We start from the raw sequence: 57,462 nt of genomic DNA, 5'->3' as shown, positions 1-57,462 counted from the left end.
GCGGTTCACTCTTGTTTTTGTGGCAACACGAAACCCGCGCAGCGGCCGGAGGGCCGCCACGGGGCGCAAGGGTGGAGCGGGAAGGAAAACGTCAGAAGCGCAGGAAACCTTCGTCCGCCAGCTTCTTCGGCGTACCGGCGACGTACTCCAGGGCACAGCCCACGGTGTCGATGCCGACGCTCAGCAGGGTTTCCCAGCGCTCGGTGTCCGGCTCGGACATATCCGGGTGGAAGCACACGATGGCCTGGTCGCCCTCGGCGCCGCAGAAGGCGGCGGCGCGTTCGCGCAGGCCTACGCCTGTCATCCCGGCGGTGCCGGCCTTGAGGTGGTCCAGGCGCGCGTAAGTGGTGGACACGTCGGCGGTGCGCTCGCCCCAGCTCAGTTCGCCGTCGAGGAAGTGGTTGGTGTGCAGCAGCCAGCCATCCTCGCGAGGCACCACCACGGAGGTGTGCGCCGGGCTCATCTCGATGCTGGCGGCACGGGCGCGCACGTCTTCACGGGTGAACACGCTGAGCACGGTGGACGCGCTGACCCGCGCCGAACGCGCCATCTCGACGGCCTCGGTGACGCTGGTGGCTTCCTCCAGCACGCGGCGGGCGATGGCGTGGACCGGTACGCCGGCGCTGCCGTTGTCGCTGGCGTGGTGCAGGATGTTGAAGTGCACGCCCAGGCCCGCGCTGTTCACGCCGATCTTGCCGAGCATACCGAACTCAGTGAACAGCTTGGCGGTCAGGCCGGTGGCGCCGGGGAACTGCAGCAGCAGGCCCTGGGGCACCAGGCTGTCGTGCCAGTCCCAGGTCTGCAGGCTGCGCGGCGCGGCGGCGCCGGCGGGTGCATGGATGGAGGTGGAGCACTCGCCTTCCACCGGCTGCTGCGGCATCACCGCCAGTACTTCGGTGCGTGCGTTCAGCGCGGCCAACTGCCACAGCGGCAGGCCGACGCCCAGGGCGAGGCCTTCGACTTCCTGCGCCAGCGCCGGGCACCAGTCGGCCAGCGCAGCCAGGCTGCCTTCACCGATGGTACGGGCCTTGTCGATCTCCACACCTGCGCGCGGAAAGAAGTCCAGGTACAGCGCCACGGTCTGGCGGATCTGCTCGGCGAAGGTTTCGCCGATCTGCCGGCCACGCTGCAGCGGGTCGCGGATGTCGGTGGTGAAGGTATGAAGAATCACGGCAAGGCTCCTGCAATTGCTATTTCAACGACGGGTATTTCAATGACTGCTGTTTCAACGACTGCTGTTTCAATGAACAGGAGCGCCGGAGCGCTCCGGGTGGATCAGGGTTTGTCGTCCGTCCTTGTAACTATGGGCGACTATAGACTTCGCGGCCGGCGAACCAGGTCTTGAGCACCTGGGTATCCCGCAGGGCCTCGGGTTTGACCTTGAACACGTCGCGGTCGAGCAGGATCAGGTCGGCCTGCTTGCCCGGCTTGAGCGAACCGATGCTGTCTTCAAGACGCAGGGTGCGCGCGGCATTGAGGGTGTAGGCCTGGAACATGGTCATGCGGTCGACCTCTTCGCCGGCGTTGAGTACGCCTTTGGGGCCTACGCGTTCCAGCGCCTGGTAGATGGCCTTCCACGGGTCGGGCGTGGTGATCGGCCAGTCGCTGGCGCCGGCGATGGTCGCGCCGTTCTTCAGCAGCGAATGAGCCGGGTACAGGGTCTTGAAGGTCGCGGCGCTGACGTAGGGCTTGAGCAGGTCGACGCTCATTTCGTCGGCGGCGGCCCAGAACAGTTGCATCGAAGCGATCACGTCGAGTTGCTTGAAGCGCGGGTAGTCTTTCGGGTTGACCACTTCCAGGTGGGTGATGGAGTGCGGGATGCCGCTGTGGCGATCCTTGCGCGCCTGCTCGATGCCATTGAGAGATTCGCGCACCGCGCGGTCGCCGATGGCATGGATGTGCACCAGCCAGCCGCGGGCGTCGGCGGCGCTGACCAGTTCGCCGAAGTGTTTCGGGTCGATCAGCAGCTCGCCGGATTTCTTCGAGTTGCTGTAGGGCTCAAGCATCGCCGCGCTCTGCGCCGGCATCTCGGCCACGCCGTCAGCGAAGATCTTGATGCCCGGCAGGGTCAGGTTGTTCACGCCCTGGAACTGCTGGCGAACCTTGTCCAGCTCGTCGAGGTCGGCCGGTGTGGCCTTGGAGTCAGCCATCAGCAGTGCAGCCACGTGGGCGGTCAGCTCGCCGCTCTGCGACAGCGCCTTGTAGGCCGGCAGCACGCCGACGGAGTCATTGTGAATGTCGCCGCCGGGGTTCTCGTTCGCCAGCGGCTCCATCCAGGCAGTGATGCCCAGTTCGTGGTAGTAGCGCTGGGCACCTTTCAGGGCGTCGACCAGTTCGTCATTGGTCGGCAGCGGCAGCAATGCCTGTACCGGGTAGAGGCCGGCATCCACCAGGAAACCGTTAGGGGTGCCGTCGGCAGCGTGACCGATGGTGGCCTGCTCCTCGCCCTGCAGCGACTTGACCTTGGCGACATCGACCCCGGCCAGGTCCAGCAGCGCCTGGTTGGCCCAACCGGTGTGGTAGTCGCCGCCAGCCAGCAGGATCGGCTGTTTGGCCCATTCGCCCTGGTTGAAGCGCTGCTGCAGTTCGTCGATCCGGTCCCAGTACTGGGTCGGAATGCCACCGATATAGAGGAATTTGCCGCGACGCGCGCGGCCGTCGTCACGCCATTGGCGCAGTTTGCTTTCCAGCTCGGTGATCGGCATGTCCTCGTTGTTCAGGTTGGCCTGGAGCATCTGCAGGCCGCCTTTGACGAGGTGGGTGTGGGAATCGATGAAACCCGGCATCAGCACCTTGCCGTGCAGGTCGATGACCTGGGTGCCGGCCTGCTTGAGCTTGAGGATCTGCGCATCGGAACCGACCGCGAGGATGCGGCCGTTCTCCACCGCCACCGCCTGCTGCAGCGATTGCCCCGGCTCGGCGGTATAGACCTTGCCGCCATGGAGGATAAGGTCGGCGGCCGCCATACTTTCCATCGAGGAAAAAGCGCAGGCCGCGGACAGCAGCGTCGGAATCAGTAGTTTCATCGCAGATCCTTAGTTATTGTTGATCTGTAACGAAGGTTAAGCAAAAGCCCTTGCGGCTTTAACACTGACTTCCCGCACAACTTCTATTCCCATCAGGAAGTAATCCTTGGACAAGATGACTGCGCTCACCATGTTCGTCGCCACCGCCGACCACGGCGGCTTCAGCCGCGCCGCGGAGCAGCTGGGCAAGACGCCCTCGGCGATCACCAAGGGCGTGGCGCAACTGGAGGCCGAACTGGGCCAGCGCCTGTTCGAACGCACCACGCGACGCATGGCGCTGACCGAAGCCGGGCATATCTATCTGGAGGGTGCGCGCCAGGCGTTGATGCAGTTGCAGCGCGCCAGCGAGGAAGTCGAGCAATTGCAGACCGAGCTGCGCGGCAGCCTGCGCATCGCCGCTCCGCCCTCCTTCGCCCCGGCGTTCTTCAATGCCGTGTGCTGCCGCTTCCTGCGCGAACATCCGCAGGTGCGCCTGGAAGTGGACCTGGCTGACGAATTCGCTGACCTGGTGGAAGGCGGCTACGACCTCGCCCTGCGCGACGGGCCCATCGACCTGCCCGACGTCATCGCCCAGCCGCTGATCGAGAACCGCCTGATGCTCTGTGCAAGCCCGGCCTACCTGGCCAGCAAGGGCATGGACGTGACCCTGGACAACTACGAGCAGCACGACTGGCTGATCTTCCGCCACCCGCTGCTGAACCGGAATTTCTGGTGGGTGCAGCGCGACGGCGAGCGCATACGCATCCGCCAGCCGGTGCCACGGCTGTCTAGCGACAACTACGACTTCCTGCTGTCCTGCCTGCTGGACGGCCAGGGGCTGCAGTTCCTCCCGCAATGGAGCGCGCTGCCCTATATCGAGCGCGGCGAGCTGGTGGAGCTGCTACCGGATTGCTGGCGCGACCAGAGCGCCTTCGGGCCCTGGGTGCATGTGCTGTACCTGCCGCACCGCAGGAGCACGCGCAAGGTGCGGGTGTTCATCGAGTACCTGCGGGAGCATTTGCAGGGGAAAGGGTTGATCTGAGCGACCCCGTAGGGCGTACAACCGTTCGCGGTTGTACGCCGTTGCATCATGCGCCGCCTCCCGCTTCGACGTTGAACCTGGAGCCCCCTGATACCGAGGTCAAACGGCGTATAACGTCGAACGTTATGCGCCCTACGTCGGCATGAGACTCCATCGTCCACCTGTGAGAATGGAGTCATCCGCGCTGGATTTCGCCGGCAAGGCCTGCGCCAGATCGGTTCGCGAGCAAGCTCGCTCCTACAAAGAGCCCTCGACTTGTCATGCTGTAGGAGCGAGCTTGCTCGCGAACAAGAAACCCCTGCCGGCGAGCCTCAGCTTACTTGATGTACCAACCCCACGGCTGGTCGCTGAGGTACTCGGTGACCTGCTTGGTCTCCAGGTAATTATCCAGCCCCCACACGCCCAGCTCGCGGCCGATGCCGCTCTGCTTGTAGCCGCCCCAGGGCGCCTGGGTGAAGGTCGGCTGCGAGCAGTTGACCCAGACGATACCGGCGCGCAGGCCGCGGCTGACGCGCTGGCAGCGCGCCGGGTCGGTGGACATCACCGCCGCCGCCAGGCCGAACTGGCTGTCATTGGCCAGGCGCAGCGCCTCGGCCTCGTCCTTGAAGCGACGCACCGCGAGCACCGGACCGAAGATCTCCTCGCGCCACAGGGCACTCTCCAGCGGCGAGTCGACGAACACGGTCGGCTCGACGAACCAGCCCTTATCGCGATGCGCCGGACGCTTGCCGCCGGTGGCCAGCTTCGCCCCGTCGCGCACGCCGGCTTCGATCGCTTGCAGCACCTTGGCATGCTGCCCGGCGCTGACCAGCGGGCCGAGCAGCACGCCCGGCTCCAGGCCGTTGCCGATGGTGATGCGGCGGGTTTCCTCCACCAGGCGCTCGATCAGCCGATCATGCAGGCCGTCCTGTACCAGTAGGCGCGAGGTGGCGCTGCACACCTGGCCCTGGTTCCAGAAGATGCCGAACAGAATCCACTCCACGGCGGCCTCGACATCGGCGTCGTCGAACACGATGAAGGCCGACTTGCCGCCCAGCTCCAGGCTGACGTTCTTGATGTCCTGGGCGGCCGCCTGCATGATCGCGCGCCCGGTCGGCACGCTGCCGGTGAAGGCCAGCTTGTCCACCCCCGGATGCGCCGAGAGCGACGAGCCGGCGTCACGGCCCAGGCCGGTGACCACGTTCAGCACACCTTTCGGCAAGCCGACTGCATCGGCGGCAGCGGCCAGCTCCAGCGAAGTCAGCGGGGTCAGTTCGGAAGGCTTGAGTACGGCGGTGCAGCCGGCAGCCAGCGCCGGTGCAACCTTCCACGAAGCCATCAGCAGCGGGTAGTTCCAGGGAATGATCTGCCCGGCGACGCCCACCGGTTCGCGCAGCACACGGCAGGCGAAACGCTCGTCGGGCAGCGCGACCACTTCACCCTCGCCGTTCAGCCCCTCGGCCAGCTCGGCGTAATAGTCGAAGCAGCCGATGGCGTCGTCGATGTCCCACTGCGCCTCGGGCAGCGGCTTGCCGTTGTCCTGCACTTCCAGACGGGCCAGGTCCTCGCGGCGACCACGCAGGTTGTCGGCGATGGCGCGCAGGTAAACCGCGCGCTCCTTGCCCGTGCTGCGCCCCCACTCGCCCTCATCGAAGGCCCGGCGCGCGGCCTGCACGGCACGGTCCACGTCCTCGCCGGTGGCGGCGGCGACTTCCGTCAGCACCGCTTCGCTGGACGGTTCGTACACCTCGAAGCGGCCGCCTTTCGCGGGTGCCTGCCATTGGCCGTCGATATAGAGCTGGTCGCGCATGCGAAGGTCTCCTGAGCGTATTGGAATACTTGTCGGCCGAGCATAGGGAAATGGGCGCGGGATTGATAACGCGGGCGCCATGCATGCGGGCACGCGCGGAGCGGCCATTCGGGCACATGGCACCCCGTAGGATGGGTGGAGCTTGCGATACCCATCGCCGGGGTCGCCAGCGATTGATGGGTATCGCTTCGCTCCACGCCATCCTACGAGAACGATCCGATCACGAAGCCGCCTTCTGCTCCAGATACGCCTTTGGCGACAGTCCCGTCTCCTCGCGGAAGCAGCGGTAGAAGGTCGACAGCGAACGGAACCCCGCTGCCCGCGCCAGTTCGTCGATACGGGTGACGCTGGTGGCGCCGCCCAACTGGCTCAGCAGATGGCGCAGGCGCAACTGGTTCAGGTACTGGTAGAAGCTCAGGCCCAGCACCTGGTTGAGGAAGTAGGAAATCTGGTTGCGCGTGTAACCGGTGGCCGCCGCCACCTGGGGCATGTCCAGGTCGGGATTGAGGAAAGGCTGGCTCTGCTGGAAGTACTGCTGGATGTCGCCACCCAGTTGGCTCAGTTGCCGCGCGGAAAGTCCCAGGCGGCTACCGGCCATGCGCTCCGGCGCCTCGCTGGCGGTTTTCTGCGGCTGGCCGACCAGGGCCGTGTGCTCGTTGACCCGGATGATCCGCCCGTCACGCACGGTGTACGCCTCCGTGGCGCGGTAGGACACCAGCCCCTGGGTGCCGCGCAAGGTCACCTGGTACTGCAGGAACGCCGTGTCGCCATCCACCCGCAGGCGGTCGGTGTAGACCTGCGACTCGTCCCCCGCCGCCGGCATGCTCGACTGCAGATAGCCGCGCAGTTCCTCCGGCGCGATGCGCCGGCCCTGGAAGAAGTCGTTGTATTCCACCTGCGGGTCGAACAGCGCCATCAGCGCGTCGATGTCATGCCGGCGCCACGCCTGGTGGTAGCGCATCACCACCGCATGGGTGGCGGCGCTGGCCGGGTCAGGCTGGTAGGTCGCGCCTTCGAGGGTGGCGCTCCAGACCTGTTCGTCACTCATTGTTTTCCCCTGCCGGTCTCGGCCGGCTTTTCCTGCTCCGGGCGTGCCCGCAAAGAGCGGCGGACCGTATGCCTGGCCCCCGTGAGCGTTACAAGATTTCGGACGCGGCCCGCTGGCCGCTTTTTCTTCCGACATTCTGCCGGAGTTTTCCGATGACATCCGCCTCACTTGCACGCACCACTCCCAGACCCTTCTGGCTCGACACCCTGGATCCCGCTCCTGCTGCCCCTGCACTGGAGGCCGATCGCAGCTTCGATCTGGTGGTGGTCGGCGGCGGCTTCACCGGCCTGTGGACCGCCCTGCACGCCCGTCAGCGCCGGCCCGGCGCGAGCATCGCGGTGGTCGAGGCGCGTCGTTGCGGTGGCGAGGCCAGCGGGCGCAACGGCGGTTTCTGCGCTCCAAGCATTTCCCACGGCGTAGGCAACGCCCTGCGCCGCTGGCCGGAAGAAGCCGAAACCCTGGTACGCCTGGGCCGACAGAACCTCGATGAGTTCGAGGCGGACCTCAAGCGCTTCGGCATGAACGTCGAGTTCGAACGCCGCGGCAAACTCAACGTCGCCGCCCAGCCCTGGCAGATCGACGGCCTGCGCGGCATGCAGCGCAATTACGAACGTTTCGGCATCGAGTGCGAATTTCTAGGCAAAGCGGAACTGGCCGGCAGGCTGGATTCCCCCGCCTACCAGGCCGGCGTCTTCGAGCCCAACTACGCGCTGCTCAACCCGGCGAAGATGGCCGCCGAGCTGCGCCGGGTGTGCCTGGAACAGGGCGTCGAGCTGTTCGAGAACACGCCGGTCCACGAACTGCACCAACGCGGCGACCGACTGATGCTGCGCTGCGACCGTGGAGAGCTGGAAGCCGGGCAGATCGCCCTGGCCACCAACATCGCCCCGCCGCTGCTCGGCCATCTGAATTCCAGCGTGATCCCGGTGTACGACTACTCGCTGGTCACCCAGCCGCTGACTGACGATCAGCTGCGCGCCATCGGCTGGGTCGACCGCTACGGCATCGCCGATGCCGGCAACCAGTTCCACTACCTGCGCAAGACCGCCGACAACCGCATTCTCTGGGCCGGCTTCGACGCCATCTACCACTTCGGCAGCCGCCGTGACGAAGCCCTGACCCAGCGTCCGGCAAGCTTCGAGCGCCTGGCCGGCCAGTTCCGCGAGGCGTTCCCGCAGCTCGGCCCGGTGCAGTTCAGCCACGCCTGGGGCGGCATCATCGACACCTCGGCGCGCACCACGCTGTTCACCGGCTGCGTGCTCGGCGGGCGCGTGGCCTACGCGCTGGGCTTCACCGGCCAGGGCGTGTCGGCCAGTCGCTTCGCGGCCCTGAACATGCTCGACCAGTTGGGCGGCGAACGCACCGAACGCACCCAGCTGCGCATGACCTCGCAGAAGCCCTTCCCCTTCCCGCCCGAACCGCTGCGCTACCTCGGCGTGCGCCTGGCCCAGCGCTCACTAGCCAAGGAAGACCGCACCGGCCGCCGCGACCTGCTGCTCAAGACCTTCGATGCCTTCGGCGTCGGTTTCGATTCCTGATGGAGAACTTCATGTCCACCTTGCCCCGCCACGTCATCGACTTCGCCAACCCCGACCTCGCGCCCCAAGAGCGCGAAATCAACGACCCGGCCATCGTCGATGCGCCCTACCAGAGCCGCAGCTGGCGGCACTTCAGCGCCCCTGAAAAGAACGCCATCGCCGGCATCTGGGAAGCCGGTGTGCACCTGGAGCGCTGCGAGTGCGATTACGATGAGCTGTGCCACATCCTCGAAGGCACCGTGCGCCTGACCGACGCCGACGGCGTGGCGAAGACCTTCGGGCCCGGAGATTCCTTCGTGGTGGCGGCGGGCTTCAAGGGCACCTGGGAAAATCTCACGCCGGTGCGCAAGGTGTATTTCATCCTCGGGTGAGTTCAGCGCTCAGGCTGCCCTCACCCTAACCCCCTCCCCAGGGGAGAGGGGACCGTACGAAGCAGGATGACACTGTCGCGTCAGCCGGTAAGGACTGCTCCCTCTCCCTCAGGGAGACGACTGCAGGGATGCAGGAGGTAGGGCGACGCAGGATGCCAAAGCCGAGGGCTGGGGTGAGGGAAACCACAGGCATAGGCATCAAGCGCCTGCAGGCCGTACGTCTGCGCAAATTCCACGGCGAGTTGAAAGGGCTATAACTACCCGAACAAAGCGGCTGGTCGGCCAGGACACCCCTGCATCGACCGCCCCTGTTGGCGTTCCCCTTGTCCAGATCAGGCCTCCTCAGCCTGATTGGCGCCCGCGCGCGGAGCGGTGTGATGACTTCCAGAGCATGGCGATGGGCTCGCAGGAGCCTTCCTGGCTGCATCGTGCTGGCGCTGCTGGTCGCTCCGATTCACGCCAACGCCCTGTTCAAGTGCCAGGCCCGGGACGGAACCATCAGCCACACCAGCCATGCCATTCCCGGCGCCCGCTGTACTCTCCAGAAAGGCGAGGTTAGCCAGAACGGAAAGGCTGGAACCGGTATCGGCGCCCGGTCACAGGGCGCGCCAAGGTTCGAGCGGAGCAACGCTCCAAGGGCAGTGCCGATTCGGATCTACACCTTCGTTCACAAGGGTATTCGTCAATATGTGAGCCGACGCCCTGTCGGTATCTCCGAGCGGGTCGATGTCATCGAGGTGTATTACGTCAAGGGCTGCTACCTGTGCATGGCGCCAAAGGACTTCAACGTCGCCTCACTGCGCCTGGACACCCGTTCCTATCGCCGGGAGATCGAGGCCGCTTCGACGCTTTACGGTGTCGACCAGGCGCTGGTCCGCGCGGTAATCCATGCCGAGTCGGCGTTTCAGCCCAACGCCGTTTCCGTGGCCGGCGCACAGGGCCTGATGCAGTTGATGCCCGACACTGCGGAGCGCTTCAACGTGGCTGATCCGTTCGACGCACGGCAGAACATCCGTGGCGGCGTGCGCTACCTGGCCTGGCTGCTCAAGCGTTTCAACGGCAACCAGACGCTGGCGTTGGCCGGTTACAACGCCGGGGAAGCGTCCGTGGACGAGTACAACGGCGTGCCGCCCTTCGCTGAAACGCGCTACTACGTGTCCCGCGTGCAGTCCCTGACCGAGCGTTATCGCAACCATCGCTGAAGGGTCTGATTCGGCGTTGGTTCGCGAGCAAGCTCGCTCCTACAAAAGAGCACGCCGGAGTTTCCCCTGGCTGTAGGAGCGAGCTTGCTCGCGAACCGCATTTGAAGGGACGTAGGGCGCAAAACCTGGAACAGGTTATCCGCCGGGCCATCCACGGCGTATAACGCTGGCGCGTTATACGCCCTACACAGGCGGTTAGCCCTGCGCGAACACGTCGCGCCGCAGGCTCAGCCGAACGTCCACCCCGCCGTCGCCAGCCGCGTATCCAGCGCGGCGAGATCGGCTTCGACCCGCGCCACCGGTTCCGGCATGTAGGCCAGCGGATCGGGCAACGTGGACGGCTGACCCAGTAAGCCTTCCGTCGCCGCGTGCAGGCAGTACGCGCTGTAGGCCGGGTTATAGCCGCCCTCCTGCACCACCAGCAGACGCCCCTGACAGAGCTCGTCGGCCAGCGCGCGGGCGCGGCGGGCCAGGCGGTTGAAGCCCTGCATGGTCACCAGTTGGCGGCCGTTGGGGTCGAACTGCGAGGCATCCAGGCCGTTGGCGATGATCAGCAGATCCGGCTTGAACGCGCGCAGCGCCGGCTCGACGAAGCGAGCGAAAACCATCTCGTAGAGCTGGTCGCCCGACCCCATGGGCAGCGGCAGGTTTAGGTTGCTGCCCAACCCCGCGCCGTAGCCGCGCTCGTCCACCGCGCCGGTCTGCGGATGGCTCGGGCCCCAGGCGCCGTGGTCCATGTGCAGCGATACGGTGAACACCGACGGATCGTCGTAGAAACCTTCCTGGGTGCCATTGCCGTGGTGCACGTCCCAGTCGACGATGGCGACGCGCTCCAGACCGGCCGCCTGGGCTGCACGCGCGGCAATCCCGGCATGGTTGAAGAAGCAGTAGCCGTCCGCCATGGCGGGCGCAGCATGGTGACCCGGCGGGCGCACCAGCGCCATGGCCGGATGGCCGCTGGCCAATACGCTCTCCAGCGCCGCCAGGCTGGTACCGGCAGCGGCCAGCAGCCCGGCGAGACTGCCGGCGGACATCAGCGTGGTGCTGCTGAAGCGCTTGCCCGCAGCGTCCGCTTGGAAGATGCCGCGCAGGTAGTCGGCGTCATGGAAGCGCAGCAGTTCTTCTTCGCTGGCGTGGCGGCCTTCGTGCCAGCGCAGGGAGCCCGCCACCGGCCCGCGCTGGAGGATGGCGCGCATGTTGAGCAGCCGGGGATTGCTCTCCGGGTGTTGCAGCTGTTCGGCCAGCAGGTCGCTGGGTGGCGCCTCGAACACGCCGGCGGCGGTGTCGTGGCGCAGCACGTCGTCGTGCCAGAAAACATCCATCGTGTGACTCATCAGAAGCCCTCGGTTTCCATCACTGCGCCCGCAGGCGCAGACACGCAACACGGCTTCGCCCCCGGCAGTACGCGGACCGGGGGCGAACCTCCATCAGTCGATGATCGTCAGTTCCGGCGCAAGCTCCGACAGGCTCGCCGAACCCTTCTCGCCGCACAGCACGGTGTCGCCGAGCTTGATGCCGAAGCCTTCGTTGTACAAGGACAGGTTGGGCTCGATGGAGAACGACATGTTCGGCTGGAACACGTGGTCGTCGGCCTCGTCCACCATCATCGCTTCCAGCCAGGTCGGCGGGTAGGCAAGACCGAGGCTGTAGCCGATGCGGTGCACGCGGGTGCGCGAGAGGTCGATGCGGTCGAGGATCTGGTTGCACACGCGGTTGGCCTCGCCCACCGGGGTGCCCGGCTTGGCGATGTCGATGGCGGCGTTGAAGGCCTCGGTGAGCAGGGTCGCGACTTCCTTCACGCGCGGACTGGGTTTGCCGATCACCGCGGTGCGCATGAGGATGGCGTGGTAGCGGTTGCACACGCCGGCGTGTTCGAGGATCACCACGTCGCCGTGGCTGATGGTCTGGCGGTGCGGCATGGCGTGGGTCATGGTGCTGCGGCGGCCGGTGGCGCACATCGGGCTGATCGCCGAGTACTCGCTGCCGGCACGGCCCAGGGCGTTGGCGACGATGCCGGCCACTTCCACCTCGGAGATGCCCGGACGCAGCGCCTCGAAGGCGGCCAGCATGCCCTGGTCGGCCATGCGCGCGGCGCTGCGCTGGTATTCGATTTCCTCGGCGGTCTTGATCAGGCGGTTCTCGGCGACCAGGGGGCCGGCGTCTTCGAAGCGCGCCTCGGGCATGTAGCCCAGCAGCGCGTTATATTGCGCCGGGGAGAAGGTCGAGGCGGTCATTTCCAGGCCGATGCGCGCCTGGCTCAAACCCGCCTGGGCCAGCACGTCGGCAACGATCTTCAGCGGGTCCTGCTTGGCGATGTCATAGAAGATCGCCTCGTTGATGCACGACAGCTCCCAGGTGCAGGGCTCTTCGCTGGTGCGGGTGAGGAACACCGGCTCGGCCAGCTTGGGCGAGATGATCAGCGCCTGGTACCAGAGGAAGCCCAGGCTGTCGAAGCCGCTCAGGTAGTTGATGTTGTCCGGGTAATTGACCACCAGGGCATCCAGGCCTCGGTCGGCCATGCGGCGTTTGACGGCTTCGACGCGTTGACGGTAGGTGCGAGCGGGGAAAGCAGTAAGCATGGGGATTCCCTCCTCAGGGACAAGGTGCAAGCGACACAGGTGTTCTTGTTTGGGGCCGCCATCGGGCGGCCGTATGCGGGGTTGAAACAGTCAGCTGGGTGGTTGCTGGCGCGCCAGGTACAGGCGCACCAGCATCACCACCAGGGTGAGGACGATCATCAGGGTGGACACGGCGGCAATCGCCGGGTCGAGGTTGTAGCGCAGGCCGTCCCAGATACGCTTGGGCAACGTCACCACGTTCAGGCCGCTGGTGAACAGCGTCACCACCACCTCTTCCCAGCTCATCACAAAGCCCATGAAGAAACCGCCGGCGACGCCACCGCGCACATTGGGCAGCAGCACGTTCCACAGCGTCGGCCAGAGCCCGGCGCCGAGGGAACGCGAGGCCTTGTACAGGCTCTGGTCGAGCCGTGCGTAGGCCACCAGCAGGGCGATCACCGAGTACGGCAGCGCCATCAGCAGATGGCCGAAGCCCACGCCCAGCAGGCTGTCGAGCACCCCCAGGCGTGCATCGAGGTAGTAGATCGACATGGCCGAGACCACCTGCGGGACGATCATCGGCAACAGCACGATGGCGGTCAGCAAGGTGCGGTACCGGCGCTGCAGCCAGATGCCGGTGGCGAACAGGAAGGCCAGCGCCGTAGACAACGCGCCGACCACCAGCGCCAGGCCGAGGCTCTGCAGGATCGACACCAGCCAGGCGCCATCGAACAGCGTCGCGTAATGGCGCAGCGACCAGCCGCCGTCCGGGAAGGCCAGGTAGCGCTGGTTGCCGAACGACAGCGGCACGATCACCAGGATCGGCAGCAGCAGGAACAGCGCGGACAGCGCCAGGGCGGCCCAGGACAGCCAGCGGCCGACCTGCGGGCGTGGGAGTTGCGGCTTTTTCACGCCCTTGGGCATGGCGGAGAGATAGGTTCCCTGCGGAGTCACAGCTCAGCCCTCCCGAGCAGGCGGCGGTAGCCGATGAGTTGTCCGAACAGCAGCGCACAGCCCACCACCAGCAGCATCAGCACGATGCTCAGTGCGGCGCCCAGGCCCCAGTTGGAGAGCTGGAACATCTGCACGTAGATGTACTCCGCGAGCATCGCCGCCTTGCCGCCGCCCAGCAGCGCCGGGGTGACGAAGCAGCCGAGGCTGAAGACGAAGACGATGGCCGATGCGGCGACCACGCCGGGCAGCGTCAGCGGAATGAAGATGTCCTTGAGCGTCTGCCAGTGGCTGGCGCCCAGGCTGCTGGACGCCCGCAGCAGGCTGTCGTCCACTTGCTTGAGCGACGACAGCAGCGGCAGCACCGCGTAGGGCACCATGAAGTGCACCATGCCGATCAGCGCGCCCAGTTCGTTGCGTACCAGCGGCGGCGGCGCGTCGAACCAGCCGGTGGCCATCAGCCCCTGGCTGACCAGGCCGCCGTTGCGCAACAGCACCAGCCAGGCGAAGGCGCGGATCAGCATCGACAGCCAGAACGGCAACAGCACGAACAGTTCGATCAGTTGCCGGCCACGCGGCGTCGCAAAACGCCAGCGGTAGGCGATCAGGTAGGCGATGGCAACGCTGATCGCGGTGGTCAGCAGGCAGATGCGCAGGGTGCGCCAGATCACCGCCTGCAGGTTGGCGTTGTCGGCAATCGCCGCGTAGTTCTGCGTGCCCCACTCCGGCAGGCTGAAGCTCCAGCCCAGCACGCCGAGGGTCGGCAGCAGGTAGCCGACCACCACGAGTAATGGCAGGGGCAGGATCAGCAGGCCGTAGACCGGCAGCACGCCCGGTGCGAAACGTCGCATCTCAGCCACCGATCAGCGCGAGGTAGCGCTCCAGGGTTTCACCGTAGTGTTCGGCGTGCCACTTGTTGTTGAGCGACACCTGTTTCTTCAGGTTGTCCGGCGCGGTGGGGTTGATCGCCTGCAGCTGGGCGCTGAGCAGGTCGTTGGCCTTGAGGTTCACCGGGCCCATGTTGTAGACCTCCATGAGCTTGGCCTGCACCTCCGGGCGCAGCGCGTAGGCGATGAACTCCATGGCCGCCTTGGCGCCGGCCGGGTTGCCCTTGGGCACCATCCACACCGAAGGCGAGACGATGCCGCCGTCGAAGCCCCAGTCGATCTTGCCGCCAGTGTCGTTCTTCACCAGCTCGGCGCGGGTGTGCCACATCTGCGCCATGCTCACCTCGCCATCGCGGATCAGCTGCTGCGACTCGGCGCCGGTGGACCAGTGGGTGGCGATGTGCGGCAACAGTTCCTCGATCTTGCGCAGGGCGCGGTCCACATCCAGCGGGTAGAGCTGCTCCGGCGGCACACCGTCGGCCAGCAGCGCGCATTCGAGGTTGGCGCTCATCCATTTGTAGAGGGTGCGTTTGCCCGGGTACTTCTTCACGTCCCAGAAGTCGGCCCAGGACTTGGGCGGGTTCTTGCCGAACTGCTCGTGGTCGTAGCCGATCACGTAGCTGTAGGTGTAGTTGGCGAGGCCGAAATCATGCACGTCGCCGTAGCCGATCAGCGACTTGTCGACGATGCCGAAGTCGATGGGTGCGAGGAACTTGTCCTTGCCCAGGCGATAGGACGAATACATCTCGCCGTCGCACACATCCCAACGCACCGCGCCGCTGCTGACCTGGGTCTTCAGCGCGCCCTCGGTGGGGCCGCTGCCGTCCACTTTCAGGGTAAGGCCGGACGCCTGGTCGAAGCCGCCGAAGCTCTTCTCGAAAGCCGGCACCGCATCGCCGCCCCAGTTGGCCAGCACCAGGTTGTCGCCAGCAGCGAAGGCACGGCTGCCGGAGCCCAATGGCAAGGCACTGGCGGCGGCGAGCAGCAGCAGGCTGCGGTTGAAATCGCGACGGCTGATGCCGGCGCGCTCGCTTTTCTCGGCGGCGATTTCGATGGCGTCTTCGATGAAGCCTTGGCGTTCTTTCATTGTGATTGCTCCCCGATCGTTTGTTTTCGTTATGCGTGTGTCAGGCGGACAACAGGTGGCAGTGCTGCGGCGACCAGCTGCACCAGTAGCGCTGGCCGCTGCGCAGATCGGCCAGCAGCGGGTGCGCGACCGGCAGGCGCAGGTCGAGGCGCTCGCCCTGCTCCAGGGTCAGTTCGAGGTTGACGTGGGCACCCTGGTAAGTGGCGTTGCCGACGGTGGCGCAGAGGCCGTTGTCGCGGCCGGCGTCCTGCAGCGGGCGCAGGTCGATGTGCTCCGGGCGCACTGCCAGCCAGCTCTTGCCGCCCTGGCTCGCCTGGGCCGAGTGGGCCACGCGCAGGTGCTGGCCGCGAAAATCACAGAGCGTGGCTTCTGCCTCGCGGCCCACCACGCCGACCTCCAGCAGATTGGTATCGCCGAGGAAGTTGGCGACGAATCGGCTGGCCGGACGTTCGTAGACTTCGCGCGGTGTGCCGACCTGCTCCAGGCGGCCCTTGTTGAACACGGCGATGCGGTCGGACAGCGCCAGCGCTTCCTCCTGGTCGTGGGTGACGAAGACGAAGGTGGTGCCGAAATCCTTGTGCATGCGCGCCAGCTCGCCCTGCATTTCCTGGCGCAGACGGCGGTCGAGGGCGGACAGCGGTTCGTCGAGCAGCAAGAGCTTGGGTTTGAACACCAATGCACGGGCCAGCGCCACGCGCTGCTGCTGGCCGCCGGAAAGCTGGGCGATGCCGCGATTGCCCATGCCGGCCAGGCCGACGCGCTCCAGCACGTCCGCCACCCGGCGCTCGATCTCCGCGCCCAGCACCTTGCGGATGCGCAGCGGGTAGGCCACGTTCTGCGCCACGCTCATGTGCGGGAACAGCGCGTAGCCCTGGAACACCACGCCGAAATCGCGTTGGTCCGGCGACAGCTGGGTGATGTCGCGGCCGTCCATCTCGATATGCCCTTCGCTGGGCTCGACGAAGCCGGCGAGCATCATCAGCGTGGTGCTCTTGCCCGAGCCCGAAGGCCCCAGAAGCGTGAGGAATTCGCCCTGGCGGATGCTCAGGCTGAGGTCGCTCAGGACCTGCAGGTTGCCATAGCGCTTGCCCAGGCCGAGCAAGTCGACGAAATGCTGCATGGCGGGTCTCCAGCCGTTTGTTCTTGTGTTTGGGTGTTGGCTTGGAGTCATCTTCCGTGCAAATTTAACTAACGACAATTCAATAGATTTCCACCTGAATCGTTAGCCAAATTCACGGAAAAGGTCTCTCATGCGTCAGAACAGTGCGTTCCGAATGCCCTCCCTCATCGCCCTGCGCGCTTTCGAGGCACTGGTCCGCCAGGGCAGCATCAGCCGCGCGGCACTGGAGCTGCACGTCACCCACGGCGCGGTCAGCCACCAGGTGAAGAAGCTTGAGGAAGAACTGGGCATGGCGCTGGTGGAGCGCCAGGGCAAGGGCGTCAAGCTGACTCCGGCCGGGCGCCAGCTGAGCCAGCAGATCAGCAGCGCCTTCGACCAGCTGCGCGACATCCGCCGCGCATTGCCCAACGAGGAGCCCGCCGGCGAGCTGCGCATCGCCTGCGCTCCCGCATTGCTGGCACGGGTGTCATCGCTGCTGGAGAAATTCCTGCGTAATTACCAGGAGGTCGCTCTGCACCTGATGCCGATGAGCAGTGACCTGGGCCAAGTGGACATGGTGATTTCTTTCGGCGAGACGCACATCGAGGGCCAGCGCTTCGCCGCGCTGGGCGACATCCGCTATTTCCCGGTGTGCAGCCCGCGCCTGCTCAACACCCAGGAACACCTACGCAAACCCCGCGACCTGGCACGCCAGGTGCTGCTGCACGAGGACGATGGTTTCGACTGGAGCCGCTACTTCCTCGCCGCCGGGGTGCCCGGTTTGCAGGCACGGCAGAACGTCTTCCTGCCCGACGCCTACCTGACCATCCGCGCCGCACTGGCCGGCGGTGGCGTGACCATCAGCGACCATATCCTTGCCGGCGAGGAACTGCACCAGGGCCGGCTGGTGCGCCTGTTCGACATCGACTTCCCGGCGCCCCACCCCTACTTCCTGATCATCCCGCCCCACGGCAACCAGGCCCTGGCGCGGGAGTTCGCGGACTGGCTGCTGCATGAGCTGGAGGCGATTCCGGCGTTTGATTGAGGGGCTGCGGGCACGGCGCAGATTCAATCGCGGACAAAGTCCGCTCCTACGCAGGAGCGGACTCCAATGAGCCGATGGGGATCTCAGCCCTTCCGCTCATTCAACAGGAAGTGCGACAGCGCCGGGATCAGCAACAGCGCCCCCAGCATGTTCCACAGGAACATGAAGGTCAGCAGAATCCCCATGTCCGCCTGGAACTTGATCGGCGACCAGGCCCAGGTGATCACCCCGGCGGCCAGGGTCACGCCCACCAGTGCCACCACCTTGCCGGTGAAGATCACCGCCTGGCGGTAGGCCAGCGCCAGCGGGAAGCCAGCACGCTGCAATTGCAACTGCACACTGAGCAGGTACAGCGCATAGTCCACGCCAATGCCCACGCCCAGGGCGATCACCGGCAGGGTCGCCACTTTCACGCCGATGCCGAGGAACACCATCAGCGCCTCGCAGAGCATGGACGTCAGCACCAGCGGCAGCATGGCCACCAGGGTTGCGCGCCAGCTGCGGAAGGTGATCAGGCAGAACAGGCTGACCGCCCCGTAGATGTACAGCAGCATGGTGCGGTTGGCCTGGTGCACCACGCTGTTGGTGGCGGCCTCGATGCCGGCGCTGCCCGCGGCGAGGAGGAACTGGCGGTCCGGCGTGCTGTTGGCCTTGGCGAAGTCTTCGGCAATGGTAGTCACTTCCTCCAGGGTCCTGGCCTTGTGGTCCTTGAGGAAGGCGATCACCGGCATCACCGAGCAATCGGTGTTGAACAGTTCCGGCGTATTCACCGAGGCCTGCTGCGCCGAGTAGTTGAGCACGTCCTGGTTGCGCTGCAGGCTGGCGAACTTGGGGTTGCCCTCGTAGGTGCCGGCGGTGATCTGGCGCACCGCGTCGGCCAGCGAAACGCTCGCCTGCACGCCCGGATGCTGTTGCAGCGCCCAGCCCAGGCGGTCGGCGAGGATCAGGGTCTTGTAGTTCAGGCAGCCTTCGGCGGGCGTCTTCACCATCACCGCGAACAGGTCGCTGGAGAGCGCGTAGTGGCTGGTGATGTAGGCGTTGTCGCGGTTGTAGCGCGAGTCCGCGCGCAGCTCGGGCGCGCCGGCGTCGAGATCGCCGATCTGCAGGCGCTGGCTGACCAGGAAGCTGCCGGCGCCGATCAGCGCGGCGACCGCCAGGGCGATGCTCGCCCAGCGCCGTTCGGTGAAGCGGTCGAGCAGGCTCCACAGGCGGCCCAGGCCCTGCTCGCGGGCTTCCTGCTGCTCCTCGCGCAGGGCGCGGGCGGCGGCGCGCGGGCTGACGCCGATGAAGGACAGCGCCACCGGCATCAGCAGCAACGAGGTGAAGACCAGCACCGCCACGCCGATGCTCGCGGTGATCGCCAGGGCCTTGATCACCGGGATGTCGATCAGCATCAGCACACCGAAACCCACGGCGTCGCAAAGCAGCGCGCTGACCCCGGCGAGGAACAGGCGACGGAAGGTGTTGCGCGCCGCCACCAGGCGGTGCGTGCCGCGGCCGATGTCCTGCATGATGCCGTTCATCTTCTGCGTGGCGTGGGACACGCCGATGGCGAAGATCAGGAATGGCACCAGGATCGAGTACGGGTCCAGGGCATAGCCCAGCCAGGCGATCAGCCCCAGCTGCCAGATCACCGCGAGCAGCGAGCAGACGATCACCAGCAAGCTGCTGCGCAGGCAGCGGGTGTAGAGCAGGATGATGACGAAGGCCGAGACCACCGCCAGGCCGAAGAACATCATCACCCGCAGCAGGCCGTCGATCAGGTCGCCGACCAGCTTGGCGAAGCCGATCGCGTGGATGCGCACGGCGCCCTTGCCCGGCTCGCCGGCGTCGAAGGCACGCTGGTCGCCCAGGTACTCGTACTTCAGGCGCAGCGCGTCGAGCTGGTGGGAGAACTGCTGGTAGTCGATGCCCTTGCCGGTGGCCGAGTCATGGTCCAGCAGCGGCACCACCAGCATGCTCGAACGGAAATCATTGGCCACCAGGCTGCCGACGATGCCGGCGCGGGCGATGTTCTGGCGCAACGTAGCGATGCTCGGGGCGTCGCCGGCATAGCCGTCGGGCATCACCGGGCCGCCCTGGAAGCCCTCCTCGGTCACTTCGGTCCAGCGTACCGCCGGCGACCACAGCGACTTCATCCAGGCGCGGTCGACGCCGGGGCTCAGGAACAGCTGGTCGTTGATCTGCTTGAGGGTGTCCAGGTAGGCCGGCGCGAAGATGTCGCCCTCGCGGCTCTCCACCACCACTCGCACGGAGTTGCCCAGGCCGCGCAGCGCCCCACGGTTCTCCAGGTAGTTGCGGATGTAGGGATGGCTCTGCGGGATCATCTTCTCGAAGCTGGGCTTGATCTCCAGGCGGGTCACCGCCATCCAGCCGAGCAGCAGCGTGACCAGGGCGATCAGGCTGATGAACAGGAGCCGATGGTTGAACACCAGGCGCTCCAGCAGGCTGCCGCTGTGCGCGTCGAAGTCCCGCAGATCGCTGATGACGGGCAGCTGCCCTTGCTTGAGGTCGACCATAGGAGGCTGTCTCTTCGTCTTGTTCTTATTGGGAGAGCGGCAACGCGCTGCGTTGCAGGCCGCGGTTGCCCACCAGCAGCAGGCTGTCGCCGCTGACCAGGGCGCCGCTGACGGGCGTGCGCTGGGCCAGGGTCAGCGGCCTGAAGGTGGCGCCGTCGTCGCGGCTGACCAGCCCCTGGCCGGCCTGGCTGAACAGGTAGAGGCCGCCGTCGGCGCCCTCGCTGGCCGCCGTGAGGCTGACCGGCAGGCCGGTGGCCACCGCACTCCAGTTCGCGCCGCCGTCGACGCTGCGCACCGCGTTGCCGCGCAGGCCGTAGGCGAACAGCAGGCCGGGCTTGCCGAGCACGCCGAAGAAGGTGCCCTTGTAGGGCGAGTTCAGCGCCACGAAGCGCTGGTCCGCCGGGTCGAGCTTGAGCAGCAGGCCCTGCTCGCCGACGATGAACAGGTCCCCGCCCACCGCCGACATGGCGGTCAGGTGCAGCGATTGCGGGTTGTCGATGCGATGGTTCCAGGGCTCCCAACTGCGCCCGCCATCGGTGGTGTGCAGGATCAGGTTGAAGGCACCGATGACGAAACCCTCCTGGGCGTTGCGGAACCAGAGGTCGAGGAACGGCTTGTCCGCCCCCTCCTCTTTCATGCGCCGCGACTGCTCCAGCAGGGTTTCGTTATCCGCCTGTGGGTTGGCCGTGTAGTAATCCAGCATCAGCTGGCCGATGGCGCGGCCATCGAGCTGACGGATCCAGTGCTCGCCGCCGTCGGCGCTGTGCAGCACCACGCCGTCGTGGCCCACTGCCCAGCCGTCGCGCGGCGTGGGGAAGCGCACGGCGGTGAGGTCGGAGCTGACCGGTACCTCGGCCTGCCGCCAGTCCTTGCCGTCGTTGTCGGAATAGAGAATGTGGCCGCGCTGGCCGACCACCACCAGGCGCTTGTCGGCACGGGCGATGGCCGCCAGCGGGCTGCTCATGGCCAGTGCGGTGGGCTGCGAGGGCAGGTCCAGCACGTCGACGAATTCATCGGCGTCGGCGTGACCGGCGAGCAGCGCCAGCCCCAGCCCGGCGGAGGCCAGGGCGAGCTTGAAGGGAAATTGCATACGGCTACCTCGATCTGAAATGCACGGCGGCCTTGTGGGCCGCCGCGAACTCATCCGCTTAGCGAATACCGCTGCCGGCAAGGGCTTCAGGCGACCACTGGGTAGCGGCCAGCGGATCGATGTAGGTGATGCCGCCGTACGGGCCGACGACGCCGTTGATGTTGTAGGAGCCGGCGGTCAGGTCGTAGATCATGAACGGCGTGGCGTCCGGGATGCGCTTGTCGTAGCTCTGGCTGAGGAAAGCGAAGGAGCCGCGATAGAGCTGGCCACGGGCGTCATACTGGTCGGAGGCCAGGGCCACCCAGCTGTCCTCGTCGAGGTAGAAGCGGCGCTTGGCGTAGATGTGCCGCGCACCGGACTTCAGCGTGCCTTCCACGACCCACACGCGGTGCTTCTCCCAGCGCACGTAGTCCGGCGACAGGTGATTGGGCGTGACCACTGGCTTGATGTCGCTGGTGTAGGTCAGGCGGTAGGTGTTGTAGGGCACGATCATTTCCTGCTTGCCCACCAGCTTCCAGTCGTAGCGGTCCAGCGCGCCATTGAAGACGAACACGTCGTCGTAGGTGCCGGCGCCGGCCATGCCGGGGTTCGGGGTGTCGTAGGCCAGGTTCGGCGCCAGCTTCACGCGGCGCTGGCCGGGCAGGTACTGCCAGGCGCGGCGCGGCTGCTGCAGCGGGTTGGCGGCGTCCTTGAGCATCATCGCCTCGCCGGCGCGGCGGGCCGGGCCGCTGTAGTACAGCTTCATCTGGTAGTAGACCTCGGAGCCCTTCACCGGCTGGGTGAGGTTCTCGTAGATCGGATAGTTGATGAAGGCCTGGCCGGTGGTGGCGAGGTTGGCGCTGCCCGAGGCGTCGACGTTCCAGGAGTCGTACTTGGCCTTGATGTTCACCCCCTGGTAACGCAGCAGGAAGTTCCACATGGCCTCGGCGCCGGTCTTCGGCATCGGGAACGGCACACCCGGCAACGCGTTGTCGATGGCGGTGCCGCCTTCCAGGGACTGGGTGGCGACGGCGTTCTTCTTGCTGTTCTCCAGCACCGCATCAGGCAAGGCTGCGGTGCGGTGGGTCGGGTAGACGTCGACGCGGAAGCTCGGGTAGCGCTTGGCCAGTTCGACGGTGGTGGCGGAGAGCTGGTTCTTGTACTGGTCGACGTTCTTGCCGTCGATCACCAGCAGCGGCTTCTCCCCGGCGAAAGGGTCCGGGCGCATGCTGTCGCCGGCCTTGAAGCTGGCCGGGGCGCTGGTCAGGCCACCGGTGTAGGCGGGAATCGAACCGTCGCTGCTGGCGCCCTTTTCGGCGCCGACCAGGGTCAGGGTGGTGCCCAGCTGGGCGGCGTCCTGGGGCGAGACGGCGGCCTGGGCCGCGCCGCACAGGGCCAGACCGAGGGCCGTGGCGATCAGGGTAGGTTTGAAGTTCATGCTGTTTTTCTCCTGCTCCGGGTAAGGAGCCTGGGGTGAAATCAGAAGGTCGCCTTGAGGGACGCGGTCACCATGCCGCGGTCCTTCAGCAGGGGTGCGAGGCCGCCCTGCGAGGTGATCTGCCCGGGGATGCACTGGTACTGCCCATTAGCCCCGGGGGTGTTGTTGTCGTGTCCGCTTTCGCAGGTATCGAAGGGACCGAATGCGTCGACGTACTTCAGATCGACGCGGTACTTCTGGTGGAAGTCCGCCGCCACCCCGATCGAGTAGCTGCCGGCGTCTTCGTTGCCGCCCAGTTGCACCGCCGAGTTGCCGTGCAGGCCGACGTTGTAGGCCATCGGCATGGACAGGTCGACGCCGGGGAAAGCCTGGTACCAGGTCGGGGTGAAGTTGGCGGACATGGCGTAGGCATTGGTGGTGACCTTGTCCACGCCGTGGTAGCTGGAGTCGCCCTTGAAGGTCTGCTCGCCTTCGGTGACGTCGATCAGGTGCGTCAGGGTGCCCTCCACCGCCAGCGACGAGGCGTCCCACAGCGGGGTCGCGCCGAAGGTCACCAGGCCATTGAGCACCACATGGAAGGTCTTGCCGCGGGCAAGGCCGGTGTCGCCGTCGCTGGGCAGCGAACCGATCAGGTTGGCGCCATTGATCAGCCCTTTCTGCGCGGCGTTGTAGAGCGTGGAATTGACGGTGGTGAAGTTGCTCGCCAGCGGCATGTTCTCGCGGTAGTTCAGGTCCATGCCGACGCTCACCCCGCCGACTTCCTTCGACAGGCTGATGCCATAGATGTCGATGTCGTCGGCGTAGGCGGTGAAGTAGTTCATCCCCTTCAGGCCGGCCAGACCCGGCTTTTGCAGGTTCGGCGCATCTACCAGCACCGCCGGCAGGGTGTCGGAGGTGTTGCGGTAGTAGAAGCCGAGGGTGCCGTCGAGCCACTCCGGGCTCCACTTGGCCATCAGGCCGAAGTCGCCGGTGTTGTCCGGCTCACGGTCGTGACCGCGCGGCGCGCCGTAGAAGGCATTGAGCGCGGGCAGCGGCAGCCAGAACACGTTGCCGCCATCGTTGAGCATGTCGTACGGCCCCATGTAGGTGCCGCCTTCGGGGAAGCGCGAGTTCTCGAACTCGAGGAAATACTGCGCAGCCAGGGTCAGCTCCGGGTTCACCGTCAACGACGCGGAAAGCTGGTTGCGCGGCATGAACAGCTCTTTCGCCTCGGTGCCCGGCACGTTGTACAGCTTGCCCAGGTCCAGGGCCGACTGGCCGTAGTTGATGCCGTTGGCGGCGCTGAACAGGGTCTCGCCCCAGTACACGGTGTGGCGGCCGAGCTTGCCGCTGAGCAGCATGTCGTCACCGACCTGGTGGCTGGCGAAGACGAAGGCGTCGAGCAGTTCGCCGGAGGGACCGTTGTAGTAGCGGTCGGCGAAGTTGCTCAGGCCGTGGGTGGACGCCTTGGCGCCCGGCGGAGCGATCACGGTGCCGTTCTTGGTGACCAGGTGGCCGGCGTTGCCCTTCTGGCCAGGGAACGGGTTGCTCGAACCAACGTCTTCGTAGGCGTTGTCGTACCAGCCGGCGGCGCTGACGCGGAAGCCCATGCTGTCGCGGTAGACGAAGTCCAGCTCGCTGAGCAGGTCGAAGCGCTGGGTCACCGGGCTGCCGGAGGAGAAATTGCGGTCACCATCGTTGGTGTTGGCGGTGCCGGCGATCTTGCTGTTGGCTGCTTCAACCCGTTGCCCATAGCTGAGCTTGACGGTGTTGTCGAAGCGGACGGCGATGTCGGGGTTGCCGGTGTTCAGCTCGAACGCCTGGGCCGAGGTGCCGCCGAAGGCGCTGATGATTGCCGTGGCGAGCAGGCAGCGGCGCAGCCGCGGTGAGTTGCTCTGGTAGTGCATGCGTGTGCTCCATTTCTTGTTGTTATCGGGACGCTATCCGGGCCCGTCCCGCGGCCCCCGCCCACGCCGCCTTCAGGGCGTACGCGAGCCCGCCCCGGCGCCAGGCACCGGAACGTGAACTTCCTGTCAGGGATCAGCGATCCAGCATCTGGATCAGGTTGTCCGCCTCCGGCCAGTCACCGAAGCCGGATGCCGGGTTCATGTGGCCGACGCGCCCCAGCTCCACCAGGCTTGCGCCCCAGGCGCTGGCCATGCGCTGCACCGCCTCTGGCGTGGCGAGCGGATCGTTGTCGCTGGATGCCACCAGGGTCGGGAACGGCAGAGGTTGCTGCGGCAGTGGTGCCCAGCCACGCTCGGCGAGGCTCGCCGGGCTCGGGTAGTGCTCCGGCCATTGGCCTTCGAGGTCCGGCGGGGTCACCAGCAGCGCGCCCTTGATCGGACGGTCGTGGCGGGCGGCCCAGTGCGCCACCATCAGGGTGCCGGCGCTGTGAGCGACCAGGATCACTGGGCCATCGATCTGCGCCAGCTCGTGCTGGATGGCAGCGACGCGGGCATCGAGGTCAAGCTTGTCCTCGGTCAGCGGCGGAACACTGCGCGCATTCGGCAGGCGGGCCTGAAGATGGGTCTGCCAGTGTTCGGCCACGTGATCGCGCAGGCCGGGAACGATGAGAACGGTGGTGGAGTTGTTGTGTTTCACCGGGTCACCTTGCAGCTATTTCGAACTTGTTGGACTAGACAGTAGAGGCAGCCCGGCGGCGTTGCTTTGCATAGAACGTCAGGCACTTCGCAATTGATGACAGCTCGGACGTCATCCGGCATGCGATTCATCAGGCGAATCCCACGCACCACGCGAGCTAGGGCCTCCCGGTGGCGCTAAACGGCGCTGGGTGATATACAAAAGTTCGTACACGCTTTACTGAACTCGCCGATAGAATCTGTCGTCATCGAACAAGCCAAACGCGCTCCGGTGAGAGTTCGGCACCTGTCATTTCGTGACAGCCCCACCGGCGCGACGCAGCCACAAGAACAAGAAGGCGATCGGCATGACCCCAATGGTTCGTATTGCGGCCCTGACCAACTACCTGGAGGTGGCCCGCCACCTCGGCTTGAACCCCCAGCAACAGCTCAGCCGGGTGGGTCTGAGCCTGTCCATGCTGGAGCACCCCGAGCAGCGCGTGCCCATCACCCCGGTCGTCAGCCTGCTGGAGGAATCGGCCCGCGCCTGCGGCTGCGAGACCTTCGGCCTGCGCATGGCCGAGTCCCGCCAGCTCGCCGATTTCGGCGTGATCAGCCTGCTGATCACCCACCAGGCGACCCTGCGCGAAGCCATCGACACCATCGTCCAGTACCGCCACCTGATCAACGAATCGCTGGCCCTGTACGTGGACCAGGAAGGCAAGACCGCAATCCTGCGCGAAGAGATCATCACCGTGCCGCCGATGCCCATGCGCCAGGGCATCGAACTGGCCATCGGCACCCTCTACCGCCTCTGCGCCGCCCTCCTCGGCCCGCACTGGCGGCCGATCAGCGTGAACCTCACCCACGACGCGCCGGCCGACCTGCAGGTGCACAAGCGCCTGTTCGGCTGCAAGATCGAGTTCGGCAGCGAATTCAACGGCATCGTGATCCCGGCGGCCGACCTCGACGCGGCCAACCCCATGGCCGACCCGGCCATGGCCCGCCACGCGCGCAGCTTCGTCGACTCGCTGCCCGGCGCCACCGACGGCAGCACCCTGAACGAGGTGCGCAAGGCCATCTACCTGCTGCTGCCCATGGGCCGCGCCACCATCGAGCAGATCGCCCAGTCGCTGGGCCTGAACGTACGCACCCTGCAGCGCCGCCTGGAGGAGAACGGCGTGACCTTCTCCGACCTGATCAACGAAGTGCGCCGGGAGCTGGTGCTGCGCTACATGGAAAACCCGCGCTACTCGCTCAGCCGGATTGCCGACCTGCTGGGGTATGGGATGCCCAGTTCGTTCACCCGCTGGTTCACCATTCAGTACGGCATGTCGCCGGCGGCGTGGCGGCGGGAGCATACGGGGCGGGAGTTGGAGTGAGATCTCGCCAGGGCGGGCTTTCGTAGGGCGGATAACGCGAAGCGTTATCCGCCGTTTTGGAGTTCGGTATTTCTGCGCCGCGTAGGCATGCTCGGATGTTTCTTGTTTCGCCCCCTCGGGCGAGTCCCTTTTGGGGCCCCAAAAGGAACCAAAAGGGCCCGTCCCGGCATCCGGCCCCGGCTTCGCCGGGGGTGATTCGCTTCGCTCACCCTTCGGGTCAGCCTTCGGCTGTTACTTCGCTTCGCTCCGTTTCCCTCGCTCCGGCATCGCTCCGAGGGTCGGCGTAGAAGGGCCATCCATGGCCCTCTTAGCGGGGACGCCTAGTCCTCTCGCGGCATCCATGCCGCTCGCCCCTCTGCGCAATACCTCCACTCGGCCTCCTGACGGGACTCTGCGCGCGCCTGGAACTTTGGCTGCTTCATGCTGGATTGCTCTTCGTAGGATGGCGTGGAGCGAAGCGATACCCATCACGGCGGATAACGCTGCGCGTTATTCGCCCTACGGAATACGGCCCGCGCGAGGCTCCTGGCTTTTCGTAGGAGCGAGCTTGCTCGCGAACAGAATTATCCGGCCGCATCGGTGTTGGGCGGTTCGCGAGCAAGCTCGCTCCTACAAGTTGGCGGCAAACATCTGCGCTTTCCTGGAAGCGCAAATTCCGCCGCTATAGATTTCGCGGACAAGGTCCGCTCCTACGAAGAGCATGACCGCTCTGGCTCTTGAAGATTTCCAGAGAAATATCCGCACGCACCGGAGCGCCCCTTCAGGAGGCCGAGTGGAATCGGAGTTTCAGGGGTTGAGCGGCATGGATGCCGCGAGAGCCGCGATGGGCCAGGGATGGCCCTTCGCGGCGGGCCCCTGAAACTTCGATGGAAGGAGGGAACCCCGGCGAAGCCGGGGCCGAATGATGGGGCAGAGACTTTTGCCTACTTTGGGGCGTTTGCCAAAGTAGGTCGCCCGAGGGGGCGAAACAAAATCTCTCAGCACACGCCGAAGCGGCGCGGAAACACCCAACCCAACAGCCCAAAAGCATCGCGGGCATAGCCCGCTCCTACAACGGTTCTCCCGTAGGAGCGGGCCATGCCCGCGCTTGGTGCCAATAAGGCACAACGACCAGCTGCCGACCAATCAACCCGCCAGGCGCAACATCCCCAACACCAGCCCCGCCAGGAACACCGTCTCCCCCACCATCAGCAGGATCGGCTTGATCCCCACCGTGGCCAGGGCGCGCAGCTGGGTCTTCATGCCCAGCGCCGCGATGGCGATCACCAGGCACCATTGCGACAGCTTGCTGCCCGCCTGCTGTACCACCGGCGCCAGGACTCCGGTGCTGTTGACCGCCGCCAGCAGCACGAAGCCCACGGCGAACCAGGGCAGCAGCGGCGGTCGCTTGTCGCCCGGCTCGACACCGCGGGCGCGGGTGATCATTGCCGCGCAGAGGATCACCGGCAGCAGCATGGCCACGCGCATCAGCTTGACCACCGTGGCGCTGTCGCCGACTTCCGGCGAAATGCTGTAGCCGGCGCCGACCACCTGGGCCACGTCGTGGATGGTGCCGCCGAGGAAGATGCCCGCCTGCAACGGCGGCAGGCCCAGGGCATGGACGATCATCGGGTAGAGGATCATCGCCAGGGTCGAAAGGGCCGAGACACCGAGCACGGTGAACAGCGTGGCCTTTTCCTTCTGCGTATGGGCCGGCAGCGCCGCCGCCAGGGCCAGGGCCGCCGAGGCGCCGCAGATGGCCGTGGCGCCGCCGGTGAGCAGGCCGAACAGGAAGTTGAAGCCCATGGCGCGGGCGGCAGCGATGGAGACCAGGATGGTCACCGTCACCAGCACAACCACCATGACCACCGGCTGCCAGCCCAGCTCGGCGATCTGCCCGAAGGTGATGCGGATGCCCAGCAGCGCCACGCCCAAACGCAGGATCTCGCGGGCAGTAAATTCGATTCCGGCCTTGCACACGCTGTCGGTGGCGAGAAAGTTCAGCGCCAGGCCCAGCAACAGCGCGAACAGCATCACCGGCGCGCCGTAGTGTTCGGAGAGGAAGGTCGCCGCGGCGGCGACCATGGCGCTGACCAGCAGCCCCGGCAGCAGCGTGCGGCTGCGGGTGCCGAGCGCGGAGATGACGGCGGTGCTCATGCGGAAACTCCCTCGGCGATCGTTTCGTCGAGCAGCAGGAAGCACTCGTCGGCGCGCCACTCGATGGGATAGCGACGCACGCCGAAACCCTTGATGCCCGCCGGGCAGCCGGTGTCCAGGTCGAACTTCAACCCGTGCGCCGGGCACTGCAGCCAACGGCCGTCCAGGCGGCCGGTGAACAGCGAGGCCCCGGCATGCGGGCAGCGGTCGTCGATGGCGTACAGGCAGCCTTCCACGTCGAACAGCAGGACGATGCCCTTGTCATGGTGGAACAGGCTGCGGCCGCCCCGTGCGGGCAGCCGTTCGCTCGGAATGTGCAACGCGCCACTCATGCCGACAGCGCCTCCTGCCGATCGAAGGCCCGCAGCAGGGCCACCAGCAGCTGGTCCGGGCTCTGCCCACCAAGGGCGAAGGCGCGCCCGTCGAGCAGGAACAGCGGCACGCTGGAGTCGGCCAGGCCCACGCGGCGGCCGATGAAAGCGCGAGCGCCGTCGGTCAGTGCCTCCTCGAACTGCTCGGGAATGTAATCGCAGGCGCGCAGCAGGCGCCGCAGGGTGTCGCGCTGGCCGATGTCCTCGCCGAGCTGGAAATGCGCGCGGAACAGCAGTTCCAGCAGGCGCTCCAGCTGCGACTGGCTGCCCAGCTGGGCGGCACGCTGGAACACGCGGTGGGCGTAGGTGGTATTGGGCATGCTGCGGATGCGCTCGAAGTCGATCTCGACCCCGGCCTGGCGCGCGGCGTCGCGCACTTCCATCTGGCGTGCGCGCACCGCCCGCTTGCCGCCCAGGCGGCGCTGGTAGAACGCGGCGAAGGGTTCGCCCTCCATCGGTACCTGGGGCAGCAGTTGCAGCCCCAGCCAGTTCACCCGCACGTCCAGTTCCGGACGCTGCCGGGCCAGCAGGCGCAGCGCGGTGTCCAGGTTGCGCTTGCCGATCAGGCACCAGGGGCAGATGAAGTCGAAGGTCATGTCCAGGTTCAGCGTCGGCATCATGCGCCCTCCTCCTCGCCGCGCAGGCGGCGGATATCGCTGTGGTAGTGGCGCCGGGCGTAGATGAACACCAGCGCGGCGAAGATGCTCAGCAGCGGGACGATCTGGAACGCGCGGTCCAGTCCCACGGCGTCGGCCAGCACGCCGGTGAGCAGCGGGCCGGGCGCCAGGCCCAGCAGGTTGTTGGCCAGGGTCAGGGTGGCGAAGGCAGTGCCGTGCACGGCCGGGCTGGTGAGGTTGGCCACCATGGCGCCGGACGGCCCGGAGGTGCCGGCCGCCACCAGCATGCCGAGGGCGAGCAGGCTTAGTTGCATCGTGCCCGGCGGCAGGTGGAACGCCACCGACAGCAGCAGGCAGCTGGCCAGGCAGAAACCGATGGCGAGGACGATCTTGCGCGGCGGATTGGCGCGACCCAGGCGGTCGCATAGGATGCCGCAGAGCACCATGCCGCTGCCGCCCACCAGCACGATCACCGCCGAGATCAGTCCGGCCTTGTCGGTGTCCAGGTGGTAGTAGCGGTTCAGGTAGCTGGGAATCCACACCATCACGGCGGCGGCGACGAACAGCTGCAGGCCGCTGCCCAGGTAGGCGGCGATCACCGAACGGCTGCCGAACAGGCTGCGCAGCGAGCGCCCGCCCACCTGGCGCGGCGCTTCGGCGGCGGCTACCGGGGCGATGCGCTTCTCGCTCACCACCAACGGATACAGCAGCGCCAGCAACAGGCCGAACAGCGCCATGCCGGCGAACGCCCAGCGCCAGCCCAGGTGGGCGGCCAGCACGCCGCCCAGGCCCATGCCCAGCACCGAGCCGAACATACCACCGGCCATGAAGGCGCCGGTCAGGGTGGCGCGCAGGTGCGCCGGGAACACCGAGATCACCACGGCGATGCCAACGCTGCCGTAGGCCGCCTCGCCGACGCCGACGAAGAAGCGTGCGGCGAACATCTGCGGGAAGGTCTGCGCCAGCGCGCAGCCCAGAGTCGCCAGGCTCCAGAGCATGGCCATCAGCGACAGGCTGCGCACCCGGCCCCAGCGGTCGGCGAGCAGCGAAAGGGGGAAAGTCAGCAGGCCGACCATGACGGCGACGATGCCGCTGAGCAGGCCGAGCTTGGCATCGCTCAGGGCCCATTCGCCCTTGATCAGCGGAAAGACGGCGTTGAGCACCTGGCGCGACATGTAATCGGAAATCAGCAGGCCGAACGTCAGGGCGAACACGACCCAGGCATAACGACGCGGCACGCTGGGCGTGGTGGCGGAAATGTCGCCCAGGGCGACGGAGTGGATGGCCATGACGCTACCTCTCCAGGCGAGTAATCGGGTTCTTGTTGTTCTTCTGGGGTAAAAGCCGGTGCGGGTTACTGGCAGAACCCGCACCGGAGCCTGTCACGCGCGAAGCGGGACGGACTTCTGGCCCGGCTGGCGGTTGGGCGCCATGCCGTTCATGCGCAGGGTTTCCTCGACGCTGTCGTACTGCACGCCGATCTTGTAGATGGCGCGGGCTTCCTGGCCGCTGGCGACTTCACGGCCCAGTTCGTGGGCGACGCGCACGCACTGCTGGATCTGCTCGACCGAGGTCATGCGCTGGCCGTGCTGGCCGATGATGGTGTCCTCGATGCCGCAGCGCGGGTGCAGGCCCATGGCCATGGCCATCATGTTGAACGGCAGGACGTTCTTGAGCAGCGACTCGGCGGTGACCGTGGCGCCGTCCGGCGCGCGGTGCACGAAGTTCATGAAGTTGAACGGGTTGGGGCCGTCGAAGCCGCCGCCGATGCCGATCCAGGTCAGGTTCAGCGGGCCCTTGTAGACGCCCTTGCGCACCAGGCGCTCGAGGGTTTCCAGGGCGTGCATGCCGGTGAGCTGGAAGTGCGGCTGGATATTGGCCGCCTGCAGGCGTTTCAGGTGTTCCTCGACCCACGCCGGGCCGGCCGGCACGGTCATCTCGCTGTAGGCCGCCTGGTAGGCCGGGTGCTCCAGGGAAGTGCCCTTGAGGTACTCCGGGTAGAGCAGCTCCATGATGTTCATCTGGGTGGTGTTGATCGCCACCGTCACCTGGTCGGGCTTGGGGGTCAGCTCGGCGAGCATGTGACGGGTATCGTCGGACAGCCACTTGGCCGCCTCGCCGTCGCTTTCCGGGGCGAAGGAAATCGAGCCGCCGACCTGGATGATCATGTCCGGCACGGCTTCGCGCACGCCGGCGATCAGCTCGTTGAACTTGGACAGGCGCTTGGAGCCCTTGCCGTCCAGCTCACGCACGTGCAGGTGCAGCACGGTGGCGCCGGCTTCGTAGCAGTCCACGGCCTTCTGGACCTGTTCGTCCATGGTCACCGGGATGTCTTCGGGGAAGTCCTCGGGCATCCATTCCGGGCCGTAGGGGGCCACGGTGATGACTACCTTGTCCTGGTTCTCCGGGTGCAGGGAATCGTCGAAAAATTGCATGTCAGTCTCCGTAAATTGTTCTTGTAGAGCTCTTTTTTCCGAGGATCAGAACGGCTTGTCGCCGATGATTCCGGCGCGCTCCATGCGGCGCACGCAGGGTGGGTAATCCATCACCGCGTAATGCTGGGTACTGCGGTTGTCCCAGATCGCCACGCTGTTCTTCTTCCAGCGCCAGCGCACCTGGTACTCGGGGATGTAGACCTGGCTCACCAGGTAGCGCAGCAGGTCCAGCGCGCCGGGGTTGGCGTCCTGGCCGAAGCGCACGTTCTGCGGGGTGTGGTAGTTGGTGAAGTGGGTGGTGAAGGCGTTGACGAACAGCACCTTCTCGCCCGTCTCCGGATGGGTGCGCACCACCGGGTGCTCGGCGTCCGGGTACATCGCCTTCAGCGCCAGGCGCTTCTCGATCGGCATCGCCGCGCCGAAGCTCGCCTCGATGCTGTGGCGGGCGCGCAGCTCGGCGATCTTGCTCTTGATCTCGGCCGGCAGCATTTCGTAGGCCAGCGCCATGTTCGCCCACATGGTGTCGCCGCCCACCGGCGGGCATTCCACGCAGCGCAGCACGCAGCCCATGGGCGGCGACTCGCGCCAGGTGGCGTCGGTGTGCCAGGCGTTCTCGTAGCGGTCGTTGGGCAGGTCCGGGGTCTTGTAGATGCGCACCAGGCCCGGATGCTCCGGGTCGCTGCCGGCCACCGGGTGGTCCTCCAGCTCGCCGAAACGGCGAGCGAAGGCCACATGGTCGGCGCGGCTGATGTCCTGGTCGCGCAGGAACAGCACCTTGTGTTTCAGCAGCAGGCTGCGCATTTCGTCGAACAGTGCATCGTCACGGGCGGCATCGCCCAGGTTCACGCCGGAAACTTCAGCGCCGATGCTGCAAGTCAGTTGCTCCACGTGCATGACGAGTCACCTCAGATGACGAAGATCGACGAGCCGGTAGTCTTGCGCGACTCCAGGTCGCGGTGGGCCTGCACGGCATCTTCCAGCGCGTAGTGCTGGTTGATCTCGATGCGGATGTCGCCATTGCCGACGTGGGTGAACAGCTCATCCAGCAGCGCGGCCTTCTCCGCCGGGTCGGCGATGTAGTCGGCCAGCGCCGGGCGGGTGAGGAAGATCGAGCCCTTCATCGCCAGCAGGACCGGGTCGAACGGCGGGATCGGCCCGGACGCGGTGCCGACGCAGACCATCAGGCCACGGCGCTTGAGCGAGTCCAGGGAGGACATGAAGGTGTCCTTGCCGACGCTGTCGAACACCACGTCCACGCCGCGGCCATCGGTCAGCTCGCGAACCCGCGAGGCAACGTCTTCGCGGCTGTAGTCGATGACTTCCGAGCAGCCATGGGCCAGGGCGACCTGGGCCTTGGCTTCGCTGGAGACCGTGCCGATCACCCGCAGGCCGAGCAGGCGCGCCCACTGCGAGACGATCAGGCCCACGCCACCGGCGGCGGCGTGCAGCAGGATGCTGTCGCCGGGCTTGAAGTCATGGATGCGGCGCATCAGGTAGGCCGAGGTCAGGCCGCGCATGGTCATGGCGGCGGCGGTCTCGAAGGCAATGCTTTCGGGCAGGCGGATCAACGGCGCGGCGGGCACCAGGCGCTCGGTGCTGTAGGCACCCAGGGTATTGATGAAGCCGGTGTAGGTGACCCGGTCGCCCGGTACGACGTTGTGCACGCCCTCGCCCACCGCCACCACCACCCCGGCGGCCTCCACACCCATGCCGCTGGGCAGGGGCACCGCGTAGGTCCCATTACGGAAGTAGGTGTCCGCGTAGTTCAGCCCTACGGCAACGTGGCGCAGGCGAACCTGCCCCGGGCCGGGATCGCCGACCTCCACGTCCTCGTAACGCAGGACTTCGGGACCCCCGGTTTCATAGAAACGAACGGCTTTGGCCATGCCGGATTCTCCAGTTTGTCTTGTTTTTTTAGAGGGCGGATGCCCATGGATCGGACTCTAGGGAGGGGGCCGGACAGCCGCTTCACATCGAACGACAGGGGCTTTTCATTTCGTGACAGGGAGGTGGCGCCGTTCGTCAGGCACTTGGGGGGACAGGCGCCAGGGCGCGTTCACTGGAGGGTGGGACAGCCAACGGGAGGACGCGGACATGCCGAGATTCATCGCGCTGCTACTGGCGGGCGTACTGGCCCTCGCCCTGGGCGGATCGTCCTGCAGCGGCCACAGCGGGCCCGCCGACCACAACGTCGCGCCGCCGCCCAAACCGCAGATGTCCGACGACATCAATATCGGCGACCGGGGAATCGACCCTCAGCGGATTCAGCCGCAAGCGCCGCAGCGCTGAAACCGCCGGCTCTATTGCAGGAGCGAGCTTGCTCGCGAAGCGCCCAGCGCCGGTGCCGCCGGTAGCCTCCCTTCGCGAGCAAGCTCGCTCCTACGAAAAGCTGTCCGTAGGGTGTACAACCGTTCGCGGTTGTACACCGATACTCCTTGCCCTATTGCTGGCGCCATGACTGAACCCGGAGCGGTCTGAGGCTCAGGCCAAACGGCGTATAACGCGGAGCGATATACGCCCTACGGATGCTGCCTTCGCAGGCAAGCCATCGCGATGAAGCGCGCCGACACCATCGCCAGCAGTCCGAGCCCGCCGAAGAGCACGATGGTGGTCATGCCCTCGCTGTGGGTCAGGAAGTCCGTCAGCGCGGCCAGGCCGATGGCCAGGACGAACATCACCATGCCGGACCACTGCATCAGCTGCGCGCGACGCAGGCAAGAGGACTGTTTGGCGGCCTGAGAACCATTCACTTGATCGCTCATGACAGCGCTCCCGTTGAGGTTGCCTCTTCACGCTAACAGCAATATGCAACCACGGTGGCGCAGCTGACGAAATGATCGTCAAACCCGTCTGCGACGCACCGTAGCCGTGATTTTGCTGCTCCGGGAGCGAATAACTGGCTATCCTTCACCGGGCTGTCACGAAACAGGGAAGGTCTACATGCCGAAGAAGCTGTTGCTGGTCGTCGTTCTGGTGCTGTTGCTGGGGGGCGGGTCATGGTGGTACCTGCAATCCCGCGAAAGCGGAGATAAAGGACTGGTGCTCTACGGCAACGTCGATATCCGCCAGGTTTCGCTGGCCTTCATCGGCAGCGAGCGCATCGCCCGCATGAACGTCGATGAAGGCGACCTGGTAAAGGCCGGCGACGTGCTGGCCAGCCTCGACACCCGCACCCTGCGCCTGCAGATCGACAAGGCCCGGGCGCAGATCGCCGCCCAGGAGCAGAGCCTGTTGCGCCTGAAGAACGGCACGCGCCCCGAGGACATCGACCGCGCCCGCGCCCAGGACCAGGCCGCCCGCGCCCAGCTCGACCTCGCCAACACCCAGCTGCGCCGCCTGCAGAACATCCGCGCCAACAGTCCCGGCGGCCGCGCTGTGAGCCAGCAGGACATCGACAGCGCCACCTCCCAGCAGAAGGTCGCCCAGGCCCAGCTGGAAGATCGGCAGAAATCCCTGCGCCTGGCCCGGATCGGCCCGCGCGCGGAAGACATCGCCCAGGCCGAGGCGCAGCTCGCCGCCGCCCGCGCCGACCTCGCCCTGCTCCAGCACAACCTCGACGAAGCCGACCTCAAGGCGCCACAGAACGCCACCGTGCGTTCGCGCCTGCTGGAACCCGGCGACATGGCCTCGCCGCAACGCCCGGTGTATTCCCTGGCGCTGACCGACCCGAAATGGATTCGCGCCTATGTCAGCGAAGTCAACCTGGGGCGGCTCAAGCCCGGCATGAAGGCCGAGGTCTTCACCGACAGCCACCCGGACCAGGCCATCGACGGTCACGTCGGCTTTATCTCCTCGGTCGCCGAATTCACCCCGAAATCGGTGCAGACCGAAGAGCTGCGCACCAGCCTGGTCTACGAAGTCCGGGTGCTGGTGGCCGACCCCGATAACCGCCTGCGCCTGGGCATGCCGGCCACGGTACGTTTCGCCGACGAGCCGCGCTGATGGCCCCGGTTCAGGGAATCCACGACGAAAGCCCGGTCATCCGCGCCGCGGGCCTGGCCAAGCAGTTCCTGGTCAAGGAGTCGGGCAAGACGGTACAGGCGCTCAAGGACATCAGCCTGGACATCCCGCGCGGCCAGCTCACCGCGCTGGTCGGCCCGGACGGCGCCGGCAAGACCACCTTCCTGCGCCTGGTCGCCGGGCTTCTGCAGGCCGATGCCGGCAGCCTGACGGTGCTGGACCTGGACGTCCACACCCACCCGCAGCGGGTGCAGGACCGCATCAGCTACATGCCGCAGCGCTTCGGCCTCTACGAGGACCTCAGCGTGCAGGAGAACCTCGACCTCTACGCCGACCTCCACGGCGTGCCCCACGGGCAGCGCGAGGAACGCTACCAGCGCCTGCTGGAAATGACCGACCTGTCGCGCTTCACCGAGCGCCCGGCGGGCAAGCTCTCCGGCGGCATGAAGCAGAAGCTGGGCCTGGCCTGCACCCTGGTGCGCTCGCCGGACCTGCTGCTGCTCGACGAACCCACCGTGGGCGTCGACCCGCTGTCGCGCCGCGAACTCTGGGAAATCATCCAGCAGCTGATCGAGCAGGAGCAGCTCAGCGTGCTGGTCTCCACCTCCTACATGGACGAAGCCGAGCGCTGCGCCGAAGTCTTCCTGCTGCACCAGGGCCAACTGATGGCCAAGGGCGACCCAGCGTCGATCCGCCAGCACGCCGACCACCTCTGCTTCATCGCCACGCCGCCGCCGGAACAGCCCGCGCGCACCCTGCAGGCGCGGCTGCTGGAGGACCACCAGAACATCGTCGACGCCGTGCCGCAATCGGGCGAAGTGCGCTTCATCCGCCAGCCCGACGCCGAGCAATCGAAGCTCGACCAGTTGCTCGGCGGCGCGCCGGTCCGCCCGGTGGAGGCGCGGCTGGAAGACGGCTTCATGTTCCTCCTGCGCGCCCGCAGCGACGCCGAGGCGGTGGACATGGAATCGCTCAAGAGCGGCACGCAGCGTCATGAGGATGGCGAGGAAGCTGTGATCGAAGTGAAGGACCTGGTGCGCAAGTTCGGCGACTTCACCGCCGTGGCCAGCACCAGCTTCAGCGTGCGCCGCGGGGAAATCTTCGGCCTGCTCGGCCCCAACGGCGCCGGCAAGACCACCACCTTCCGCATGCTCTGCGGGCTGCTGCCGGCCACCAGCGGCACCCTGCAGGTGGCCGGGGTCAACCTGCGCCACGCGCGGGCCCAGGCACGACGCAAAGTCGGCTACGTGTCGCAGAAGTTCTCCCTCTACGGCAACCTCTCGGTGGCGGAGAACCTGCGCTTCTTCGGCGGTGCCTATGGCCTGATCGGCAAGCGCCTGAGCCAGCGGATGGACGCGGTGTCGCGGCAGTTCGACCTCGCCGGCCAGGAAGACGCGCCCAGCGGGCAACTGCCGGGGGGCTTCAAGCAACGCCTGGCGATGGCCGTGGGCCTGCTCCACGAGCCGGAAATCCTCTTCCTCGACGAACCCACCAGCGGCGCCGATCCCCTCGCCCGCCGTGGCTTCTGGCAACGCATCACGGCGCTGGCGGCCTCCGGCACCACCATCATCATCACTACTCACTTCATGGAAGAAGCCGAGTACTGCGACCGCATCGTCATCCAGGACGCCGGCAAGCTGCTGGCCATGGGCACCCCGCAGGAAGTGCGCGAGCAAGCCGGCGGCAAGGGCAGCACGCTGAACATGGAGCAGGCATTCATCGAGATCGTGGAAAGCAACCGCGAACGGGCCAGGGCGGGCGCGGCATGAGTGCCGGCGGCTTCTGGCGGCGCCTCGCCTCGCTGACCCGCAAGGAAGTGCGGCAGCTGGTGCGCGACCGCAGCAACCTGCTGATCGGCATCGGCCTGCCCATCGCGCTGATCCTGATCTTCGGCTACGGCCTGTCGCTGGACGTGAAGCGCGCCATCGTCGCCATCGTCCTCGACGATCCCTCGCCCATCGCCCGCGACGTCGCCGCCAGCATCAGCCGCACCGACTACCTGGTGCCACATCATGTGCGCTCCCTTGCCGAGGGCGAGGCGCTGATGAAGTCCCGCGAGGTGGACGCGCTGGTGCAGGTGCCCTCCGACTTCACCCGCCGCCTGAATGAAGGCAACGCGCAGATCCAGGTGCTGGTGCAGGGCTCGGACGCCACCCGCGCCGCCAGCGTCGCCACTTATGTCGGCAGCGCCCTGGCCGGCTGGGGCGAGAAGCAGGCCGACCGCAGCGCCGGTGCCCAGAGTCGGGGCGGCGCCGTTACCATCGTCCAGCGCATGTGGTTCAACGCCGCCAACACCAGCACCTGGTATCTGGTGCCGGGGCTGATCGTGCTGATCATGACCCTGGTGGGCGCCTTCCTCACCGCCCTGGTGATGGCCCGCGAATGGGAGCGCGGTACCCTGGAAGCGCTGTTCGTCACCCCGGTGCGGCCGGTGGAAATCCTCCTGGCGAAGATCATCCCCTGCTTCGGCATCGGCATGATCGGCCTGGCGCTGTGCCTGATCGCCGCGCGCGTCCTGTTCGACGTGCCGCTGTACGGCTCCTTCGTGGTGCTGGTGGTCGCCTCCATGCTCTACATGCTGGTGGCCCTGGGCATCGGCCTGCTGATCTCGGCGATGACCAAGAACCAGTTCCTCGCCAGCCAGATCGCCCTGCTCGCCAGCTTCCTGCCGGCCATGATGCTCTCGGGCTTCATCTTCGACCTGCGCAACGTGCCGACCGCCATCCGCGTGGTGGGCGACCTGCTGCCGGCGACCTATTTCATGGAACTGGTGAAATCCCTGTTCCTGGCCGGCAACTTCTGGCCGATGATCCTCAAGGACTGCGCGATCCTCGCCACCTACGCCGTGGTCCTGCTGGGCCTGGCGCGGCTGGTGACGCGCAAGCGACTGGACTAGAGCACGATGGAATTCTTCTGGCGCATCCTCAACCTCTGGCGCAAGGAACTGCTGGTGATCCTCAAGGACCCGGCCAACCGCATCGTGCTGGTGGTGCCGGTGCTGCTGCAGAGCGTGCTGTTCGGCTACGCGGTAACCTTCGACCTCAACGACGCGCCCTACGCCCTGCTCGACCTCAGCAACGGTGAGGCGTCCCGCGAGCTCGCCTCGCGCCTGGACGGCAGCGGCATCTTCCACCGGGTGGCGACCCTCACGCGGGTGGAGGAAATCCAGGCGGTGATCGACGAGCAGAAGGCGCTGCTGGTGGTGCACATCCCTTCCGACTTCCAGACCCGCCTGGCCCAGGGCGACCCGGCACCGATCCAGGTCATCCTCGACGGGCGCAACTCCAACACCGCCGGTTCCGCCGCCGCGGGGCTGGCCAGCATCGTGGTCGACTTCAACCGCAGCCGGGGCCTGGCGGCACCACCGCTGAGCGTGGTCAGCCGCGCCTGGTACAACCCCAACCTGGAAACCCGCTGGCCGCTGATCCCGGCGCTGATCGCCACCCTGAGCATGATGCAGACGCTGATGCTCACTGCCCTCTCGGTGGCCCGCGAGCGCGAACAGGGCACCTTCGACCAGCTCCTGGTGACGCCCTACACGCCGCTGGAAATCATGCTCGGCAAGGCCATACCGCCGACTCTGATCGGCCTGGCCCAGGCCAGCCTGGTGCTGCTGATGGCGCTGTTCTGGTTCCGCATCCCCATGGCCGGCTCGCTGCTGGACCTGTACGGCGGGCTGGCGGTGTTCACCATCGCCTGCGTCGGGCTGGGCATGTCGATTTCCGCCATCTCGCTGAACATGCAGCAGGCGATGCTCTACACCTTCGTGCTGATCATGCCGCTGACGCTGCTCTCCGGCCTCGCCACGCCGGTGCGCAACATGCCGGAGTTCCTGCAGATCGTGACCTACGCCAACCCGCTGCGCTTCGGCATCGACCTGATCCAGCGCGTCTACCTGGAAGGCGCCAGCCTCGCCAGCGTGTCGTTCAACCTCATCCCCATGCTGGTGGTGGCGGCCGTCACCCTGCCACTCGCCTCGTGGCTGTTCCGCCACCGCCTGACGTGAGAGAAACGCCATGAAACATTCCCTCACTCCCCTCGCCTGCTGCCTGATCCTGCTCGGCGGCTGCGCCGTCGGCCCTGACTATGAAACGCCGCAGACCAAGAGCCCGGCCAGCTGGCAGGCCGCCCACTCCGGCGAAGCGGCGCTTGCGCCCAGCGCCGGCACCACCCAACTCGCCGAGGACTGGTGGACGCTGTTCAACGACCCGGTGCTGAACAACCTGCAGCGCCGCGCCGACAAGGCCAGCCCCGACCTCAACACCGCCGTGCTGCGCTTCGCCCAGAGCCGCATGCAGCGGCAGATGGTGGCGTCCCAGCGCGGCGTGGACGTCAACGCCTCGGCGGCAGTCAATCGCCAGCGCATGAGCGAGAACGGCGCCAACGCGCTGATGATCCAGCGCATCGCCCCCGGCGCGAACAGCGAGCAGATCAGCAAGGTTCTCGCCGAGCCCTTCACCCTCTACCAGGCCGGCTTCGACGCCTCCTGGGAGCCGGACCTGTGGGGCCGCATCCGCCGCTCCATCGAGTCCGCCGACGCCAGCGTGGCAGCGCAGGCGGCGATGCTCGACGAAGTGCGCCTGGGCGTCGCCGCGGAACTGTCCCGCGCCTACTTCGAGCTGCGCGGCGTGCAGCAGCAGATTGCGGTGACGCGCCAGGACCTGGCCGCCACCGAGGAAACCCTGCAACTGATCCAGGTGCGCGCCGATGGCGGCCTGGTGGACGACTTCGACGTCGAACGCCAGCGCAGCCAACTGGCCGACCTGCGCTCGCGCCTGCCGCAACTGCTGGCCAGCGAAAGCGCGGCGATCAACCAGATCGGCGTGCTGATCGGCGCCGAACCCGGCAGCCTGCGCGACGAACTCAAACCGGTTGCGCAGACCGAGCCGCAGACGCCGGACCTCAGCCTCGGCCTGCCCTCCGAACTGGCCCGACGCCGCCCGGACATCCGCGCCGCCGAAGCCCAGCTGCATGCCGCCACGGCCAATATCGGCGTGGCCGTGGCCGATCTCTACCCCGCCATCCGCCTGGGGGCGCGCTTCGGCTTCGAATCCACCGAGGACGGCCATATCAGCGACTGGGGCAGCCGCACCTGGAGCGTCGGCCCGAGCCTCTCCGTGCCGATCTTCGACAATGGCCGGCGGCGCTCCAGCATCAACCTGCGCAAGCTGGAACAGCAGGAAGCCGCCGTGGCCTACCAGCAGACCGTGCTCAAGGCCTGGCAGGAAGTCGACGACAGCCTCAGCCAGTACGGCGCCGAACGCCAGCGCAACCGCCAGTTGCAGGACAAGCAGCGCAGCGCCGACATCGCCTATGGCATGGCCAAGGCGCGCTACGCCGGCGGGATGACCGACTTCCTGGTGGAGCTGGACGCCCAGCGCGCCTACCTGCAATCGCGCCGCGACCTGGTGGACAGCGATACCCAGCTGCGCCTGACCCTGATCGCCCTGTGCAAGGCGCTTGGCGGCGGTACGCCGGTGCCGGAAGCCGCCGCCGGGGAGTCCGCGAGCCGCTAGTGCTGCGCGGCGGCCGTCTGCTGGCTGTCGCGCAGGTCCTTGGCTACCTTGCGCTGCATCGCGTAGGCCGGCGACTCCACGGCATCGTAGTCATCGCTGTAGCGGCTGGCGAAGCCCTGTACGCCCCACTCCTGGAACTGCTTCACGTGCCACAGTTCGTGGGCCCAGAGGGCGACGTCCTTCTGCGCGTCTTCCTCGCGGCGGAAGACGATCACGTCCACCAGGGTGACGGCCTCGGTGTCGGGGTTCTGCATCATGGTCTGGGCGGCGTTCAGCTCATCCAGCGCGCCGGTGGAATAGCGCGCCGCCATCAGCACCTCGTCGGGGAAATAGGCCTGCAGCTGCGCGCGGATTTCCAGCGGGATCGGCTGGGTGCCGCCCTGCTCCGCCTGGTCGCGGGACTGCTGCAGCCAGACGCCCAGCGCCTGGCCGGCCATCTTGCGGGTGTCGGCGATCACCGGGCCGAGCACGGCGCCCAGGTCCGGCAGGCAGACGCAGGTATCCAGGCAGACCTGCCGCTGCCCCTGGGGACAGGTAACGGCTGGGGTTTCGACGGACACGACCAACCCGGCGAGCAGCGCCAGGGCGCGCAGGATGCGGGTCGGGATGAGGGATGGCATGGGGTGCTCCGCTACAACGTGGAGATAGGCATGGCGGTTTGACCACGGCGGGGCGCGATCATGCCATGCCGCCAGCAAAAAAAGACGCTGGCGCGACGTATGAAACTTCTGCTAGCTTCTGAGCCCATGAATGCCGCCAACCGCACCTTCCAGCAGATTATTACCACCATCGCTCCGATGGTGGGTTAGCGCATTCAAGCGAACAACCAAACCCGCCTCCCGGCGGGTTTTTTAATGCCCGCCGTCCGAGGTTCCCTGACCAGGAGACACCGATGGAACCGGCATTCCCCCCTACTCTTTCCCAGGATCTGCACCCCCTGCAAACGCTCATCCAGGCCGCCGACGAAGCCATCGGCCGCGAGGATTTCGACGCGCTGCTGGCGTTCTACACCGACGACGCACTGCTGGTGGTCAAGCCCGGCCTGCTGGCGCGGGGCAAGGAGCAGATCCGCCGCGCCTTCGCCGCCATCGCCGAACACTTCGGGCACAAGCTGCGGGTGCGCCAGGGCCGCCTGGAAATCCTCGAAACCGGCGACACCGCGCTGGTGGTCGCGCAAACCCTGCTGGACACCAGCCACGGCAAGCTGACCCGCCGCGCCACCTACGTCTTCCGCCGCGAAGCCGACGGCGCCTGGCGTTGCGCCGTGGACAACTCCTACGGTACCGACCTGTTGGAGGCTACGACATGAGTACGGGCACATTGCACCTGCTGTGTGGCAAGGCGGCGTCGGGCAAATCCTGCCTGGCGCGGCAATTGGCCGAGGCGCCGGGCACCGTGATGCTGGCCGAGGAACAATGGCTGGCCGAGCTCTTCCCCTGGGGCATCAGCAACCCGGACGACTACCAGCTCTACGCCCGCCGCGTGCGCAAGGTCATGGGGCCGCACGTGGTCGGCCTGTTGCGCGCCGGCACCAGCGTGGTGCTGGACATCCCCGCCAACACCCTGGCTGACCGCCGCTGGCTGATCGACCTGGCGCAGCAGGCCGGCGCCGGGCACTGCCTGCATTTCCTCGACATCGACCCGGACACCTGCCGCAACCGCCTGCTCGCCCGCCACGCCCTGGCACCGCTGGCCGCACCGCTGGACCCGGCCGGCTACGAGGCGCTCAATCGTTTCTTCGTCGCCCCGCGTCCGGAGGAAAAACTGCGGGTGCAGCGCCATGGCGCCTGAGCGCGTAGAATCGCCGCCCCGATTGGAAAGACCCAGACAATGAACACCGAAGCCATCGCCACCCTGCGCGAGCAACTGCTCACCGCCCTGAACCCCGCCCCCGTGGAAACCCGCCGTCTGTTCCACGGCCGCGGCCGGCGCTGGCCGGGCCTGGAGCAGGTGACCGCCGACTGGCTGGAAGGCGTGCTGCTGGTGTCGCTGTTCCGCGAACCGGCCGAGGACGAACTGGCGGCGCTGCGGGCGATGCTGCTGGAACTGGCGCAAGGCGCAACCTGGCGCGCCACCGGCGCCCGCAGCCTGATGCTGCAACACCGCTACACCCTGGAAAGCACCATGGAAGTGCTGTTCGGCGAAGCCTTCGACGGCTGGCAGATCACCGAACACGGCCTGCGCTACCAACTGGACCTGGGCCGCAAGCAGAACAACGGCCTGTTCCTCGACATGCGCTACGGCCGCCAATGGGTGCAGGCCAACGCCGAAGGTCTGCGCGTGCTCAACCTGTTCGCCTACACCTGCGGCTTCTCCGTGGCGGCAATTGCCGGCGGCGCGCAGAAGGTGGTCAACCTCGACATGGCCCGCGCCGCGCTGAGCCGAGGCCGCGACAACCACCGCCTGAACGGCCACGACCTGTCCAAGGTGAGCTTCCTCGACCACGACCTGTTCAAGTCCTGGGGCAAGGTGAAGAAATCCGGCCCGTACGACCTGATCATCATCGATCCGCCGAGCTTCCAGAAAGGCAGCTTCGTCCTCGACAAGGACTACGCCCGCGTTCTGCGCCGCCTGCCGGAGCTGCTGGACGGCGCCGGCACCGTGCTGGCCTGCGTGAATGACCCGGCGGTGGGCGTCGACTTCGTCCTCCAGGGCATGGCCGCCGAGGCGCCACAGCTGCGCTTCGTCGAGCGCCTGGAAAACCCGCCGGAATTCGCCGATATCGAGGAAGATAGCGGCCTGAAGGCGCTGGTGTTTCGCCTCGATTGATCCGCCGTCCGGGCACGGTCCTACAGCCATCCTGAAAACCCAGCGCAAGGCATCTCCCGATAAAAGGCCGCCACAACCCTTGCGGCCAAGCCCCCATCACGCCATCCTTGGCACTGTATGTAAAACCAGTGCCCGCCAATGCCTGCGCCGCTCGACCCCAGCCTCTACTACCTGACCAACTTCCACCGCGCCCTCGACTGGATCGACGAACGCTACGCCGACCTGCTCGACGCCGAGGAAGCCCGGTTCATCGCCGATTTCCGCGCGCTGCCGCTGCCGTCGCGGGCGCTGCTGGTGCGGCTGGTCATGCGCAAGGGCCCGCACTTTCGCGCCGGCAAGCTGAGCTATGCCGAGATCGGCGACATTCCCGCGGCCGCCGCGCCACTCCTGGAACTGGGCTGGCTGGACGATACCTACCCGCTCGCACTGGAAGAACTGCTGCCACTGCTGCTCAAGGACGAACTGCTCGCCCGCTTCCGCGATGACCTGCCACGCAGCACCCTGAAGAAGGCCGAGCTGTACGAGCACCTGCACGCCTACCACGAGCAAGTGCAGCCGTTCGGAACCTGGTATCCGGACCTCGACCAGCTCTACACCCTGATACTGACGCCGCTTTGCGACCGCCTGCGCCTGCTGTTCTTCGGCAACCTGCAGCAGGACTGGTCCGAGTTCGTCCTCGCCGACCTGGGCATCTTCCGCTACGAAACCGTCCCTTTCACTGCCGATTCCCGCGCCTTCCGCCGCCGCGACGACCTGGAAGCCTACATCCACCTGTGGAACGGCGCCGTCCGCTTCGAAACAGGCGAACCCATCGCCGACCTGCTGGCCGAACTGGGCGATTTCCGCAGCGACAATCCCTACCTGCAAGCGCGTCACGGTCGCCTGCTGTACCGCATGGCCTACCAGCTGGAGCGCGACGGCGAACTGGACGCCGCATTAGCGCTGTACCGGCGCACCGCTGCCGGAGGTTCGCGGCAGCGGCAGATCCGCGTGCTGGAACGCCTGCAGCGCTTCGAGGAAGCCCACGCACTGGTGCAGGCCGCGCTGGCCGCGCCGGAAAGCGATAGCGAGCTGCAACTGGTGGAGCGCGCGCTGACTCGGCTGGTCCGCCAGCTCGGCCTGCCGAAGGAAAAGACCGCCAAACCGACGCCGCCGCTGCGCATCGACCTGGAGCTGCCGCGCCCGGACGTCGACGTCGAGTTCGCCGTGCAGGCCGTACTCCATGAGGACGAAGCACCGGTGCACTACGTGGAGAACGCGCTGATCTGCAGCCTGTTCGGCCTGCTCTGCTGGGAAGTGATCTTCGCCCCGCTGCCCGGCGCCTTCTTCCACCCCTTCCAGGCTGGGCCGAGCGACCTGTACCGCGGCGACTTCGTCAGCCGTCGTGCTGAAGCCTTCGCCGCGCGCCTGGCGCTGCTGGACAGCGACGCCTATCTGACGGCGATCCGCGACACCTACGCCGCCAAGTTCGGCATCCTCTCACCCTTCGTGCACTGGGAATTGCTCGACGAGAACCTGCTGGACCAGGCCCTATACTGCCTGCCGGCCGCGCACCTGAAGCTGTGGTTCGAACGCCTGCTGGCCGATCCCAAGGCCAACCGCGCCGGCATGCCCGACCTGATCCAGTTCTGGCCCGATGAGGCCCGCTACCGGATGATCGAAGTGAAAGGCCCGGGTGATCGCCTGCAGGACAATCAGAAGCGCTGGCTGGCCTTCTGCGCCGAGCACGGCATGCCGGTGGAAGTCTGTTACGTGCGCTGGCAGGGCGAGACGGAAGAGGCCCAATGAGCTACGCCATCGCCGTGCGCGCGCTGTGCGAATTCACCGCCAAGGAAGGTGACCTCGACCTGCGTTTCACCCCCGCCCCAACCGCCCAGGAAGGCATGGCCGGGCACGCCATGGTGGTCTCCCGGCGCGGCCTGGGCTACATCGCCGAACTGCCGCTGCGCGGCGAATATCCGGGGCTGGTAGTCAGCGGCCGCGCCGACGGCTACGACCCGGACGCCCACCTGCTGGAAGAGATCAAGACCCACCGCGGCGACGTCGCGCGCATCCCGCAGAACCACCGCCTGCTGCACTGGGCGCAGGTGAAGGTGTACGGCTGGCTGCTGTGCCAGACGCTGGAGATCGACGCCATCGACTTGGCCGTCGTCTACTTCAACGTCATCACCCAGAAGGAAACGGTATTCCGCGAGCGCTTCGCCGCCGAGGACCTGCGCGCCTTCTTCGAGCTGCAGTGCAGCCGCTTCGTGCAATGGGCCGAGCAGGAAAGCGCGCACCGCGTCGAGCGCGACCAGGGCCTGGAAGCGCTGCGTTTCCCCTACGCCGACTTCCGCCAGGGCCAACGCATGCTTGCCGAATCGGTCTACCGCGCCGCCCGCGACGGCCAGACGCTGATGGCCCAGGCCACCACCGGCATCGGCAAGACCCTCGGCACCCTGTTCCCGCAGCTCAAGGCCTTCCCCGGACAGAAGCTGGACCGGCTGTTCTTCCTCACCGCCAAGACGCCGGGCCGGCGCCTGGCCCTCGACGCCCTGGCGACCCTGCGCCAACAGGACGCCGGCCAGCCGCTGCGGGTGCTGGAACACGTCGCTCGCGACAAGGCCTGCGAGCACCCGGACAAACCCTGCCACGGCGACTCCTGCCCGCTGGCCAAGGGTTTCTACGACCGCCTGCCCGCCGCCCGCGAAGCCGCGCTCAAGCACCGCTGGCTGACCCAGGAAGCCTTGCGCGACGTAGCGCTGGAGCACCAGGTCTGCCCCTACTACCTGAGCCAGGAACTGTGCCGCTGGGCCGACGTGGTGGTGTGCGACTACAACTACTACTTCGACATGACCGCCCTGCTCTACGGCCTCACCCTGCTCAACGACTGGAAGGTCACGCTGCTGGTGGACGAGGCGCACAACCTCATCGAGCGTGGGCGCGGCATGTACAGCGCCGAGCTGGACCAGTCCGAGTTCAACGCCCTGCGCAAGGTCGCCCCGGCCGGCCTGAAAGGCGTGCTGGAGCGCGTCGGCCGGCACTGGAACCAGATGCACCGCGACCAGGAGGTCGACTACCAGATCTACCCGACGGTGCCCGACCTGTTCATCGCCGCGCTGCAGAAGGCCGTCAGCGCCATCACCGACCACCTCACCGACCAGCCCACCGGCAACGAGGCCGAACTGCTGCGCTTCTACCTCGACGCCATGCTGTTCTGCCGGCTGGCCGAGGCCTACGGGCCGCACTCGCTGTTCGACATCACCCGCCATGACGGCAGTGGCCAGCGCACACTGTCCACGCTGTGCCTGCGCAACGTGGTGCCGGCGCCTTTCCTCGAACCGCGCTTTGAAGCCGCGCATAGCAGCACGCTGTTCTCCGCCACGCTGAACCCGGCGAACTATTACGCGGACCTGCTCGGCCTGCCGGAAGACACCACCTGGCGCGAGGTGGAATCGCCCTTCCGCGCCGAGCAGCTGGAAGTCCACGCACTGAGCAACCTCTCCACCCGCTACCAGCACCGCGAGGCCAGCCTCGCACCGATCAGCACCCTGATGGCCCGCCAATTCCGCGCCCGCCCCGGCAACTACCTGGCCTTCTTCAGCAGTTACGCCTATCTGCAACAGGCGCTGGAGCGCTTCGCCGCCGAACACCCGGACATCCCCCGCTGGGTGCAGTCGCGGAGCATGAACGAGATCGAGCGCCAGGCCTTCCTCGACCGCTTCACCCCACACTCGCAGGGCATCGGCTTCGCCGTCCTCGGCGGCGCGTTCGGCGAAGGCATCGACCTGCCCGGTGATCGCTTGATCGGCGCCTTCATCGCCACCTTGGGCCTGCCGCAGGTGAACGAGGTCAACGAGGAGATCAAGCAGCGCATGCAGGGCATGTTCGGCGACGGCTATGACTACACCTACCTGTTCCCCGGCCTGCAGAAGGTCGTCCAGGCGGCCGGGCGGGTGATCCGTACGCCGACGGATTCGGGGGTGATCTATCTGCTGGACGACCGCTTCAATCAACCGGCGGTGAGGCGGTTGCTGCCGAGCTGGTGGAAGACGCAGCGGCTGAAGTTCGTGGCCGATCCGCCGAGGCCGAAGGAGCCGCAGGGGTTTCTGTTGTTGTAGGAACGGACTTTGTCCGCGCGGCTTTTGGGTTTAGTGTTCTGCGCCGCTTCCGCGTGTGCTGCGAGATTTTATTTCGCCCCCTCGGGCGAGTCCCTTTTGGAGCCCCAAAAGGAACCAAAAGGGCTCGTCCCGACATCCGGGTCTTCGCTTCGCTCAGACTGCCCTCCTTCCGGTATCGCTCCGAGGGTCGGCGTAGAAGGGCCATCCATGGCCCTCTACGCCTCTCGCGGCATCCATGCCGCTCGCCCCTCTGCGCAATACCTCCACTCGGCCTCCTGACGGGACTCTGCGCGCGCCTGGAACTTTGGCTGCTTCATGCTGGATCGCTCTTCGTAGGATGGCGTAGAGCGAAGCGAAACCCATCACGGCGGATAACGCTGCGCGCTATTCACCCTACAGGTGTTCATCCTGCAACGTGGGTGCTGTGGCAAGCCTTCGCGGACAAGGGCTAGGTGCCCCCGTCTCTCCTACGGGAGCACAGCTCCGCTCTGGCTCTGGCTTTAAAGACTTCCAGAGAAACCTCCGCACGCACCGGAACGCCCCTTCAGGAGGCCGAGTGGAATCGGAGTTTCAGGGGTTGAGCGGCATGGATGCCGCGAGAGCGTCGTTGGACCATGGATGGCCCGTCGACGCGGGCCCCTGAAACTTCGATGGAGCGAGGGAACCCCGGCGAAGCCGGGGCCGGATGATGGGGCAGAGACCTTTGCCTACTTTGCGTCGTTTGGCAAAGTAGGTCGCCCGAGGGGGCGAAACAAAATCTATCAACACATGCCAAAGCGGCGCAGAAACACCCAGACAAAAACAAAAATCATCGCGGACAAAGTCCTCCACTCCTACGGAAAGCCCCCACGCCCCGATCAACCACCATTGACGGCACCATTCCACTGGATAAACTGTATATCCATACAGTTATTTCCGAGCCCCCCATGCGATACCCGCCCATCCTCCTCCCCCGGCCCACCCGTCGGGCACATGACCGTCGCCGCTCGCCGGCCGGGAGGCCGTGATGGGCAGTGTGGTCGCACTCGATACCCTGTTCCATCAGCGCCAGGTCTGGAAAGGCCAGCCCCAGGGCCTGCCACCCAGCCAGCAGCCTACCGGTCACGCCGTGCTGGACGCAGCCCTGCCCACCGGCGGCTGGCCGGAAGCGGCACTCAGCGAAATCCTCCTGGCCCAGGAAGGCACCGGCGAACTGCAACTGGTCTGGCCGACCCTCGCACGACTCAGCAAGGCCGGCGAACGCATCGTGCTGGTGGCCCCACCCCACATCCCCTACCCGGCCGCATGGCAGGGCGCCGGGGTTGTACTGGATCAGCTCGCCATCGTGAAAGCCTCCGGCCGCGATGCCCTCTGGGCCACCGAGCAATGCCTGCGTTCGGGCAGCTGCGGCGCCGTGTTGTGCTGGCCGCAGCAGGCCGACGACCGCACCCTGCGCCGCCTGCAGGTGGCCGCCGAAACCGGGCAGACCCTGGCCATCGCCTACCGCTCGCAGCGCGAGGCGCTAAACCCATCCCCGGCCGCATTGCGCCTGGCGCTGGACGCCACCCCCGCGCAGTTGCGTGTGCTCAAGTGCCGGGGCGGCCTGGCGCCGGCGCGGCCCATCCCGTTGCCCTGGCACTGAGGCCGTCATGCTCTGGGCCTGTATTCTTCTACCGCAGCTGGCGATGGACGGCGTACTGCGCGGTCGTGCCGAGCCGGACGCCGCCCTGGCGCTGCTCGCCGGTCCGCCCCAGCGCCGCGTCTTGCAGGCGGTGAACCCGGCGGCGCGGGCGCTGGGCCTCAAGCCCGGCCAGTCGCTCACCGCAGCCCAGGCTCTGAGCCGCGATTTCACCACCGCCGAATACGACCTGCGCGAAGTGGAGCACTGGCAGAACCTGCTGGCGGCCTGGGCCTACGGTTTCAGCTCGCAGGTCAGCCAGCACTATCCGCGCGCACTGCTGTTGGAGGTGCAATCCAGCCTGCAACTGTTCGGTCCCTGGCCGCGCTTCGAGGCGCGCCTGCGCGAAGAATTGAACGGCCTGGGCTTCCGCCATCGCATCACCGCCGCGCCCAACCCGGCCGCCGCGCGCATCCTCGCCAACGGCCACGACGGGCTGGCGATTCACGATAACGAGCAGTTGCGTCAGTGCCTGGGCAGGATGCCCCTGGAGCGCCTCGGCCTGGACCGCGACGCCGCCACCTCGCTGGGCCGCATGGGCCTGCGCAGCCTGCAACAACTACTCGCCCTGCCCCGCGAAAGCCTGGCCCGGCGCTTCCCACCGCAGGTGCTGCGGCAGGTCGACACCTTGCTCGGCCAGCGCCCGCTGGCCCTAGAGTTCTACCGGCCGCCAGACCGCTTCGAATCGCGTATCGAACTGAACTTCGACGTGGAATCCACCCAGGCGTTGCTGTTCCCGCTGCGCCGCCTGACCGCCGATCTCGCCGCCTTCCTCGCCGGGCGCGACAGCGGCGTGCAGCGCTTCATCCTCTATCTGGAACACCACGAAGGCAGCGACTCGCAGATGCCCGTCGGCCTGCTCAGCGCTGAACGCGAGGCGGCCATGCTCTTCGAACTGACCCGTGGCCGCCTGGAGCAGCTGCAGCTGCGCGCCCCGGTGCACAGCGTGCGCCTGGTGGCCGACGACCTGCCGCCCTTCGTGCCGCAGCACCGCGAGCTCTTCGACGATCGCCCACAGCAATCGCAGCCCTGGGAGCAACTGCGCGAACGCCTGCGCGCACGGTTGGGCGACGACGCCGTGCACGGCCTGGGCGGCCTCGCCGAGCATCGCCCGGAGCGCGCCTGGCAGGACCATTCCACCCCGCGCCTGCCGATCGCCGACGTCCCGCGCCCCGGCTGGCTGCTGACGGAACCGCAGCCACTGCGCGAGTTCGCCCCGACCTTGCTGGCCGGGCCCGAACGCATCGAATCCGGCTGGTGGGATGGCGAGGACATCCGCCGTGACTACTACCAGTTACGCACCCGCAGCGGCCAGCGCGCCTGGGCGTTCCGCCCGGTAGGCGACGATGGCCCCCTGCTGCTGCACGGCTGGTTCGCATGAACGTGCCGGATGAAGGCATCGGCTACGCCGAGCTGCACTGCCTGTCCAACTTCAGCTTTCAGCGCGGCGCTTCCAGCGCGGCCGAGCTGTTCGCGCGGGCGAAGAAGCTGGGTTACCGCGCCCTGGCAATCACTGACGAATGCAGCCTCGCTGGCATCGTACGCGCCTGGCAGGCATCGAAAGAAACCGAGATTCCCCTGATCACCGGCAGCGAGCTGAGCCTCTCGCAAGGCCCGAAGCTGGTGCTGCTGGCGGAGAACCTGAGCGGCTACGAGAACCTCTGCCGCCTGCTCACCCACGCCCGCCGCCGCGCGGAGAAAGGCAGCTATCGCCTGGTGCGCGCGGACTTCGACGGCAACCTCGACCACCTGCTGGCGATCTGGCTGCCGCGAGACGACGGAGACAACGACGGCCGCTGGCTACGGGAGCTGTTTCCTGAACGCCTGTGGCTCGGCGTCGAGTTGCACAAGGGGCCGGACGACGCCGGCAAACTGCGCCGCCTGCTGGAACAGGCCGTACGCCTGGGCATCCCCGCCGTGGCCTGCGGCGACGTGCATATGCATGCCCGCGGCCGCCGCGCCCTACAGGACTGCATGACCGCCATCCGCCAGCACCTGCCGGTGCCCGAGGCCGGGCAGTATCTCTATCCCAACGGCGAACGCCATCTGCGCCCGCGGGAGGCGCTGGCGTCGATCTACCCCGCCGAGTTGCTGGAGGAGACGGTGAAGATTGCCGGGCGCTGCACCTTCGATCTCGATGATCTGGATTACCACTACCCGCGCGAGCTGGTGCCCGAAGGCCACACGCCCACCACTTGGCTGCGGGAGAAGACCGAGGAAGGCATTCTGCAGCGATGGAAGGACGGCGCCGATGCCGAAGTCCGCAAGCGCGTCGAAGATGAACTCGCCCTGATCGCCGAGCTGGAATACGACAGCTACTTCCTCACCGTCCACGACATCGTCGCCTTTGCGCGTAAAGAAGGAATCCTCTGCCAAGGGCGAGGTTCAGCAGCCAACTCGGTGGTCTGCTTCGCCCTCGGCATCACCGAGTTGGACCCATCCAAGGCCAAGCTGCTGTTCGAGCGCTTCATCTCCCGCGAACGCAACGAGCCGCCGGACATCGACGTCGACTTCGAACACGAGCGCCGTGAGGAAGTCATCCAGTACATATTCCGCCGCTACGGCCGTTCGCGCGCCGCGCTGACCGCCGTGGTCAGCACCTATCACAGCGCCGGCGCGATCCGCGATATCGCCAAGGCCCTCGGCCTGCCGCCCGACCAGGTGGGCGCGCTGGCTGCCTGCTGCGGCCGCTGGAGCGACAAGCCGCCATCCTCGGAACGGCTGGTGGAAGCCGGTTTCGACCCGGAGAGTCCGATCCTGCGCCGTGTCCTCGCCCTGACCTCGCAACTGGTCGGCTTTCCCCGCCACCTGTCACAGCACCCCGGCGGCTTCGTCATCTCCCAGCAACCGCTGGAAACCCTGGTGCCGGTGGAGAATGCCGCGATGCCCGAGCGCACCCTGATCCAGTGGGACAAGGACGATCTCGACGCCGTCGGCCTGCTCAAGGTAGACGTGCTCGCCCTCGGCATGCTCAGCGCCCTGCGCCGCTGCTTCGACCTGATCGCTGACTATCGCGGCAAGCAATGGACCCTCGCCACACTGCCGCAGGAGTGCGCCAAGACCTATGAAATGATCAGCCGCGCCGACACCATTGGCGTGTTCCAGATCGAATCCCGCGCGCAGATGGCCATGCTGCCGCGCCTCAAGCCCAAGAAGTTCTACGACCTGGTGATCGAAGTGGCCATCGTCCGCCCCGGCCCGATCCAGGGCGACATGGTGCATCCCTATCTGCGGCGACGGAACGAGGAAGAAGAGGTCGACTATCCCTCCGAGGAACTCAAGCCGGTGTTCGAGCGCACCCTTGGCGTGCCGCTGTTCCAGGAACAGGTGATGGAGTTGGCGGTGATTGCCGCCGAATACACGCCTGGCGAAGCCGACCAGCTGCGTCGCTCCATGGCCGCCTGGAAGCGCCACGGCGGGCTGGAGCCGCACCGCAAAAAGCTGTTCGAGCGCATGACCGCCAGGGGCTACGAACAGGAGTACATCGCGCGCATCTTCGAGCAGATCAAGGGCTTCGGCAGCTACGGCTTCCCCGAATCCCACGCCGCCAGCTTCGCCCTGCTCACCTATGCCAGCAGCTGGCTGAAATGCCATGAGCCGGCGGCCTTCACCTGCGCCCTGATCAACAGCTGGCCCATGGGCTTCTACAGCCCCGACCAGCTTTTACAGGACGCCCGCCGCCACGGCCTGGAAACCCGCCCGGTGGACGTGCGCCACAGCCACTGGGACTGCACTCTGGAGCCCATCCCCGGACGCCAGCCGGCGATCCGCCTGGGTCTGCGCATGGTGCGCGGACTGCGTGAAGAGGCAGCCGGGGCCCTGGTACAAGCCCGCGCACAGCAGCCGTTCCGCGATGTCGCCGACCTCTGCCTTCGCGCCAATCTCGACGGCCGCGCCCGCGAACAGCTGGCCGATGCTGGCGCCCTGCGCGGCCTCGCGGGCCACCGGCACAAGGCGCGCTGGGCGATTGCCGGAGTCGAGCCGCAACTGCCGCTGTTTGCCGGCCAGGTCACCGAGGAAGCGCCGGTCAGCCTGCCGCTGCCCAGCCGTGGCGAAGACCTGCTCACCGACTACGAGACCCTGGGCACCACCCTCGGCCCGCACCCGCTGGCCCTGCTGCGCGGCGCGCTCAGGGCCCGCCGCTGCCGTAGTTCACGCGATCTCGCCCGCCTGGAGACCGAGCGCCCGGTACGTGTCGCCGGCCTCGTCGTCGGCCGACAGAGACCCGGCACCGCCAGCGGCGTCACCTTCATCACCCTGGAAGACGAGTTCGGCATGATCAACGTGATCGTCTGGCGCGACCTCGCCGAACGCCAGCGCCGCCCCTTCCTCAGCGCCCGTCTGATGCAGGTGGACGGCACCCTGGAAGCCAAGGACGGCGTTTGCCATGTGATCGCCGGGCGGCTGACGGATTTGAGCGAGTTGCTGGAGGGGCTGGATGTGCGGAGTCGGGATTTCCACTGAGAACAGCTACGCGAAACGAATCTCGCAGCCCCCATCACGGCGGATAGCGTTGCGCGTTATGCGCCCTACGGGTTGTGTGCCGGCTGCTTTTCGTAGGAGCTTGCTCGCGAACAGATTTTCCGGCCGCATCGGTGTTGGGCGGTTCGCGAGCAAGCTCGCTCCTACAGGTGGGCGATAAACCCAGGCGCGTCCCTGTCAGCACGAATTTCGCCGCGATGGATTTCGCGGACAAGGGCTAGGCGCCCCCCATCTCTCCTACGAAAGCATACGCACCGCATAGCTCTGGCTCTGGCTCTGGCTCTGGCTCTGGATTTAAAGACTTCCAGAGCAGCATCCGCACGCGCCGGAGCGCCCCTTCAGGAGGCCGAGTGGAATCGGAGTTTCAGGGGTTGAGCGGCATGGATGCCGCGAGAGCGTCGTTGGGCCAGGGATGGCCCGTCGACGCGGGCCCCTGAAACTTCGATGGAGCGAGGGAATTTTTCGCCTGAGCGAAAAACCGGATGCAGGGGCAAGACCTTTGCCTCCTTTGGGTCGTTTGCCAAAGGAGGTCGCCCGAGGGGGCGAAACAAAATCTCTCAGCCCACGCCGAAGCGGCGCGGAAACACCGAACAAGACGGCGGATAACGCCTTAGACGTTATCCACCCTCCATGACTATTTCCGCCGATAGCTCTTGTTGCCACTGGGCGTCAGGCAATAAACCCCACCGCGCGGGCCGGTGCAGAAGGTGCCGCTACTGCAGGAGCAGGAACCATCATCGGCAGAGAAGCGTTGAAGTGAAGGCGCGGTGGAACTGCCTCCACCCAGATAGGCCGGGCAACTCTTCTTCGAGCCACTGATGGAGCCATCGTTGCACAGGAAGAGCTCGCCCTGGCAGCGGGCGATGCCACCCTTGCTGCCGGAGCAAGGCGTATTGCCCGCCACCGCCAGCGTCGTGACGACCACCAGCGCCATCCCCATCAACCAAACCAGAACCTTGCGCATCCTGCGTCCACCCACAAAATAGTGGCGCAATGCTATAGCGTGATGCCGATCTTGTCAGGAAGGGTCTGAAGGCAATGGCCCTCAAGACATCAGAATTTGCCCGCAGAGCCCGCGCCCCTTACCCTCCCGCTATCTCCCCTTCGGCCAGCCCCATGATCACCCTCCGCCACATCGAAGTCTTCCGCGCGGTCATGACCACCGGCAGCGTCACCCGCGCGGCGGCGTTCCTGCATACCAGCCAGCCCACGGTCAGCCGCGAGCTGGCGCGACTGGAGCAGTTGATCGGTTTCGAGCTGTTCCTGCGCGAGCGCGGGCGGCTGGCGCCGACGGCGCGGGCGTTGATGCTGTTCGAAGAGGTGGAGCGCTCCTTCACCGGGCTGGACCGCATCGTCGCCTTCGCCGGGAGCCTGGGGCAGTTCGCCGAGGGCAAGTTCTCCATCGGCTGTCTGCCGGCGCTGTCCCAGGCTCTGCTGCCGGAAGCCTGCAAGCGCTTCACCCTGGGCAACCCGGCGATCAGCCTGGAAGTGGCGGCGCTGGAATCCCCCTATCTGGAAGAACAGCTCAGCGCCCAGCGTCACGACATCGGCCTGATCGAGAACGAGGAAGCGCCGCGCGGCACCGAGTTGCAGCGGCTGCTGGCGGTGGACGAGGTGTGCATCCTTCCGGACAGCCACCCGCTGCTGGCCCGCCAGCGTCTGCAGGCGGAGGACTTCGCCGGCCAACCCTTCGTCAGCCTGGCGCCGGGCGATCACTACCGGCACCTGATCGACAACGTGTTCCTCGCGGCCGGCGTGCAACGGCAGATGCAGGTGGAAACTCACAGTGCCGTGTCCGTGTGCAGCATGGTGCGTGCCGGGCTGGGCGTGGCCGTGGTCAACCCGATCACCGCGCTGATGTTCCAGGGCCAGGGCATCCAGCTGCGCCCGCTGGCGTTCTCGCTGCCCTTCCAGGTCAACCTGGTGAAGCCGCTTTACCGCCCGGCCACGCCGTTGCGCGAACGCTTCGTGGAGGCGCTGCGGGAGGAAGCTGCGCTACTGGTCGCCCGCCTGCGCGAGGCTGGCGTGGACTGCATCCTATATCCAATTTGAATGAATAAAGCAAAAAGCAGCATTATCTGATCTTCGAAACGCCCGGTAGACTAGCGCCATCTACCTTCGGAGCTCATTCATGCCCTTCCTCGCCCTGCCCCGCGCCGAACAGCTCGCCCTTAAATTCGGCACCCCGCTGTGGGTCTACGACGCCGCCACCATCCGCGGCCAGATCGAGCGCCTGAAGAGCTTCGACATCATCCGCTTCGCCCAGAAGGCCTGCTCGAACCTGCACATCCTGCGCCTGATGCGCGAACAGGGCGTGAAGGTCGACGCCGTGTCCCAGGGCGAACTGCTGCGCGCCCTGGCCGCCGGCTATTCGTGCCGCGAGGATGAATCCGAGATCGTCTTCACCGCCGACCTGCTGGACCGCGCCACCCTGGAAACCGTGGTCGAGCACGGCATCCCGGTGAACGCCGGTTCCATCGACATGCTCCGCCAGCTGGGCGAAGTTGCCCCCGGCCACCCGGTCTGGCTGCGTATCAACCCCGGTTTCGGCCACGGCCACAGCAACAAGACCAACACCGGCGGCGAGCACTCCAAGCACGGTATCTGGCACAGCGACCTGCACGCCGCCCTGGACGTGATCCGCGAGCGCGGCCTGCGCCTGGTGGGCCTGCACATGCACATCGGCTCGGGCGTCGACTACGGCCACCTGGCCCAGGTCGGCGAGGCCATGCTCGGCCTGGTGCGCCTGGTGAAGGACGCCGGCCATGACCTGTCCGGGATTTCCGCTGGCGGCGGCCTGTCCATCCCCTACCGTGACGGCGATCCGG

The 57,462-nt window shown here is 66.7% G+C and carries 47 protein-coding genes (1 of these 47 running past the window's edge); 22 read left to right on the top strand and 25 right to left on the bottom strand.

Annotated elements, in window-relative coordinates:
* Nucleotides 1-91 precede the first annotated feature (91 nt).
* A complete protein-coding gene (locus tag O6P39_RS12795; protein ID WP_275611692.1) occupies nt 92-1,171 on the bottom strand; it encodes a C45 family peptidase in 1,080 nt (359 codons plus the stop codon).
* 130 nt (nt 1,172-1,301) lie between these two features.
* Nucleotides 1,302-3,026, bottom strand: coding sequence for an amidohydrolase (locus O6P39_RS12790; protein WP_275611691.1), 1,725 nt, complete (start codon nt 3,024-3,026; stop codon nt 1,302-1,304).
* A 106-nt stretch (nt 3,027-3,132) separates the two neighbouring features.
* On the opposite strand from O6P39_RS12790, the gene O6P39_RS12785 reads away from it, so the two are divergent.
* On the top strand, nt 3,133-4,047 hold the full coding sequence (locus O6P39_RS12785) for a LysR family transcriptional regulator (protein ID WP_275611690.1): 915 nt from the start codon (nt 3,133-3,135) through the stop codon (nt 4,045-4,047).
* Between the two features lie 316 nt (nt 4,048-4,363).
* Here the strand turns inward: O6P39_RS12785 and O6P39_RS12780 are convergent, their stop codons facing one another.
* Both O6P39_RS12780 and O6P39_RS12775 read right to left on the bottom strand, forming a co-directional pair.
* Nucleotides 4,364-5,836, bottom strand: a complete 1,473-nt coding sequence (locus tag O6P39_RS12780; RefSeq protein ID WP_275611689.1) for an aldehyde dehydrogenase family protein — start codon at nt 5,834-5,836, stop codon at nt 4,364-4,366.
* Between the two features lie 220 nt (nt 5,837-6,056).
* Nucleotides 6,057-6,884: a nuclear transport factor 2 family protein gene (locus tag O6P39_RS12775; protein WP_275611688.1), complete on the bottom strand. Its 828-nt coding sequence runs from the start codon at nt 6,882-6,884 to the stop codon at nt 6,057-6,059.
* A 152-nt stretch (nt 6,885-7,036) separates the two neighbouring features.
* On the opposite strand from O6P39_RS12775, the gene O6P39_RS12770 reads away from it, so the two are divergent.
* The 3 genes from O6P39_RS12770 (at nt 7,037) to O6P39_RS12760 (ending at nt 9,995) form a co-directional block, all read left to right on the top strand.
* Entirely contained in the window at nt 7,037-8,422 is a 1,386-nt protein-coding gene (locus O6P39_RS12770; protein ID WP_275611687.1) for an FAD-dependent oxidoreductase, read from the top strand.
* An 11-nt stretch (nt 8,423-8,433) separates the two neighbouring features.
* On the top strand, nt 8,434-8,793 hold the full coding sequence (locus tag O6P39_RS12765; RefSeq protein WP_045208850.1) for a cupin domain-containing protein: 360 nt from the start codon (nt 8,434-8,436) through the stop codon (nt 8,791-8,793).
* A 377-nt stretch (nt 8,794-9,170) separates the two neighbouring features.
* A complete protein-coding gene (locus O6P39_RS12760; RefSeq protein ID WP_275611686.1) occupies nt 9,171-9,995 on the top strand; it encodes a lytic transglycosylase domain-containing protein in 825 nt (274 codons plus the stop codon).
* Between the two features lie 227 nt (nt 9,996-10,222).
* Here O6P39_RS12760 and O6P39_RS12755 read toward each other — a convergent pair whose 3' ends face one another.
* From O6P39_RS12755 to O6P39_RS12730, 6 genes are all read right to left on the bottom strand, one after another.
* Complete coding sequence (locus O6P39_RS12755; RefSeq protein ID WP_275611685.1) at nt 10,223-11,317, bottom strand: hypothetical protein; 1,095 nt, start codon at nt 11,315-11,317, stop codon at nt 10,223-10,225.
* Nucleotides 11,318-11,422: 105 nt separating this feature from the next.
* Nucleotides 11,423-12,574, bottom strand: coding sequence for a Xaa-Pro peptidase family protein (locus tag O6P39_RS12750; protein WP_275611684.1), 1,152 nt, complete (start codon nt 12,572-12,574; stop codon nt 11,423-11,425).
* 90 nt (nt 12,575-12,664) lie between these two features.
* Entirely contained in the window at nt 12,665-13,507 is an 843-nt protein-coding gene (locus tag O6P39_RS12745; protein WP_275611683.1) for an ABC transporter permease, read from the bottom strand.
* Nucleotides 13,504-14,355, bottom strand: coding sequence for an ABC transporter permease (locus tag O6P39_RS12740; RefSeq protein ID WP_054909776.1), 852 nt, complete (start codon nt 14,353-14,355; stop codon nt 13,504-13,506). Before O6P39_RS12740 ends, O6P39_RS12745 begins: the two co-directional genes overlap by 4 nt.
* A 1-nt stretch (nt 14,356) precedes the next feature.
* Complete coding sequence (locus O6P39_RS12735) at nt 14,357-15,478, bottom strand: ABC transporter substrate-binding protein (protein WP_275611682.1); 1,122 nt, start codon at nt 15,476-15,478, stop codon at nt 14,357-14,359.
* A gap of 40 nt (nt 15,479-15,518) precedes the next feature.
* Nucleotides 15,519-16,598, bottom strand: a complete 1,080-nt coding sequence (locus O6P39_RS12730) for an ABC transporter ATP-binding protein (RefSeq protein WP_275611681.1) — start codon at nt 16,596-16,598, stop codon at nt 15,519-15,521.
* Nucleotides 16,599-16,752: 154 nt separating this feature from the next.
* On the opposite strand from O6P39_RS12730, the gene O6P39_RS12725 reads away from it, so the two are divergent.
* Nucleotides 16,753-17,622: a LysR substrate-binding domain-containing protein gene (locus tag O6P39_RS12725; RefSeq protein ID WP_275611680.1), complete on the top strand. Its 870-nt coding sequence runs from the start codon at nt 16,753-16,755 to the stop codon at nt 17,620-17,622.
* A gap of 83 nt (nt 17,623-17,705) precedes the next feature.
* Here O6P39_RS12725 and O6P39_RS12720 read toward each other — a convergent pair whose 3' ends face one another.
* From O6P39_RS12720 to O6P39_RS12700, 5 genes are all read right to left on the bottom strand, one after another.
* A complete protein-coding gene (locus O6P39_RS12720) occupies nt 17,706-20,141 on the bottom strand; it encodes an MMPL family transporter (RefSeq protein WP_275611679.1) in 2,436 nt (811 codons plus the stop codon).
* 25 nt (nt 20,142-20,166) lie between these two features.
* Nucleotides 20,167-21,231, bottom strand: coding sequence for a YCF48-related protein (locus tag O6P39_RS12715; RefSeq protein WP_275611678.1), 1,065 nt, complete (start codon nt 21,229-21,231; stop codon nt 20,167-20,169).
* 58 nt (nt 21,232-21,289) lie between these two features.
* Nucleotides 21,290-22,648 (bottom strand): DUF1329 domain-containing protein, encoded by a 1,359-nt coding sequence (locus O6P39_RS12710; protein ID WP_275611677.1) that lies wholly within the window; start codon nt 22,646-22,648, stop codon nt 21,290-21,292.
* Between the two features lie 41 nt (nt 22,649-22,689).
* The gene (locus O6P39_RS12705) at nt 22,690-24,534 is read right to left on the bottom strand and encodes a DUF1302 domain-containing protein (protein ID WP_275611676.1); all 1,845 of its coding nucleotides are present in this window, start codon (nt 24,532-24,534) and stop codon (nt 22,690-22,692) included.
* 133 nt (nt 24,535-24,667) lie between these two features.
* Nucleotides 24,668-25,231: an alpha/beta fold hydrolase gene (locus O6P39_RS12700; RefSeq protein ID WP_275611675.1), complete on the bottom strand. Its 564-nt coding sequence runs from the start codon at nt 25,229-25,231 to the stop codon at nt 24,668-24,670.
* A gap of 355 nt (nt 25,232-25,586) precedes the next feature.
* Here O6P39_RS12700 and O6P39_RS12695 point away from each other — a divergent pair, with 355 nt between their 5' ends.
* A complete protein-coding gene (locus tag O6P39_RS12695; protein WP_275611942.1) occupies nt 25,587-26,591 on the top strand; it encodes an AraC family transcriptional regulator in 1,005 nt (334 codons plus the stop codon).
* 1,125 nt (nt 26,592-27,716) lie between these two features.
* Here the strand turns inward: O6P39_RS12695 and O6P39_RS12690 are convergent.
* The 7 genes from O6P39_RS12690 to O6P39_RS12660 all read right to left on the bottom strand — a co-directional run bounded on the left by O6P39_RS12690 (nt 27,717) and on the right by O6P39_RS12660 (nt 34,036).
* A complete protein-coding gene (locus tag O6P39_RS12690; protein WP_275611674.1) occupies nt 27,717-28,727 on the bottom strand; it encodes a putative sulfate exporter family transporter in 1,011 nt (336 codons plus the stop codon).
* A complete protein-coding gene (locus O6P39_RS12685) occupies nt 28,724-29,059 on the bottom strand; it encodes a Rieske (2Fe-2S) protein (protein WP_275611673.1) in 336 nt (111 codons plus the stop codon). Before O6P39_RS12685 ends, O6P39_RS12690 begins: the two co-directional genes overlap by 4 nt.
* Nucleotides 29,056-29,718 carry a DsbA family protein gene (locus O6P39_RS12680; RefSeq protein WP_275611672.1) on the bottom strand — a complete coding sequence of 221 codons (663 nt, stop codon included), beginning with the start codon at nt 29,716-29,718 and terminating at the stop codon, nt 29,056-29,058. The genes O6P39_RS12685 and O6P39_RS12680 overlap by 4 nt, the downstream gene beginning before the upstream one ends.
* On the bottom strand, nt 29,715-31,004 hold the full coding sequence (locus O6P39_RS12675; protein ID WP_275611671.1) for an MFS transporter: 1,290 nt from the start codon (nt 31,002-31,004) through the stop codon (nt 29,715-29,717). The genes O6P39_RS12680 and O6P39_RS12675 overlap by 4 nt, the downstream gene beginning before the upstream one ends.
* A 93-nt stretch (nt 31,005-31,097) precedes the next feature.
* The gene (locus O6P39_RS12670; protein WP_275611670.1) at nt 31,098-32,150 is read right to left on the bottom strand and encodes a 3-keto-5-aminohexanoate cleavage protein; all 1,053 of its coding nucleotides are present in this window, start codon (nt 32,148-32,150) and stop codon (nt 31,098-31,100) included.
* Between the two features lie 45 nt (nt 32,151-32,195).
* The gene (locus O6P39_RS12665) at nt 32,196-33,044 is read right to left on the bottom strand and encodes a TauD/TfdA family dioxygenase (protein ID WP_275611669.1); all 849 of its coding nucleotides are present in this window, start codon (nt 33,042-33,044) and stop codon (nt 32,196-32,198) included.
* Between the two features lie 11 nt (nt 33,045-33,055).
* On the bottom strand, nt 33,056-34,036 hold the full coding sequence (locus tag O6P39_RS12660; protein ID WP_207886245.1) for a quinone oxidoreductase: 981 nt from the start codon (nt 34,034-34,036) through the stop codon (nt 33,056-33,058).
* A gap of 208 nt (nt 34,037-34,244) precedes the next feature.
* Between O6P39_RS12660 and O6P39_RS12655 the strand changes: the two genes are divergently transcribed.
* On the top strand, nt 34,245-34,439 hold the full coding sequence (locus O6P39_RS12655) for a hypothetical protein (RefSeq protein WP_275611668.1): 195 nt from the start codon (nt 34,245-34,247) through the stop codon (nt 34,437-34,439).
* A 230-nt stretch (nt 34,440-34,669) separates the two neighbouring features.
* Here O6P39_RS12655 and O6P39_RS12650 read toward each other — a convergent pair whose 3' ends face one another.
* Entirely contained in the window at nt 34,670-34,912 is a 243-nt protein-coding gene (locus O6P39_RS12650; RefSeq protein WP_275611667.1) for a hypothetical protein, read from the bottom strand.
* 178 nt (nt 34,913-35,090) lie between these two features.
* Here O6P39_RS12650 and O6P39_RS12645 point away from each other — a divergent pair, with 178 nt between their 5' ends.
* The 5 genes from O6P39_RS12645 to O6P39_RS12625 are packed head-to-tail and all read left to right on the top strand — an operon-like array spanning nt 35,091 to nt 41,626.
* Complete coding sequence (locus tag O6P39_RS12645) at nt 35,091-36,092, top strand: HlyD family efflux transporter periplasmic adaptor subunit (protein WP_275611666.1); 1,002 nt, start codon at nt 35,091-35,093, stop codon at nt 36,090-36,092.
* Nucleotides 36,092-37,879 carry an ATP-binding cassette domain-containing protein gene (locus O6P39_RS12640; protein ID WP_275611665.1) on the top strand — a complete coding sequence of 596 codons (1,788 nt, stop codon included), beginning with the start codon at nt 36,092-36,094 and terminating at the stop codon, nt 37,877-37,879. Before O6P39_RS12645 ends, O6P39_RS12640 begins: the two co-directional genes overlap by 1 nt.
* Nucleotides 37,876-39,006: an ABC transporter permease gene (locus O6P39_RS12635; RefSeq protein WP_275611664.1), complete on the top strand. Its 1,131-nt coding sequence runs from the start codon at nt 37,876-37,878 to the stop codon at nt 39,004-39,006. The genes O6P39_RS12640 and O6P39_RS12635 overlap by 4 nt, the downstream gene beginning before the upstream one ends.
* 6 nt (nt 39,007-39,012) lie before the next feature.
* Complete coding sequence (locus O6P39_RS12630; protein WP_275611663.1) at nt 39,013-40,116, top strand: ABC transporter permease; 1,104 nt, start codon at nt 39,013-39,015, stop codon at nt 40,114-40,116.
* A 10-nt stretch (nt 40,117-40,126) separates the two neighbouring features.
* A complete protein-coding gene (locus O6P39_RS12625; RefSeq protein ID WP_275611662.1) occupies nt 40,127-41,626 on the top strand; it encodes an efflux transporter outer membrane subunit in 1,500 nt (499 codons plus the stop codon).
* Here O6P39_RS12625 and O6P39_RS12620 read toward each other — a convergent pair.
* A complete protein-coding gene (locus O6P39_RS12620) occupies nt 41,623-42,246 on the bottom strand; it encodes a DUF4157 domain-containing protein (RefSeq protein ID WP_275611661.1) in 624 nt (207 codons plus the stop codon). The genes O6P39_RS12625 and O6P39_RS12620 overlap by 4 nt on opposite strands.
* A gap of 272 nt (nt 42,247-42,518) precedes the next feature.
* On the opposite strand from O6P39_RS12620, the gene O6P39_RS12615 reads away from it, so the two are divergent.
* From O6P39_RS12615 to O6P39_RS12580, 8 genes are all read left to right on the top strand, one after another.
* Nucleotides 42,519-42,935 (top strand): SgcJ/EcaC family oxidoreductase, encoded by a 417-nt coding sequence (locus O6P39_RS12615; RefSeq protein WP_275611660.1) that lies wholly within the window; start codon nt 42,519-42,521, stop codon nt 42,933-42,935.
* A complete protein-coding gene (locus tag O6P39_RS12610; RefSeq protein ID WP_275611659.1) occupies nt 42,932-43,417 on the top strand; it encodes an ATP-binding protein in 486 nt (161 codons plus the stop codon). Before O6P39_RS12615 ends, O6P39_RS12610 begins: the two co-directional genes overlap by 4 nt.
* 39 nt (nt 43,418-43,456) lie before the next feature.
* Complete coding sequence (locus O6P39_RS12605) at nt 43,457-44,395, top strand: class I SAM-dependent methyltransferase (protein ID WP_275611658.1); 939 nt, start codon at nt 43,457-43,459, stop codon at nt 44,393-44,395.
* Between the two features lie 138 nt (nt 44,396-44,533).
* Nucleotides 44,534-46,183 (top strand): VRR-NUC domain-containing protein, encoded by a 1,650-nt coding sequence (locus O6P39_RS12600; protein ID WP_275611657.1) that lies wholly within the window; start codon nt 44,534-44,536, stop codon nt 46,181-46,183.
* Nucleotides 46,180-48,495, top strand: coding sequence for an ATP-dependent DNA helicase (locus O6P39_RS12595; RefSeq protein WP_275611656.1), 2,316 nt, complete (start codon nt 46,180-46,182; stop codon nt 48,493-48,495). The genes O6P39_RS12600 and O6P39_RS12595 overlap by 4 nt, the downstream gene beginning before the upstream one ends.
* 1,006 nt (nt 48,496-49,501) lie before the next feature.
* Nucleotides 49,502-50,116, top strand: a complete 615-nt coding sequence (gene imuA, locus O6P39_RS12590) for a translesion DNA synthesis-associated protein ImuA (protein ID WP_275611655.1) — start codon at nt 49,502-49,504, stop codon at nt 50,114-50,116.
* Nucleotides 50,117-50,123: 7 nt separating this feature from the next.
* Nucleotides 50,124-51,533 carry a DNA polymerase Y family protein gene (locus O6P39_RS12585; RefSeq protein WP_275611654.1) on the top strand — a complete coding sequence of 470 codons (1,410 nt, stop codon included), beginning with the start codon at nt 50,124-50,126 and terminating at the stop codon, nt 51,531-51,533.
* Complete coding sequence (locus O6P39_RS12580) at nt 51,530-54,616, top strand: error-prone DNA polymerase (protein WP_275611653.1); 3,087 nt, start codon at nt 51,530-51,532, stop codon at nt 54,614-54,616. Before O6P39_RS12585 ends, O6P39_RS12580 begins: the two co-directional genes overlap by 4 nt.
* Before the next feature lie 652 nt (nt 54,617-55,268).
* Here the strand turns inward: O6P39_RS12580 and O6P39_RS12575 are convergent.
* Entirely contained in the window at nt 55,269-55,598 is a 330-nt protein-coding gene (locus O6P39_RS12575) for a hypothetical protein (RefSeq protein WP_275611652.1), read from the bottom strand.
* A 152-nt stretch (nt 55,599-55,750) separates the two neighbouring features.
* On the opposite strand from O6P39_RS12575, the gene O6P39_RS12570 reads away from it, so the two are divergent.
* A complete protein-coding gene (locus tag O6P39_RS12570) occupies nt 55,751-56,686 on the top strand; it encodes a LysR family transcriptional regulator (RefSeq protein WP_275611651.1) in 936 nt (311 codons plus the stop codon).
* A 79-nt stretch (nt 56,687-56,765) separates the two neighbouring features.
* A protein-coding gene (gene lysA / locus O6P39_RS12565) for a diaminopimelate decarboxylase (protein WP_275611650.1) crosses the window boundary here: on the top strand, nt 56,766-57,462 show its 5' portion. It continues 548 nt past the right edge of the window; 697 of the gene's 1,245 nt are visible here — the first part of the coding sequence; it begins with the start codon at nt 56,766-56,768; its stop codon lies off the right edge, out of view.

It is taken from the genome of Pseudomonas sp. PSE14, assembly GCF_029203285.1.
GTDB lineage: Bacteria > Pseudomonadota > Gammaproteobacteria > Pseudomonadales > Pseudomonadaceae > Pseudomonas.
This window is presented reverse-complemented; position numbering and strand designations above follow the sequence as displayed.

What these genes read in the sequence shown, in the direction of transcription:
- O6P39_RS12770 (WP_275611687.1), top strand. Translation starts at nt 7,037, where the DNA reads ATGACATCCGCCTCACTTGCACGCACCACTCCCAGACCCTTCTGGCTC.
- O6P39_RS12730 (WP_275611681.1), bottom strand. Translation starts at nt 16,598, where the DNA reads ATGCAGCATTTCGTCGACTTGCTCGGCCTGGGCAAGCGCTATGGCAAC.
- O6P39_RS12695 (WP_275611942.1), top strand. Translation starts at nt 25,587, where the DNA reads ATGGTTCGTATTGCGGCCCTGACCAACTACCTGGAGGTGGCCCGCCAC.
- O6P39_RS12630 (WP_275611663.1), top strand. Translation starts at nt 39,013, where the DNA reads ATGGAATTCTTCTGGCGCATCCTCAACCTCTGGCGCAAGGAACTGCTG.
- O6P39_RS12765 (WP_045208850.1), top strand. Translation starts at nt 8,434, where the DNA reads ATGTCCACCTTGCCCCGCCACGTCATCGACTTCGCCAACCCCGACCTC.
- O6P39_RS12740 (WP_054909776.1), bottom strand. Translation starts at nt 14,355, where the DNA reads ATGCGACGTTTCGCACCGGGCGTGCTGCCGGTCTACGGCCTGCTGATC.
- O6P39_RS12750 (WP_275611684.1), bottom strand. Translation starts at nt 12,574, where the DNA reads ATGCTTACTGCTTTCCCCGCTCGCACCTACCGTCAACGCGTCGAAGCC.
- O6P39_RS12615 (WP_275611660.1), top strand. Translation starts at nt 42,519, where the DNA reads ATGGAACCGGCATTCCCCCCTACTCTTTCCCAGGATCTGCACCCCCTG.
- O6P39_RS12685 (WP_275611673.1), bottom strand. Translation starts at nt 29,059, where the DNA reads ATGAGTGGCGCGTTGCACATTCCGAGCGAACGGCTGCCCGCACGGGGC.
- O6P39_RS12705 (WP_275611676.1), bottom strand. Translation starts at nt 24,534, where the DNA reads ATGCACTACCAGAGCAACTCACCGCGGCTGCGCCGCTGCCTGCTCGCC.
- O6P39_RS12570 (WP_275611651.1), top strand. Translation starts at nt 55,751, where the DNA reads ATGATCACCCTCCGCCACATCGAAGTCTTCCGCGCGGTCATGACCACC.
- O6P39_RS12735 (WP_275611682.1), bottom strand. Translation starts at nt 15,478, where the DNA reads ATGAAAGAACGCCAAGGCTTCATCGAAGACGCCATCGAAATCGCCGCC.
- O6P39_RS12760 (WP_275611686.1), top strand. Translation starts at nt 9,171, where the DNA reads ATGACTTCCAGAGCATGGCGATGGGCTCGCAGGAGCCTTCCTGGCTGC.
- O6P39_RS12610 (WP_275611659.1), top strand. Translation starts at nt 42,932, where the DNA reads ATGAGTACGGGCACATTGCACCTGCTGTGTGGCAAGGCGGCGTCGGGC.
- O6P39_RS12580 (WP_275611653.1), top strand. Translation starts at nt 51,530, where the DNA reads ATGAACGTGCCGGATGAAGGCATCGGCTACGCCGAGCTGCACTGCCTG.
- O6P39_RS12775 (WP_275611688.1), bottom strand. Translation starts at nt 6,884, where the DNA reads ATGAGTGACGAACAGGTCTGGAGCGCCACCCTCGAAGGCGCGACCTAC.
- O6P39_RS12710 (WP_275611677.1), bottom strand. Translation starts at nt 22,648, where the DNA reads ATGAACTTCAAACCTACCCTGATCGCCACGGCCCTCGGTCTGGCCCTG.
- O6P39_RS12645 (WP_275611666.1), top strand. Translation starts at nt 35,091, where the DNA reads ATGCCGAAGAAGCTGTTGCTGGTCGTCGTTCTGGTGCTGTTGCTGGGG.
- O6P39_RS12790 (WP_275611691.1), bottom strand. Translation starts at nt 3,026, where the DNA reads ATGAAACTACTGATTCCGACGCTGCTGTCCGCGGCCTGCGCTTTTTCC.
- O6P39_RS12665 (WP_275611669.1), bottom strand. Translation starts at nt 33,044, where the DNA reads ATGCACGTGGAGCAACTGACTTGCAGCATCGGCGCTGAAGTTTCCGGC.
- O6P39_RS12680 (WP_275611672.1), bottom strand. Translation starts at nt 29,718, where the DNA reads ATGATGCCGACGCTGAACCTGGACATGACCTTCGACTTCATCTGCCCC.
- O6P39_RS12595 (WP_275611656.1), top strand. Translation starts at nt 46,180, where the DNA reads ATGAGCTACGCCATCGCCGTGCGCGCGCTGTGCGAATTCACCGCCAAG.
- O6P39_RS12660 (WP_207886245.1), bottom strand. Translation starts at nt 34,036, where the DNA reads ATGGCCAAAGCCGTTCGTTTCTATGAAACCGGGGGTCCCGAAGTCCTG.
- O6P39_RS12575 (WP_275611652.1), bottom strand. Translation starts at nt 55,598, where the DNA reads ATGCGCAAGGTTCTGGTTTGGTTGATGGGGATGGCGCTGGTGGTCGTC.
- O6P39_RS12720 (WP_275611679.1), bottom strand. Translation starts at nt 20,141, where the DNA reads ATGGTCGACCTCAAGCAAGGGCAGCTGCCCGTCATCAGCGATCTGCGG.
- O6P39_RS12605 (WP_275611658.1), top strand. Translation starts at nt 43,457, where the DNA reads ATGAACACCGAAGCCATCGCCACCCTGCGCGAGCAACTGCTCACCGCC.
- O6P39_RS12620 (WP_275611661.1), bottom strand. Translation starts at nt 42,246, where the DNA reads ATGCCATCCCTCATCCCGACCCGCATCCTGCGCGCCCTGGCGCTGCTC.
- O6P39_RS12600 (WP_275611657.1), top strand. Translation starts at nt 44,534, where the DNA reads ATGCCTGCGCCGCTCGACCCCAGCCTCTACTACCTGACCAACTTCCAC.
- O6P39_RS12755 (WP_275611685.1), bottom strand. Translation starts at nt 11,317, where the DNA reads ATGGATGTTTTCTGGCACGACGACGTGCTGCGCCACGACACCGCCGCC.
- O6P39_RS12725 (WP_275611680.1), top strand. Translation starts at nt 16,753, where the DNA reads ATGCCCTCCCTCATCGCCCTGCGCGCTTTCGAGGCACTGGTCCGCCAG.
- O6P39_RS12635 (WP_275611664.1), top strand. Translation starts at nt 37,876, where the DNA reads ATGAGTGCCGGCGGCTTCTGGCGGCGCCTCGCCTCGCTGACCCGCAAG.
- O6P39_RS12640 (WP_275611665.1), top strand. Translation starts at nt 36,092, where the DNA reads ATGGCCCCGGTTCAGGGAATCCACGACGAAAGCCCGGTCATCCGCGCC.
- O6P39_RS12675 (WP_275611671.1), bottom strand. Translation starts at nt 31,004, where the DNA reads ATGGCCATCCACTCCGTCGCCCTGGGCGACATTTCCGCCACCACGCCC.
- O6P39_RS12650 (WP_275611667.1), bottom strand. Translation starts at nt 34,912, where the DNA reads ATGAGCGATCAAGTGAATGGTTCTCAGGCCGCCAAACAGTCCTCTTGC.
- imuA (WP_275611655.1), top strand. Translation starts at nt 49,502, where the DNA reads ATGGGCAGTGTGGTCGCACTCGATACCCTGTTCCATCAGCGCCAGGTC.
- O6P39_RS12655 (WP_275611668.1), top strand. Translation starts at nt 34,245, where the DNA reads ATGCCGAGATTCATCGCGCTGCTACTGGCGGGCGTACTGGCCCTCGCC.
- O6P39_RS12625 (WP_275611662.1), top strand. Translation starts at nt 40,127, where the DNA reads ATGAAACATTCCCTCACTCCCCTCGCCTGCTGCCTGATCCTGCTCGGC.
- O6P39_RS12585 (WP_275611654.1), top strand. Translation starts at nt 50,124, where the DNA reads ATGCTCTGGGCCTGTATTCTTCTACCGCAGCTGGCGATGGACGGCGTA.
- O6P39_RS12715 (WP_275611678.1), bottom strand. Translation starts at nt 21,231, where the DNA reads ATGCAATTTCCCTTCAAGCTCGCCCTGGCCTCCGCCGGGCTGGGGCTG.
- O6P39_RS12780 (WP_275611689.1), bottom strand. Translation starts at nt 5,836, where the DNA reads ATGCGCGACCAGCTCTATATCGACGGCCAATGGCAGGCACCCGCGAAA.
- O6P39_RS12670 (WP_275611670.1), bottom strand. Translation starts at nt 32,150, where the DNA reads ATGCAATTTTTCGACGATTCCCTGCACCCGGAGAACCAGGACAAGGTA.
- O6P39_RS12690 (WP_275611674.1), bottom strand. Translation starts at nt 28,727, where the DNA reads ATGAGCACCGCCGTCATCTCCGCGCTCGGCACCCGCAGCCGCACGCTG.